The organism is Phenylobacterium sp. (genome assembly GCF_030651185.1).
Taxonomy (GTDB): Bacteria; Pseudomonadota; Alphaproteobacteria; order Caulobacterales; family Caulobacteraceae; genus Phenylobacterium.
In genome coordinates, this window is record NZ_JAUSCJ010000036.1 from 54694 (window position 1) to 111010 (window position 56317).

Here is a 56317-nt window from a genome sequence, read left to right on the forward strand (position 1 = left end):
AGGGGTCGAGCTTACGAAGGCGGACCTTGTAGCCCCGCGCCTGCAGGAGCGCGCCAAGCGCGGCGGAGGCGAGACCTTTTCCCAAGGAGGAGACCACGCCGCCGGTGATGAAAATGTACCGGGTCATGGGCGTTCAGAGTAGCGGTGATTCGGGGCGTTGGCGCTCAGGTGATTCGCGAAAACCTGTTGAGGGGCGCAAAGGCCGCACCCGGCAAGCCATGGGAGATCGCGCCGCAGATGCGGCGATGTGGTCGGCTTGCCCATGAAAACCTTGGATCAGGGGTTGGTCGGCGCCGGCGCGGCGGGCGAGGTGGTCGCGTCCGCGTCCCCGGTGAAGGGATTGCGGACCTGCGGGGTCGGGGCCGACAGCGGCGGCGGGGCCGCGCCCGGGCTGGTGGGCGCCGGTTGGGCCGGTTGGTTCAGCTTGCTGGGATCGATGGCGTCGATCTTCATCCGGTCGACCACGGAGTCCGAAGCGCCCTGGCGGCCCGAGAGCAGGGTGAGGGCCAGGCTGAGGACGAAGAAGATCGAGCCCAGGATCCAGGTGACGCGGGTCAGCAGGTCGCCGGCCCCGCGGGCGCTCATGAAACCGGACGGTCCGCCGCCCATGCCAAGCGCCCCGCCTTCGGAGCGCTGCATCAGCACCACGCCGATCAGGCAGACACAGACGATGATGTGGATGGTGAGCAGGATGCCAAGCAGCATGGGTACGTCCGGTAGCCTCGGCCGAAGGAACGGAGCCGAAATGAAGCGCGCGCTCTACCACTGAGACGGGCGCAAGGCCATAGCTAGGGCGTCGCAGGTTTTGAGCAACCCCATGATTCTGGAAACCGAACGCCTCAACCTCCGTCCTCTCGAGGTTTCCGACGCCGAGCTGTTGTTCCCGATGATGAGCGACGCCGAGGTGATGGCGCACTGGGACGTTCCCGAGATCGACGATCCCGACCTGATCGGCGCCATCGTCGCCGGTCAGGTGGAGGACATGGCGGCCGGCCGGGCGATGTTCTGGGCCATGCGGACCCTGGCGGGCGATGAGTTCCTGGGCCTCTGCGACCTCTCCGACATCGACCGCTGGCACAAGCGGGCCGAGGTGGGGTTCATGCTGGGGCGCGGCGCCTGGGGTCAGGGCTACGGCCTGGAGGCCATGCGGGCGGTGATCGCCCACGCCGCGTCCAGCGGCATCCGGCGGCTGACCGCGCGGACGCACCTGGGCAACCGGCGCTCCGACGCCCTGCTGGAGAAGCTGGGGTTCAGGGAGGAAGGGCTGTTGCGGGGGCACGTGCTGCGCGATGGAGAGCGCCGCGACTGCCGGCTGTTCGGCTTGCTGCTGTAGCGAAGCGGCCTATCTGAGAGCCATGAACGACCATCCGATCCAACTCGCGGGCTTCGACCACATCGTCCTGCGCATCGGCGACAAGGCGGCGATGGTGGGCTTCTACACCCAGGTTCTGGGCTGTTCGGTGGACTGGGACCGGCCGGAACTGGGCCTGACCCACCTGAGGGCCGGGGTGAACCTCATCGACCTGGTGACCCTGGACGGGCCGCTGGGGGCGATCGGTGGCGCGGGTCCTGGCAAGGAGGGCCGCAACCTCGACCACTTCTGCCTGACGGTCGCGCCCTTCGACGAGGCGGCCATCCGCGCGCACCTGGCGGCGCACGGGGTGACGATCAGCGACGAAGGTCCGCGCTACGGCGCCCACGGCGACGGACTGTCGCTGTACCTGCAGGACCCCGAGGGCAATATGGTGGAGTTGAAGGGGCCTTAGCCCGCCGCCTCCGGCATGCCTGCCGGTGCTGATTGCGGCCGATCCGCCAGCAACCGCGCCTGCGTCCCGCGGCTGAGATAGAGGAAGTTGGCCGGCAGGCCGAGGCGCTTGCTGGCCTCGCAGGGCGCTGAGTTCGGGACTGGTATGCGGTCGGCCAGCTTGCCGGCGGCCTTCAAGGCGAGGCGGTCGGTGGCGGTGAGGTCGTACTCCGAGCCCAGGGCCAGCTTCTGCCGCACGATCGGCGGCAGAAGCGAGACCGAGGCGCGGGCCAAGGCCCGATGCAGGAACTTCGGCGTCCCCGGCGCGGCCTGCCCCGACTGGATGATGGCGAGGAACTCGGTGACGATGGGATGCGGCTCGAAGCGGGGCGCCAGCTTATCCATCATCGACATGAAGTCGGCGGTGGATTTCGGGGAAGACTGAACCCCGTAGAGGCGGGCGATGGGGCCGGCCTCCTCATAGAACCGGGTCTTCTCGGCCTCGCTCAGGGGCGAGACGAAACGGTCGTAGGCGTTCAGGAATCCATAGCCGGCCGTGGCGCTCACCCAGTCCAGCAGCTCGACATCAAGGGCCTTGTAGGCCTCGCCGGACGGGGTGGTCCCGGCTACGCGGCTATGCATGTTGGTGACGCCCTGGATCACCCGGCGCGCTGCGGTTTGCGGGCCATAGACCCCGACCATGGCCGCCACGCCGGTGCGCTTGGAACGTCCGATGGGATCGGTCTTGAAGGTCGAGTGGTCCCAGACCCCGGCGCGGATACGGGCGTCGGCGAACTCCAGCAGCACGGCGGCCACCCCGCCGACGGCGAGCGCGATGGGGTTCTTGTAGACGCGCCAGTGGACCGAACCCGGATCGAGATAGGCCGGCTCGCCAACGGGCTGGCCATAGTCGATCTTCCAGCCGAGATAGGAGGTCATTTCGGTCATGGCCGAACTCCGGTGTGGATACGCATAACGATCCGCAGGATCGTCGCGATGCAGGCTCGGGGTTCAAGCTATCGAATCCGACAGGCCAAGCCCCAGAAGGATTTACATGTCCCCACCCCGCTTCACGGTCGAACGGTTGGCCTGGCAGGACCGGGCGCTGGGCGAGGTGGTCCTGCCCGACGGGGTGCTGCGCGCCACCCTGGGCCTGGGCTCGGGCCTGACGCGGCGGCCGGGTGATCGGCCCGGACGGCTGTGGGCGTTGGGGGACCGGGGGCCGAACCTGAAGATCAAGCAGGCGCGCGAGGACTATGGCGTGCAGGGGCTGGACCACCTGTGCGAGGCGCCGGGCGCCAAGATCCTGCCGATGCCGCAGATCGGGCCCAGCCTGTCGGAGCTGCAGATCGAGGGCGACCGGGTCGTGTGGCTGAGGACCCTGCCCCTGCGCGCCGCCTCGGGAGCCCCGGTCACCGGCCTGCCCCTGCCCGGCGGCGATGCGACGCCCATGGAGCCGCTGTTTGATCTGGAGGGCCGGCCCCTGCGCGCCGATCCCAACGGCGCCGACAGCGAGGCGGTTGCGGCCCTGGCCGATGGATCGTTCTGGGTGGCCGAGGAATACGGACCGTCGCTGATGAAGGTGAGCGCGCAGGGCGTGGTGGAGGTCCGTTGGACGCCGGAGGGTCTGAGACTGCCCGGAGCCGTGGACCTGCTGCCCGCAGTCGCCGGTCGTCGTCGGCTGAATCGCGGGTTCGAGGGCCTGGCGGTGTCGGCTGACGACACGCGCCTCTATGCGGGTTTCCAGAGCGCCTTCGAGGGCGACGACGCCCGGGCCGTGCGGATCTGGACCCTGGACGCGGCGTCTGGCGCCCTGCTGGCCGAGCACAGCTATCCCTTCGATCCGCCGGAGAGCTTCCTGCGCGAGGTGGCGGCGGGGCCTGTGGAGGCCAGCGACCTGAAGATCGGCGAACTGCTCTGCGTGGGCGAGAACCGCCTGCTGGTGCTGGAGCGCATCTCGCACACCAGCAAGATCTACGCAGTCGACCTCGCCGCCGGGGGGCTCCTGGAGAAAACCCTGATCTTCACCAGCGACGACGCCCCGGAGATCGCGCCCGACCTGGAGGGCATGATCGCGCTCTCGGATCGCGAACTGCTGCTGGTCAATGACAACGACTTCGGCATCGAGGCCGTCGAGACGCGGTTCTTCCGGGTGCGGTTCGACCGCGCGGTGATTTGATTGGATGCGGGGCCGAAAGGCTTGTCCACAAACCCCCTGGGTCCCGGATCGGCCTGTCGGCCGTCCGGGGTGATGGGCGTTGTTGATGACGGGCGTTGTTGTTGCGAGAGCGGCGCATGACTGGTCATACGACCGGTCTTCGCCCGGCTCAGGTCGAGGCTTTCAGCCTCAAACCGCGGCGATGATCCCCAGGAAATCGGCGGCCTTCAGCGAAGCCCCACCCACCAGGGCGCCGCCCACCTCGTCGGCGTGGAGGATTTCGGCGGCGTTGGAGGGCTTCACCGAGCCGCCGTAGAGGATGGCGACGCTCGCGCCGTGGGCGCCGAAGATCTCATTGAGGGTGGCGCGGATGGCGCGGTGGACCTCGACGATCTCTTCGGTCGAAGGGGTCAGGCCGGTGCCGATGGCCCAGACGGGCTCGTAGGCGACGGAGAAGGCCTTGCCGGCCAGCTCGGCGGGGAGAGAGCCCCTCACCTGCCCGGTGACGATCTCCAGGGCCTTGCCGGCCTTGCGCTCGTCCAGGGTCTCGCCGACGCAGACGATGGGTTCCAGGCCGGCGCGCAGGGCGGCCTGGGTCTTGGCCGCCACCAGGGCGTCGGTTTCGCCATAGCCCGCGCGGCGTTCGGAGTGTCCGAGGATCACCAGTTCCGCGCCCGCGTCGGCCAACTGCTCAGCGGCAACGTCGCCGGTATAGGCGCCCGAGACCTCGGCGCGGCAGTCCTGGCCGCCCACCAGCACATTGGTCGCCTTCAGCGCGTCGGACATCCGCGAGACCAGGGTAGCCGAGGGGCAAATCGCCACCCGGGCCTGGGTCGATCCCAGCCCCGCGGCGGTGGCCAGGGCCTCGCCAAGGGACGCGGAATCCCCGTTCATCTTCCAATTCCCGGCGATCAAGGGGATGGGGGCGGTCATCAAGGCCTCGCTTTTGTCGTGTTCCTTGGGCGAGTAAGGCGCCTTGAGAATTCTGTCACGCGCTTGCGGGGTCCAAGCGGCCTCCACTATACCGCCCGTTCCGATGCTCGCCCCGCGGGGCCAGGAAGATCGTCACCATGCTCGTCGCCGTCCGCAAGTTCGCAAAATCCTGGGTCGCCGCTGTGTTGATCGGCCTGCTGATCGTCAGCTTCGCCCTCTTCGGGATCAACGACGTGTTCAAGGGCGGGGCTTCCAACTTCGTCGTGACCGCGGGATCGCGGAAGGTGTCGACCGCCGACTTCAAGCGGGAGTTCGACAATTTCCGCAAAGGCGCCGAGCAGCAGGTCGGTCAGCCGATCACCGCCGAGATGGCCGCGGCCAATGGCCTGGACACGCGGGTGATGAACGAGGTCGCCACCCGCGAGGCCTTTGGCGAGATGCTGTCCAAGATCGGCGTCAGGCCTTCGGACAGCCTGATCACCCGCGAACTGCAGAAAATCCCGGCCTTCTTCGATCAGGTCTCGGGCCGTTTCGACAAGAACCTCTACGCCCAGCGCCTGAATGACAACGGCCTGACCCCGCCTGCCTTCGAGGTGATCATGCGCGATCAGGTCGCCGAGAACCACCTGGCCTCGGCCATGGCCAACGGCCTGCGGGTTCCCCGCGCCTACACCGCGCTCGGCGCCATCTATGGGCTGGAGAGCCGTGACGTCGGCTACTTCACCGTCGATCCGCGTAACGTCACCGCGCCGGCCCTGCCCACCGACGCCCAGCTCACCGCCCTGATGAAGGAAAACGCCGCGGCCCTGACCCGGCCGGAGTTCCGCGTCCTGACCGTGGCGCACTTCAGCCCGGCGATGATCAGCGCCAACCTGCCCATCGACCCAGCCGAGCTGCAGAAGCGCTATGAATTCCGCAAGGACACCCTGTCGCGCCCCGAAACCCGCAGTCTGGTGCAGATCCCGGTGAAGGACGCCGCCAGCGCCCAGGCCGTGGCCGCCCGCCTGGCCAAGGGTGAAGACCCCGGCGCCATCGCCAAGTCCCTGGGCGTCGACGCCATCAACTATGCCGACAAGCCGCGGACGGCCATCGCTGACCCCAAGGTCGGTCAGGCCGCCTTCACCCTGCCCGCCGGCCAGATCGCCCCGGTGAAGGGCGACCTGGGCTTCGCCGTCATCCGGGTCAGCAAGATCACCCCCGGCCAGGCCGTGACCCTGGAACAGATCCGGCCCCAGCTCGAGGCCGAGTTGCGGAAGGATGCGGCGGCCGAGAAGGTCTACGAGATGACCCAGGCCTATGACGACGCCCACGGCGGCGGCGCCAACCTGGCCGAATCCGCCAAGAAGGCCAATGTGCCGGTCTTCACCATCGGTCCCGTCTCCGCCCAGGGCGCGGGCCCGGACGGCCAGCCGGTCTCCGGCGTCAATCCCAAGCTGTTGGCCAGCGCCTTCGCCCTGCCCCAGGGCGGGGAGAGCGAGGTCGAGGAAGCTGGCAACGGCGAGTACTACGCCATCCGAGTGGAGAAGATCACGCCCCAGTCCCTGCCGCCGCTGGCCGAGGTGAAGCCGCAACTGGTCCGCGTCTGGATGATGCGCGAGATGGTCAAGCGCCTGCAGACCAAGGCCGACGAACTGGCCGCCCGGGTGAAGAAGGGCGAGACCCTTGAGGCCGTCGCCGCCAGCATCGGCGCCCGGGTCGGCCGCGCCACCAGCATCGACCGTCAGAACGCCGGGCAGAACAAGGTCCTCTCACGCGACGCCCTGATCAAGGCCTTCGGCGCCAAGAGCGGCGAGGTCTATACCGCCGAGGCCGCCACCTTCGGCCTGGTGGTGGCCAAGCTGGAGGCGATCCGCGCGCCGTCCGGTCCGACCCTGGCGCGCATCACCGAGGAGACCCGCCCGCAGATGACCGAGGCGATCTTCCGTGAAATCCAGGCCGACGCCCAGAAGGCCGCCGCCACCCTGGTGAAGGTTAAGACCTATCCCAACAACGCCCGGGTCGCGATCGGCCTGGAGCCCCTCGACCCCAAGAAGGACGCCAAGGCGGCCAAGACGGAGAAGGCCAAGTGACGATCGAACCTGCGTTTGCGGACTTTGAGCAGAAGTATGCCCAGGGCGCGCCGCAGGTCGTCTGGACCCGGCTGATCGACGACCTCGAGACGCCGGTCTCGGCCTATCTGAAGATCGCTCACGGCCGGCCCTACGCCTTCCTGTTCGAGAGCGTCGAGGGCGGGGCCTGGAGGGGGCGGTATTCCGTCATCGCCATGAAGCCGGACCTGGTCTGGAAGTGCCGCGGCGACGTGGCGGAGATCGCCCAGGGCTCAGCCATCGAGACCGGCCTGTTCGTCACCCAGCCGGGCGGCGCGCTGGATTCCCTGCGCGACCTGGTGGCGGCCTCGCGGCTGGACCTGCCGGAGGGTCTGCCGCCGATGTCGGCGGGCGTGTTCGGGGCCATCGGCTACGACATGATCCGGCTGGTGGAGAAGCTGCCGGACATCAATCCCGATCCCCTGGACCTGCCCGACGGCCTGATGATCCGGCCGTCCATCGTCGCCATCTTCGACGCCATCGCCCAGGAGATCATCCTGGTGACGACCGTGCGGCCCGACGCCCTGTCGGCCCAGGCCGCCTTCGACGCCGCCCAGGCGCGGCTGACCGGCGTGATGGCCGACTTCCGCAAGCCCGCCCCGCCACTCGTCGGCGACGGCGTGGCCGAGCCCGACGCCTTCACCACCCCCGTCAGCCGCGAGGACTACCGGGCCATCGTGGCCAAGGCGAAGGACTACATCCGGGCCGGCGACATCTTCCAGGTGGTGCCTAGCCACCGGTTCCGCGCGCCCTTCAGCCGCGACCCCTTCGCCCTCTACCGCTCCCTGCGGCGGATGAACCCTTCGCCGTTCCTGTTCTATCTGAACTTCGGGGACTTCCAGCTGGCCGGCTCCTCACCGGAAATCCTGGTCCGCCTGAGGGACGGCAAGATCACCATCCGCCCCATCGCCGGCACGCGGCCCCGTGGCGCGACGCCGGAGGAGGACCGCGCCCTGGAGGCCGAGCTGATCGCCGACCCCAAGGAGCGGGCCGAGCACCTGATGCTGCTGGACCTGGGCCGCAACGATGTGGGCCGGGTGGCGATGCTGAACAAGCCCGGCGCCAACGAGCCGCCCAAGCCCTCCAAAGGCTCCCACGTGCGGGTGACGGCGAGCTTCTTCGTGGAGCGCTACAGCCACGTCATGCACCTGGTCTCCAACGTCGAGGGCGACGCGCCCGAGGGGCTCGACCCCGTGGACGTGTTAATGGCCGCCCTGCCGGCCGGCACGCTGTCGGGCGCCCCCAAGGTGCGGGCCATGCAGATCATCGATGAGCTGGAGCTGGAGAAGCGCGGCATCGCCTATGCCGGCGCGGTGGGCTATTTCGGCGCTGACGGCTCGGTGGACACCTGCATCGTGCTGCGGACCGCCTGTTTCAAGGACGGGATGATGTACGTCCAGGCTGGCGGCGGGGTGGTGGTCGATAGCGACGCCGACGCCGAATACGACGAGACCCTGCACAAGGCCCGCGCCCTGCGCCGGGCGGCCGAGGAAAGCTGGCGGTTCGTCTGAGCCTGAGGGCTATTGCCGCTCGCCCTGCACCACGTGCTGGGTGATCACCGGCGGGGCGAGGATCATGGCGGTGGCCAGCATCAGCGCGGTCGAGGCCGCGAAGGCCGCGGCGCAGAGCACCGGCCACATGGATTCCTTGACCGCCGGGGTCGCCAGCAGCAGCCGGGCGCGGGCGATCTGGTCAGAGTCGAGGACGGAATCAGCGGTCGTCATGGCCACAGGGTCCGCCCAACTCGCACAGCATGCAATGCGTGGACTTGGCGCAGCAGCGCCTACAGCCTAGATGGACACTCATGATCCTGGTCATCGATAACTACGACAGCTTCACCTACAACCTCGTCCACTATCTGAACGAGCTGGGGGCGGAGACGCTCGTCTATCGCAACGACGCCATCACCGTCGACGAGGCCCTGGGCCTGAAGCCCGACGGGGTGCTGCTGTCGCCCGGCCCCTGCACCCCCAATGAGGCGGGTATCTGCCTGGAGCTGATCGAGAAGGCTCCCGAAACCCTCCCCATCCTCGGGGTCTGCCTGGGCCATCAGTCCATCGGACAGGCCTTCGGCGGCGAGGTGGTGCGCGCCAAGGCCACCATGCACGGCAAGACCAGCCCGATGCATCACACCGGCAAGGGCGTATTCGCGGGCATGCCGCAGGACTTCACCGCCACGCGCTATCACAGCCTGTCGGTGGCCCGGGAGACGATGCCCGACGTCCTGGAGATCACCGCCTGGACCGATGACGGCGAGGTCATGGGCTTCCAGCACAAGACCCGGCCCATCCACGGCGTGCAGTTCCACCCGGAATCCATCGCCACCGAGGGCGGCCATCACCTGCTGGCCAATTTCCTGGAACTGGCCGGCGTGCCGCGAAACGTGCCGGCCTGATGTCGGACGCTTTCAAGCCGCTGCTGGGCCGCCTGGCCGATGGCCAGACCTTGTCGGACGAGGACGCCGGTGAGTTCTTCGCCGCCTGTCTGCGCGGGGAACCCTCCCCCGCCCAGGTGGCCGCCGCCATCACCGCCATGCGCATGCGCGGCGAGACGGTTGGCGAGATCACCGCCTGCGCCAAGGCCATGCGCCGGGCCGCCGTGACGCTGAACCCGCCCTATGAGGTGATGGATGTCTGCGGCACGGGCGGCGACGGGCTGCACACGCTGAATATCTCCACCGCCGTGGGCTTCGTGGCCGCCGGCGGCGGGCTGAAGATCGCCAAGCACGGCAACCGGGCGCTGTCCTCACGATCAGGCACCGCCGATGTGCTCACCGAACTGGGGGTCGACATCAACGCCCCGGTCGAGCGCCAGATGACGGCGCTGGATGAGGCCGGCATCTGCTTCATGTTCGCCCAGGCGCACCACGGGGCCATGCGCCACGTCTCGCCGATCCGGGCCGAGCTGGGGTTCCGCACGGTGTTCAACCTGCTGGGGCCGCTGACCAATCCCGCCAACGCCAAGCGCCAGGTGATGGGGGTCTTCGCCGAACGCTGGGTCGAGCCCCTGGCCCGGGTGCTGGGGGCGCTCGGCTCCGAACGGGCCTGGGTGGTGCACGGCGGCGGCATGGACGAGATGACGACGACCGGCGAGACCGTCGTGGCCGAATGGCGCGACGGCCAGGCGCGGATCTTCACCATCACGCCCGAGGCCGTGGGCCTGCCGCGCGCGGCCCTGGCCGACCTGACCGGCGGCGCGCCGGCGGAGAACGCCGCGGCCCTGCGCGCCCTGCTGGACGGGCAGACCGGCGCCTATCGCGACATCGTGCTGCTGAACGCCGCCGCCGCCTTCCTCGTGGGCGACAAGGTGGAGACCCTGCGCGACGGCATCGATCTGGCCCGCGCGGTGATAGACGACGGCCGCGCCAAGACGGCGCTGACCAAGCTCGCCGCCATCACCAGCGCCCCATGAGCGACATCCTCGACAAGATCGCCGCCTACAAGCGCGACGAGGTGGCCGAGCGCAAGACGCGGCGCACCGTGGCGCAGGTCGAGGCCGCGGCCGCGCAGGCCTCTCCGCCGCGCGGCTTCCGGGCCGCCCTGGAGCGGGCCCATGCGCCGGGGCGTCTGGCCCTGATCGCCGAGATCAAGAAGGCCTCGCCCTCCAAGGGCCTGATCCGCGAGGACTTCGATCCGGCCTCGCTGGGCAAGGCCTACGAGGCCGGCGGCGCGGCCTGCCTGTCGGTGCTGACCGACACCCCGAGCTTCCAGGGCGCCGACAGCTTCCTGACCGCCGCCCGCGAGGCCTGCGCCCTGCCCTGTCTGCGCAAGGAGTTCCTGGTGGACCCCTGGCAGGTGGCCGAATCCCGGGCCCTGGGCGCCGACGCCATCCTGGTGATCATGGCCATGGTCGATGATTCCGTGGCCCGCGAGCTGATGGCGCAGGCCGCCCGATTCGGCATGGACGCCCTGGTGGAGGTCCACGACGAGGCCGAGATGGCCCGCGCCGGTGACCTGGGCGCGACCCTGGTGGGGGTGAACAACCGCGACCTGCGCAGCTTCAGCATCGACCTGGCCATCACCGAGCGGCTGGCGGCCTTGGCGCCCGCAAACGCCTTGCTGGTAACGGAAAGCGGCATCTTCACCGCCGCCGACGCCGCGCGGCTTGAGCGGTCCGGCGCCTCGGCGATGCTGGTGGGCGAAAGTCTGATGCGGCAGGCCGATGTGGCCGTGGGGGCGCGGGCTTTGCTGGCCTGACTGGCGTCAACTTGACATTAACGAAGAACGCCTAGAGAACATCGAGCAAGGTTTCTGCTTTGTTCTTCAAGGGCTCGTCGTCCAATGCTCACTCGTAAACAGCACGAATTGCTCATGTTCATTCATGAGCGGATCAAGGAGAGCGGCGTCTCGCCCTCCTTCGACGAGATGAAGGAGGCGCTGGACCTGGCGTCCAAGTCCGGCATCCACCGCCTGATCACGGCGCTGGAGGAACGCGGCTTCCTGCGCCGCCTGCCGCACCGGGCGCGCGCCCTGGAGGTCGTGAAGCTGCCGCAGCAGGCCACCACCTCGTCGCCGCCCAAGGGTCGCGCGCCCTTCAAGCCGCAGCTTGTCGAGGCCGGCGCCGCTCAGCCGGCGATGAACGCCGCCAACGACACCCGCGAGATCTCCATCCTCGGCAAGATCGCCGCGGGCACGCCCATCGAGGCGATCCAGCAGGAACGTGACCGCATGCACGTGCCCGAGAGCATGCTGGGCGCGGGCGAGCACTTCGCCCTGGAGGTCCAGGGGGACTCGATGATCAACGCCGGCATCCTGGACGGCGACTATGTGGTGATCCGCAAGACCGACACCGCCACCTCCGGCGAGATTGTCGTGGCCCTGGTGATGGGCGAGGAAGCCACCCTCAAGCGCCTGCGCAAGAAGGGGGCCTCCATCGCCCTGGAGGCCGCCAACCCCGCCTACGAAACCCGCATCTTCGGCCCCGATCAGGTCCAGGTGCAGGGCCGCCTCGTCGGCCTGATCCGCAAGTACCACTAGGCGCCCTCAGCGGGCCTGATCGGCGATCACACCGCCGGTCCAGGGCCGCTGGCCGCGCAGGCTCTGGGCCCAGACGATCCGCCAGCCGGAGGCCGTCCGGTAAAGCTCGGCCGAACCGCCCCGGGCGAAGTCGTCCTCGGTGAGCAACAGGGCCTGCGGGCAATCGGCGGCCGTGGCCGCGCCGCGCACCACAACCACCTCGGCGTCCTGGCAGAACAGCGGCAGCTTCCTCTCGATGGTGGAAGCCCGGCGGGTGAAGACGGCGGCCACGCGGGGCGATGCCCCCGCGCGGGGCGTGCACGACCAGCGGTCACAGTCATAAAGGGCGTCGCGGGACGCAAGGCCTTCGGCGGCGGGCTCCAGCCCCCGGCGGCGCGCCCAGAGCTCGGCCCCGAACAGCTTCACGTCCGGCCGGAAGAGAATGGCCTGCCGGCCCTGCCGCACCGCCAGGGTCGACCCGTCGGCGGCGATCCAGAGGTCGGGGGTCGGCGGGCGCGGGGTCAGGCTGACCGCCAGGGCGAAGGGCAGGCCCAGCCAGCGCAGCGGCCCCTTCCAGAGGCAGAGCCAGAGGATTCCCAGGAAGGCGACGGCCAGGGTCCAGCCTGGCGCGCTGGCGATGATCAGCTGGGCGCCCGGCATGCCCGAGGCCTTGAGGGCGATCAGGTTCATGGTGTCGATGGCGACGCCGGCGGCCCGCAGCGGCCAGTCTCCCAGGCCGAACGGAGCCAGGATCGCGCCCAGGGCCAGGGCCGGCATCATCAGGAAGGACGAGATCGGCGCCACCAGCAGGTTGGCGATCAGGCCGAAGGTGGAGACCCGGTTGAAGTGCTGCAGGGCGAAGGGCCCGGTGGCCATGCCCGCCACGAAACTCGCCGCCAGGCTGGCGCCGAGCCAGGTTCCCACGCCCTGGGCGGCGCGGATCGGCCAGGGCGTGTTGATCTCGCGAATCGGGCGCGGCCAGAGCTCGGCCAGGGCCACCAGGGCCGTGGTCGCGGCGAAGGACATCTGGAAACCGGGCGCGGCCACCGCCTCGGGCTGGAGGGCCAGGATCACCAGGGCGGCGATGGCCAGGGTGTGCAGGCTGATGGCCCGGCGATCCACCAGGATGGCCGCGAAGGCCGCCGACGCAGTGATCGCCGCCCGTTCCGCCGGCGGGGGCGCGCCGGACAACACCAGATAGCCGAGCACGGCGGCCAGGCCGAACAGGGCGGCCATCTTCTTGCTGGAGACCCGCAGGGCCAGCCACGGCCAGGCGGCGATCAGCAGGCGGACACCGGCGAAGGCGAAGCCCCCGACGATGGCCATGTGCAGCCCCGAGATCGAGATGATGTGGGCCAGGCCCGAGGCCCGCAGGGCCTCTACCTGCTCGCGCGGCACGAAGGCCTCGTGGCCGGTGACCATCGCCGCGGCCAGGCCGCCGCTCTCGACCCCCATCTCGTCGACGATCTTGCGCGCCAAAGCCCAGCGCGCGGCGTTGATCCGCATGACCAGAGCCAGTCGCCACGGAGGTGGTTCCGCGAAAATCTCTCGGGGTTGGGTCAGGGCGAAGCCGACGCCGCCGATGCCATCGAAGAAGGCGTCGCGGGCGAAGTCGTAGGAGCCGGGGCTGGCGGGGGGCGGTGGCGGGTTGAGCATGCCCCGCACACGGATGGCGGTTCCAGGCGGAGGCAGCGGCGTGTCGGGCTGCAGGGTCATGCGGGCGCGGATCGGCGTGGCCTCGGGCGCCAGGCCGCTGACCCGGATGGGCGCCAGCAACAGGCGCGGTCCGCCCTGGCCAGGATTGGCGATGTCGACCACCAGGGCGTCCACCGTCTGCATCCCCTCGCCAGCAGGGGCGATCGGCGCGCGCACCTGCTCGGTGCGCAACTTGCCGGCCGCGAACCCGGCCAGGGCGAAGGCGACGAGGGTCAGGGCGATGGCCAGGACGCGCCCGCCGCCCCAACGGGTGCGGATCAGCAGCAAGGCCCCGGCCAGGCCCAGGGTGGCGATGGCGACAACCGCGATCGGCTCGCGCGGCAGGGCGAGATAGGCCGCCGCGCCACAGCCGAAGGCGACCGGAGTCCACAGGCTGAGGCGGTCGGCCTGGGCCGCCGCCTGGGCGCGCAACCATAGCAGGGCGTCGGCGGCGCTAGGAAGCTTGCGGACGGGCGTGTTAAGAGGCGCCGCGATTGCGTCGGCCTCCGCCGGCGCCGCCTCACCCACAGTCCCGAGATCGATGTCCGACCGCCCCGTCGTCACCCGTATCGCCCCCTCGCCCACCGGCTACATGCATATTGGCACGGCCCGCACGGCCTTGTTCAACTGGCTTTACGCCAAGCGCATGGGCGGCAAGTTCCTGCTGCGGATCGAGGACACCGATCGCGAGCGCTCCACCCTGCCCGCCGTCCAGGCGATTTTCGACGGCATGAGCTGGCTGGGCATGACGCCGGACGAGGAGCCGGTGTTCCAGGCCGCCCGTGCCGACCGCCATGTGCTGGCCGCGCAGGCCCTGCTGGCCAAGGGCCGCGCCTATCGCGACTACATGACCGCCGAGGAACTGACCGCCGAGCGCGAGATCGCTCGAGCCGAGGGGCGCGCGGTGCGCTCGCCCTGGCGCGACCAGGACGCCAATTTCAACGACCGGCCGTTCGTCGTCCGCTTCAAGGGCCCGCACGAGGGCGAGACCGTCATCCACGACCTGGTGAAGGGCGACGTCACCTTCAAGAACAAGGACCTGGATGATCTGATCATCCTGCGGACCGACGGCACGCCGACCTACAACCTCGCGGTCATCGTCGATGACCACGAGATGGGCGTCACCCACGTGATCCGCGGCGACGACCACCTGAACAACGCCGCCCGCCAGACCCTGATCTATGAGGCGCTGGGCTGGGAGGTTCCGATCTGGGCCCACCTGCCGATGATCCACGGTCCGGACGGCGCGAAACTGTCCAAGCGTCACGGCGCCCAGGCGGTGAGCGAGTTCGACGACATGGGCTACCTGCCCGAGGCCATGCGCAACTACCTGGCGCGCCTCGGCTGGGGCCACGGCGACGACGAGATCTTCAGCGACGAACAGGCCCAGGCCTGGTTCGACGTCTCCGACGTGGTCAGCGCCCCGGCGCGCCTGGACTGGGCCAAGCTGAACCACATCAACAATCACTATCTGCGGCTTGCGGACATCGACCGGCTGGTGAGCCTGACGGAACGAGTGCTGAAGAGCCGGGGCGAGCCCCCGCGCGACGCCGACGCCGCCATTCTGCATCGCACCATTCCCCTGGTCCGCGACGGCGCCAAGACCCTGCTGGAGCTGGCTGACGCGGTGATGTTCGCCTTGAAGCAGCGCCCCCTGGCGTTGCCGGAAAAGGTGGTCGGGATGCTGACCGACGAGACTCGTGGTCGGCTAACCCGATTGCGTGAGACCCTGGCCGGTCAGGCCGATTGGGACGTCTCCGCGCTGGAGGCCGCGCTGCGCGGCTTCGCCGAAAGCGAGGGCGTGGGCCTTGGAAAGATCGGCCCGGCCTTACGTGGCGTCCTGTCAGGCGGCGCACCGGCGCCCGATCTGGCCGGCGCCCTGGTAAGCCTCGGAAAAGCGGAAAGTCTCGGCAGGCTTGATGACGCCCTTTCGCCCGCAGCGTAAGGCGGTATAAGGCTCGCCAAACAGACGTTTTGTTCCAGACATGCAAAGGGGATGGCATGGCCGACACGGCGAAAATGAGCATCGGTGAAAAGACCGTTGAACTCCCGATTCTGAAGGGCGTCGACGGCCCCGATGTCGTTGATATCCGCAAGCTCTACGCCGAGGCCGACGTCTTCACCTACGACCCGGGCTTCACCTCGACGGCGTCCTGCGAAAGCAAGATCACCTTCATCGACGGCGACGCGGGCATCTTGCTGCACCGCGGCTATCCGATCGACCAGCTGGCCGAGAAGTCCAGCTTCCTCGAGGTCTGCTATCTGCTGCTGCACGGCGAACTGCCGAGCGCCGCCGAGGCCGAGGAGTTCGAGAAGACCATCACCTACCACACGATGCTGCACGAGCAGTTCGACCGGTTCTTCCAGGGCTTCCGGCGCGACGCCCACCCGATGGCGATCATGGTCGGCGCCGTGGGCGCGCTCTCGGCCTTCTATCACGACAGCACCAACGTCGAGGATCCGCAGCAGCGGATGATCTCGTCGCACCGGCTGATCGCCAAGATGCCGACCATCGCGGCGCGGGCCTTCAAGTACTTCCGTGGCCAGCCGTTCGTGCATCCGCGCAACGACCTGTCCTACGCCGAGAACTTCCTGCGCATGTGCTTCTCGGTGCCGGCCGAGGATTGGGTCCCGAACCCGGTGCTGACGCGCGCCATGGACCGGATCTTCATCCTGCACGCCGACCACGAGCAGAACGCCTCCACCTCGACCGTGCGTCTCGCCGGTTCGTCGGGCGCCAATCCGTTCGCCTGCATCGCGGCCGGCATCGCCTGCCTCTGGGGCCCCAGCCACGGCGGCGCGAACGAAGAAGCGCTGAACATGCTCAAGGAAATCGGCACCGTCGATCGCATCCCTGAGTACGTCCAGGGCGTGAAGGACCGCCGCTACCGCCTGATGGGCTTCGGTCACCGCGTCTACAAGAACTACGACCCCCGCGCGACGGTGATGCAGAAGACCTGCCACGAGGTCCTCGCCGAGGTCGGCAACTCAGACGACCCGCTGCTGAAGGTGGCCATCGAGCTGGAGCGCATCGCTCTGTCCGATCCCTACTTCATCGAGCGCAAGCTGTACCCCAACGTCGACTTCTACTCCGGCATCACCCTGCGCGCCCTGGGCTTCCCGCCCGAGATGTTCACCGTGCTGTTCGCCGTCGCCCGCACCGTGGGCTGGATCGCGCAGTGGAAGGAAATGATCGAGGATCCGTTGCAGAAGATCGGCCGTCCGCGCCAGATCTACACCGGCTCCCCGGCTCGGGACTACACGGCGATCAGCACCCGCTAAGCGCGCTCGTCGCCAGACTGCAAGATCATCCGCCGCGCCCTCGGGTTCGGCGGATTTTCTTTGCGCGTCAGGCGGGGCGGGGCTCCGCAAGGATCTTGAGGATCGCCTCTGCCGCCGCGTCCGAAGGATCGGGGCCGCCACGGCCCATCTTTTCCAGGGCCCCGTACTGGGCGGCGACCTGGCGACCGGCGATGTCGGCGTTCTCCAAGCGCAGGGCCGCCTCGCGGGCAAGGTTCTCCGGCGTGCAGTCGTCCTGGATCAGCTCCGGGGCCACCAGGGTCCCGGCGGCGATGTTGAAGAGGGTGATGGGCCGCTTCACCAGCCGGTTGACCAGAGCGTAGGTGAGCTTGTCGATCCGATAGCCGATGACCATGGGGCACCCGGCGAGGGCCAGTTCGATGGTGACGGTGCCGGAACAGGCGAGTGCGGCGGTGGCGGCCTTCATGGCGTCGAGTTTGGCCTGCTCGCCCTCCACGACGTGTGCCCGGCGGGGCCAGCCCGCGACTTGCGCCTTAACCGCGGCGGCCACGGTCGGCGCGGCCGGAATCACGATTTCCAGGTCCGGATGGGTGGCCTTCAGCCGCATCGCGGCCTCGCCGAAGGACGGCAGGACCCGGGCGATCTCGCTGGGTCGGCTGCCCGGCAGGACCAGCAGGATCGGCGCTTGCGGCGAGATGCCGAGGTTGTTGCGGAGGCGGGCGGGGTCGGCCTTGGAGAAGTCCACCTTCAGGGCGGCGTTGCCGACGAAGGTGGTGGGCAGGCCTTCGGCCTCGAAATAGGGCGCGTCGAAGGCGTGGATCGACAGCAGGTGGTCCACGGCGCCGGCCAGGACCTTGGCGCGCCCCTTGCGCCAGGCCCAGACCTGGGGCGCCACGTACTTCACCAGCGGAATGGACGGCTCGATCTTTCGCAGGCGATGAGCGACCCGCAGGTTGAAGGCCCAGGAATCGATCAACACCACCACGTCCGGCTTTTCACGGGCGGCCACGGCGACCGTCTCATTCACCAGCTTCATGGCGCGGGGATAGACGGCCAAGGCGTCCACCACGCCGAGGATGGAGAGCTGGGCGATGTCGAACAGGCTCTCGACACCCTGGGCGGCCATCTGGGCCCCGCCTGTGCCGATGAAGCGCACCTGGTCACCCAGACGGGCGCGCAGGGACTTGGCGAGCCCCGCGCCCCGGTCATCGCCGGAGGCCTCGGTGGCCACCAGCATCACACAGAGCGGCTTGCTCACGGCTCCACCCCGACGATGAACAGACCCAGCTCGTCCGCCAGCTCGATCACCGCCTCGCGGTCGAGCACCAGGAGGTGGCCCGCCTCTCCGACAATGCCGGCCAGACCCGCCGCCGCGGCCCGCTGGACGGTGGCCAGGCCGATGGTGGGCAGGTCGACCCGGGTTTCCTGGATCGGCTTGGGCGCCTTGGCCAGGACGCCGCGATAGGCGCCGGGGGTTCCGCGAATGGCGGTGGGAATTTCATGAGCCACCCGGCGCAGCATGGCGTCGGTGCCCTCCTGGGCCTCCACGGCCAGGACCAGGCCGTCGCAGACCACAGCCCCCTGCCCCACGTCCAGGCGGCCGATCTCGCGGGCCACCAGCAGGGCGCGGTCGATATCGCCCTGGTGCTCCGGGCCGGGTGCGACGGCGCCCAGGGGACCCTTGGCCAGGGTCAGGTCGCTCTTGGCCTCGTGGGCGCCTTCGATGGCGAAGCCCTCCTTGGCGAACTCGTTCAGCACCACCCGCAGCAGGGCGTCGTCGCCGTGCCGGGCCGCGGCGATCACGGCGGGAAGCAGGGCGAGGCCGCGCAGATCAGGCTTCAGGGTCTTGAAGTCCGGCCGGCTGACATTGCCCACTAGGCAGACGGCCTGGCAACCGGCGCGCTTCAGCGCCTTGATGGTCTTGCCGATCTCGGCCAGGCCGACATCCGTCCCCGGAAACCGGTTGAGCTCCGGGCCGGCGAAGCCCTTCAGCCGGGCGATGAACACCTCGCGGCCCGCCTGCTCGCAGTGCTCGGCGATCTCCAGGGGCAGCGTCCCGCCGCCGGCGATCAGACCCAGCTTGCGCATAGGCGGCTCAGACCTCGCGTTCGGGCAGGCAGAGAGGGCGGCTGCCGTCGGCGCGGATGAAGTCGATGATCTCACGGACCTCGTCGGAGCTCTCATAGGTCTCGATGGTGTCGTCGAGGCGCTCCTGGAAGGTGCCCTCGTCGGCGAACAGCATGCGGTAGGCCGCGCGCATGGTGTTGATGGTCTCGCGGCTGAAGCCGCGGCGCTTCAGGCCCACCAGGTTGAGGCCCTCGAGGTGGGCGTGGTTGCCCCAGACCGAGCCGTAGGGGATGACGTCCTTCACCACGGCCGCCAGGCCGCCGATCATCGCGTGACGCCCGACCCGGGTGAACTGGTGTACCGCGGCCAGTCCGCCGACGATGACGAAGTCGCCGATCTGGCAGTGGCCGCCCAGGGTGGCTTGCTTGGTCAGGATGACGTGGTCGCCGACCCTGCAGTCGTGACCGACGTGGCTCTCGATCATGTAGAACCCGTCCGAGCCCACGCTGGTGAGGCCGCCGCCGTTGACGGTGCCGATGTTCATCGTGGCGTGTTCGCGGATGGTGTTGCGGTCGCCGATCACCAGCCGGGTGGGTTCCCCCTTGTAGGCGGTGTGCTGCGGCGGGCCGCCCAGCATGGCGAAGGGATAGACCAGGTTCTCCTCGCCCAGCTCGGTGTGACCGTCGACGACGATGTGGGAGACGAGCCGGGTTCCCGCCCCCAGCCGGACATTGGGGCCGACCGTGCAGAACGGACCGATGACCACGCCGTCACCCAGGACCGCGCCGTCGGCGACGATGGAGTTTGGATGAATCTGGACGCTCATTGGGTGGCCACGACCATGGCGGCGAACTCGCATTCAGCCGCCACCTTGTCGCCCACCATGGCCTGGCCCTGGAACTTGAAGAGGTCGCCGCGAGCCCGGATCACCTTGACGTTGAGGTGCAGCACGTCACCCGGCCGCACCGGCTGGCGGAAACGACCGTTGTCCACCGAGACGAAGAAGATGGTCTTGCCGGCCACGTCCACGTCCAGGGACTTGGACATCAGCACCGCGCCGGTCTGGGCCAGCGCCTCGATGATCAGCACGCCGGGCATGACCGGATAGTCGGGGAAGTGGCCCTGGAAGAACGGCTCGTTGATCGTCACGCACTTGATGCCGACGATGGATTCGCTGGGCTTGTAGTCCTCGCAGCGGTCAATCAGCAGGAAGGGATAGCGATGCGGAATCCGCTTCACGATCTCGGTGATGTCGATCTCGGTGGGCGACTCGTTGACGGGGGCCTTGCGGCTCATTGATCAGGTTCCTCCCGGCGGCGAACGGCCGCCGATTTGCTGAGCCAGGCGACTTCGCGCAGCCATTGTCGCATGGGCATGGCCGGATAGCCCCCCATGACCGCCCTTGGCGGCACATCCCGGAGAACCCCGGCGGCGGCGCCAATCTGGGCGCCCTCGCCGATGATCACATGGTCGGACACTCCGGCCCGGCCGCCGAAGGCCGCCCCATCGCCGATGGTCACGCTGCCGGAAATGCCCGTGTGGGCGGCCATCACGCAGTTGCGGCCCACGCGCACGTTGTGGGCGATCTGCACCAGGTTGTCGATCTTGGTGTTCTCCCCCAGGACCGTGTCATCATAGGCCCCGCGGTCGATGCAGGTGTTGGCCCCGACCGTGACCCCGTCCTGCAGGATCACGCGACCCAGCTGCGGGATGTCGATGACGCCCCTGGGACCGGCCGTGGCGCCGAACCCGGCCTCGCCGATGACCGCGCCGGCCAGGATCTTCACCCGGTCGCCCAGCAACGCGCAGTGGAGGCTGACATTGGAGCCGATGACGCAGTCGCGGCCGATGGTGACGCCGGGGCCGATGACGGTGTTGGCGCCGATGATGGTCCCCCGGCCGATCTGGGCCCCCTGGCCGATGGCGGCGCCGGGGCCGATCACGGCGCCATCTTCCACCGCCGCTTCCCGCGACACCGCGGGACCAGCATGCCGGCGCGGTCGGTGCAGGCGCTCGCCGGACATGGCGTAGGCGGCGGTCGGCTGCCGGGTCACCAGCGCGATACACCCCTGGGGCACCAGGCCCACGTCCCGCTCGGTGACGAAGCACGCCGCGGCGCGGGTCTCCGCCAACTCGGCGGCCAGCTTGCGGTCGGAGAAATAGGTGATGCTGTCGGCGGTGGCCCGCGCCAGGATGGCGACGCGGGCGACCTGAACCGATCCGGCCCCGGGCGCCGATAGTTCGGCCCCGGTCAGCGCGGCGAGCTCCGTCAGGGAGACGGGGCCCAGATCTTCGAAAAAGCGCGGGTCAGGCATCAAGCACTCTCAGCTCGACCCGCGCATAACCCGAGTCGTTCTACTTGCGGACGGCGGCGCCAGCTTGGGGCGCGGCGGCCGGTTGGTCCAGGCGTTCGCGGTCGAAAGCGAACTGGGTGATCTTGGCGTTAAGGGCCGTGGTCATGGACGGGCTGATATCCATGACGGGATTGGCGATGACCAGGGCGTCGCGTTGCAGCAGCAGGCTGCACTGACGCTGCTGGTAGACCTGACGGATGATCGGGTCCAGTTCCTGGCCGACGCGGCCGAGGGCCTTCTGCTGGGTCGCCTGCACCTCGCGCTCCCGGAGCTGGGACTTGCGCTGATAGGCGCTGGCGCGGACCTGCAGAGCCGAGGCGCGTTGTTCGAAGGTCCCTTGATCCAAGGTCGCCTTCTGACCGTCCAGGGCCTTGGCGTCGTTCTGGAGGGCGGTTTCCTCGGCCTTCAGTTCGGCGCCGACCTGGGTGACGATCTGCTGCAGGCGGGTCTGGACGTACTTGCCGACGGTCGAGCCGCTGATGACGCCTTCGATCGACATGACGCAGACGCCTGGGATGGCCGGTCCGTGAGTGATGGCCGGAGCCGCCGCGGCCTGGGCGAAGGCCTGCGAACTCGCGGTGAGCGACAGCGCGGCGACACAGGTCGCCGCGGCAAGATTTTTGAACGTCATGAGGGTCAGAACTTCGTTGAAGTGGAGAAACGGAAGGTTTCGGTCTTGTCGTAGTCTTCTTTGGCCAAAACTTGGCTGAAGTCGAAACGGATGGGACCCATGGGCGACTTCCAGAACACCGACAGGCCGGCTGTGGCGCGCAGCGACAGATCGTCGAAGATCAGCGGATCGCGCGTCCCGGCAGGATAGGGCAGACCCGTGACAGGATTGATCGAGCCCGGCTGGTATTCCTTGTCCACGTCGTCCAGCAGGCCAACGGTGCCGAAGTCGGTGAACAGCGCGGCCTTGATGCCGTACTGCTCGGGCACGAAGGTCGGAATGGTCAGCTCCACCGAACCAATGGCGTAGGCCCGGCCGCCGAGCGCGTCGCTGCGAGCGAAGTTGGTGTCGCGCGGCCCCAGACCCGCGGTCTCGAAGCCCCGGAAGCTGTTGCCGCCCTTGTAGGAGCGGTCGTTGATCCGGATCGTGTCCCCGCTCCAGCCGGCGATGTAGCCCGCCTGGCCGGTGACGCTGAGGATGAAGTTCTTGTTGAAGCCGTGATACCAGCCGCCGGCGAGGTCGGTCTTGATGTAGTTCACGTCGCCGCCGACCCCCGCCAGATCCTGGCTGATGTCCGCATAGAAGCCGCGGGTCGGATTGACCGGGTTGTTCCGCCGATCCAGGCGCAGGCCGTAGCCCACGAGCGAGGTCAGGAACGCCCCGCGCTGGGCGCAGAGCGACAGGGACACGACCGGCAAGGTCGGATCGCAGTAGCTGTCGTCGATCTCCACCTCGTCCTGCCGCAGCACATAGCGGGTGCTCATCGAAGAGTTGAGCGTCAGCGGGAAGCCGGCGCGTAGGTTCATGCCCAGGGTGCTGGTCTGATAGGCCGAGTAGTCGGTCAGATCGTAGCGGTAGGAATAGATGTCCACCCCGGCCCGCAGATTGCGACCCAGGAAGCGCGGCTCGGTGAAGGAGAAGTCCACCTGCTGGCGAAGCGAGCCCACGGAAATCCGGGCGCGGACGTCCTGGCCGCGGCCGCGGAAGTTGCGTTGCGTGATGCCGAGGTCGAGCACCAGCTGATCGACGGACGAGTAGCCTGCGCTGAACGAGAGCTCGCCGGTGGGTTGTTCCTCGACCTTGACCTGCAGGGTGGTCCGGTCCGGGGCGGAGCCCGCGATTTCGGCGATGTCGACGTTCTTGAAGAAGCCAAGGGCGCGGATGTTGTTCTTCGAACGGTCCACCAGGGCGCGGTTGTAAGCGTCGCCCTCCACCAGGTTCAGCTCACGGCGGATGACGTAGTCGAGGGTCTGGCTGTTGCCGATGATGTCGATGCGCTCGACATAGACGCGCGGGCCTTCGCGGACCTGGAAGACCACGTCGACGGTCTTGGTTTCCTTGTTGGCCACGTAGCGGGGCCGCACGTCCACCGAGGCGAAGCCCGCGGCGCCCGCGGCGAAGGTCAGCGAGTCGTTGGCGCTCTCGATCTTCTCGTCTTCGTAGAGCTCGCCCGAGCGGATCGGCACCAGTTGCAGCAGCAGGTTCTTGTCCAGCTTCTGCAGCTCGGTCTCCACGGAGATCTTACCGAACTTGTATTCGGGACCCTCGTCCAGCGTATAGGTGATGACGAAGCCGTTTTTGTCCGTGGACAGTTCGGCCACCGCCGAGATCACCCGGAAGTCGTAGAAGCCACGATTGCGGTAGTGCTTGCGCAGCTGCTCCTTGTCGTACTCAAGGCGGTCAGGGTCGTAGTTGGCGTTGGACGAGAAGAATTTGTACCAGCTGGTCTGCTCGGTCACGACGACATCGCGCAGGTCGTTGTCGGAGAATTCCTCGTTGCCCAGGAAGTTGACCCGCAGCACGCCGCTCTTGGGGCCCTCGTCGATCTCGAAGATCAGGTCGACGCGCTTCTGGGGCAGTTCGACGATCTTCGGCGTCACGGTGGCGGAGATCCGGCCGGACCGGCGATAGAGTTCCACGATGCGCTGGACGTCAGCCTGGACCTTGGCGCGGGTGAAGATGCCGCGCGGACGCACGGTGACCTCATCGCGCAGCTTGTCTTCCTTCAGGCCGGAATTGCCCTCGAAGACCACCTTGTTGACGATCGGATTCTCCACGACCGTGATGGTCAGGTCGCCGTTCAGCAGGTTGATCTTCACGTCCGAGAACAGATCGGTGCGGAACAGCGCCTTCAGCGCCAGGTCGAGCTTGGCCGGATCGGCGGTCTCCCCGGCCTGAATGGGCAGGTAGGAGAGCACGGTCGACTGCTCGATCCGCTCATTGCCCTCGACAATGATGCGCTGCACGACGCCGGATTGCTCGGCGGCCTGGGCGAAGGCGAGACTCGGCAGGGTAAGCGCGGTCGAGCCCAGAAGCAGGGCGAGACCGGAGGCGAGCGCGGCGCTGTGGGCGCGGGTTCTTTGCATCGTTTCTGCCGTCAACGGAAATGGGGAGGTCAGGAAAGCAGACCGCCGAGGATTTTGAACACACGCAGTTGCTGCAGATCGTTCCAGGTCGCGAACAACATCAATCCCAGCAACAGCGCAAGGCCCACACGATAGCCGGCGGCCTGAACCTTGGCCGCGAGAGGCCTACGGGCCACAGCTTCGTAGGCGTAGAACAGCAGGTGGCCCCCGTCCAGCACGGGCACCGGCAGCAGGTTCATGAACCCAATACCCACCGAGAGCACCGCGGCGAGACCCAGGAGGGCGACGCCGGAGCCGAGAATCTGTGAGCCGAGGTCCGGCGCGCCAACCGCCCCGGCCTGGGCGACCTGGCCCGAGACGCGGGCGATTCCCAACGGGCCGCTCAACTGATCAGCCGAGACCTGGCCGGTCACCATCCGGCCTAGGTAGTAGACCGTGGTGCTGAGCACGCGCCAGGTGCGCTCGACACCTTTGCCGACCGCCTCGATGGGGTTGTAGCGTACGTGGACATAGTCCTCCCGGGTCTGTGCCGGGACGATGCCCAGGGTGCCCTGCATCCGCTCGCCACCGAGACCATCGGAGCGCATCTGCAGCTTGGAGGTCGCGATCAGCGAAAGCTCCTGCGTCCCGCGCCGCACGACGAACTCCGTCGGCAGGTTCACCCGAAGCTGGGCCACCTCGGCGAGGTCCATGAAGCTCTTGACCGGGCGCCCATTCGCCTCGGAGATCAGGTCGCCGGGCCGGAAGCCGGCCGCCGCCGCGGGACTGCCGGGGGCGACCGAGGCCACCTTGGCCGGCAGCAGGTTTTCCCCCAGGGCGAAGATCAGGACGGCGAAGATGACGATGGCGAGAACGAAATTGGCCATCGGGCCCGCCGCGGCGATCACCGCGCGCTGCCAGATCGGCTTGAAGTGGAAATAGCGGGAGAGCGCCCCCTGCCCTTCGCGGGCCACGATGGCCTGGCGCATGGTCTCCAGATCGTCCTGGTCGGGGACGCTGGCGGCGTTGTCGTCGCCGGAGAAGGCCACATAGCCGCCCACCGGCGCCCAGCCGATCCGCCACTGCACGCCGGACTTGTCGGTCCAGGAGGCGATCGCCTTGCCAAATCCGATGGAGAACCGGTCGATCGCCACGCCGAAGCTCTTGGCGGCCCAGAAGTGCCCCAGCTCATGGATGGTGACCACCAGGGTCAGCACCAGGACGAAGGCGACAGCGGTCTGAAGAAACGAAAGCATTGCGAGGCTACTCCTTACGACGCCGGACTAAGCCCGGCGACGACATCGCACGCAACGCGACGCGCCATCGCATCTGTCGCCTTTGCACCCTCAAGGACATCGCTGTTGGGTTCCCCCGCGAGGCCCTTGGCCTCAACACGTTCAAGTGTTTCGGCTACGATTGCGGCAATATCGAGAAAGCCTATGCGGCGGTCAAGAAAAGCGGCCACCGCGACCTCATTGGCGGCGTTCATCACCGCCGGGGCCGCACCGCCGGCCGCCAGGGCGTCCTTGGCGATCTGAAGCGCGGGGAATCGTTCGTAGTCGGGCGCCTCGAAGGTGAGCTGGCCGACCTGAGCCAGGTCCAGCCTGGGCGCGGGCCAGGGCAGACGGTCGGGCCAGGCCAAGGCGCAGGCGATGGGCGTGCGCATGTCCGGCGCGCCAAGCTGGGCCAGGGTCGAGCCGTCGACATATTCCACCATCGAATGGACGATGGACTGCGGGTGGACGATCACATCGACCCGCTCGGGCGGCATGGCGAACAGATAGGCCGCCTCCACCATCTCCAGGCCCTTGTTCATCATGGTGGCCGAGTCGATGGAGATCTTGACCCCCATGTCCCACATCGGATGGGCCACGGCCTGCTCGACGCTGGCCAGGCGCATCTGGTCCCGCGTCCAGCCCCGGAACGGTCCCCCCGACGCGGTGAGCACAAGGCGCGAGACGTGCTGGGCGACCATGGGGTCGAAGACCTGGAAGATCGCCGAGTGCTCGGAATCCACCGGGATCACCACCCCGCCCGCCAGCTTGGCGATCCGGAGCAGTTGGGGGCCGGAACAGACCAGGCTCTCCTTGTTGGCCAGGGCGACGATGGCGCCGGAGCGCGCGGCGGCCAGGGTCGGGCCCAGTCCCGCGAAGCCGACGATGGCCGACATCACCCACTGGGCGTCCATGGCCGCGGCCTCGACCACGGCGCCTGCCCCGGCGGCCGTGGCGATGCCGGTCCCGGCCAACCTGTCGCGCAACTCGGAAAGCTTGGTCTCGTCCTCGATCACCGCCAGCTTCGGCCGCCACTGGCGGGCCTGCTGCGCCAGGCGCTCGACATTGCGGCCCGCGGTCAGGGCGATGATCTCGACCTCGGCGCCCGACTTCTCGATCAGGTCCAGGGTGGAGACGCCCACCGAGCCGGTGCAGCCCAGGACGCTGAGGCGGCGCGGCAGGCTCAATGGCCCCATCCCAGGTGGTTCACCAGGCGGGCGGCGGCGATGATCACCGCGGCGAACAGCAGGCCATCGACGCGGTCCAGCAGGCCGCCATGGCCGGGGATCAGGTCACCGGAATCCTTGACCCCGAACCGGCGCTTCAACGCCGACTCCCAGAGGTCGCCGGCCATGGTGGCCAGCCCCCCCAGCAGGCCCACCAGGGCGCCGGCGGCCATGTTGAGTTCAAACGCCGGGATAAGGGTCATCAGGGCGCCCACAGCCGTCGCGAAGACCAGGCCGCCCACGAAGCCCGACCAGGTCTTGTTGGGGGAGAAGCGGGGCCAGAGCTTGGGGCCCTTCAGGGCGCTGCCGACGGCGAAAGCGGCGATATCGGCGGTCCAGGTGATGGCGAACAGCATGAGCGTCCACCAGTGCCCTTGATCCATGGCGCGCAGCCACACCAGGCAGATGCAGGCGATGCCGATATAGAAGACCCCGAAGGCGGCGTCGGCGGGGCGCTCGGCCACGCCGCGGGCCACCAGGGCCGAGGCGATCCCGCCCAGGGCCAAGCCGCCCCAAGCCATCCACATGTGCTCTCGGTGGGCCAGGAAGACGCCGGCCAGGATGGCGACGGTGACGGCGGTGGAGACCCGCACGGGCGCATAGGGGGCGCTCATCCCGCCCCACTCGATCGACAGCAGCGCGACGGCCACGGCGATCAAGACCAGGAAGGGCCAGCCGCCGACGGCCAGGCCCGTGTCGAACCACACCGCGGCCAGCGCGGTCGGCACGAGAACCGTGGCCGAGGCCACCCGTACGCCCAGATTGGACCAGTTGAAACGCTTAGCCGGCGGCAAGGACGTCGTCCGCGACGGCGCCGTACCTGCGCTCGCGCCGGTGGAACTCATCGATCGCCGACTGTAGGTCGGCCGGTGTGAAATCAGGCCAGAGCACGTCGGGGAAGACGAACTCCGAATAGGCAGACTCCCACAGCAGGAAGTTCGACAGGCGCTGTTCGCCGCTGGTGCGCACCACCAGGTCGGGGGGCGGCAGACCGCCGGTGGAGAGGCGGGCCTCGAAGGCTGCATCGGTCACGGCGGCGGCGTCGATCTTGCCGGCCAGGGCCTCGGCCACCAGGGCCCGAGCGGCGTCGACGATGTCGGCGCGTCCGCCATAGTTGAAGGCCACCTGCAGGAAGAACTTGTCGTTATGGGCGGTACGGGTCTCGGCGCGCTCGACGATCTCGGACACGTCCGGCGGCAGGCCCTCGCGGCGCCCCAGGATGCGGACCTTCACGCCTTCGCGGGTCAGCTTGTCGAGGTCGCTGTTCACATAGTGCTTCAGCAGCCGCATGACCTCGGCCACCTCGCCGGCCGGCCGACCCCAATTCTCCGTGGAGAAGGCGTAGAGGGTGAGCCAACGGACGCCCAGGTCGGGCGCCGCCTCCACCACCCGGCGAATCGCCTCCACGCCCTTGGGATGGCCCAGCTTGCGCGGCAGCCCCCGGCGCTTGGCCCAGCGGCCATTGCCGTCCATGACGATCGCCACGTGCAGTGGCGCGTCCTTGGCGGGCGGCTCTGTGGGAGCGGAGGCCATGCGTTTTCCGTTTCGTCCTTCAGGTCAGTGTGGACGACTAAACCTGCATGATCTCTTGCTCTTTGGTTTTCAAGGCTTCGTCCACGCGCTTGATGGCCTCGTCCGTCATCTTCTGGACCTCGGTCTCCATGCGCTTCAGATCGTCCTGGTTGATGGCCCCGTTCTTTTCGGCCTTCTTCAGGTCGTCATTGGCGTCGCGACGGACGTTGCGGACGGCGATCTTCTGCTGCTCGGCGTACTTGCCGGCGATCTTGGCCAGGTCCTTGCGACGCTCCTCGGTCAGGGGCGGGATCGGAATGCGCAGGTTCGTGCCTTCGTTGACCGGATTGAAACCGAGACCGGACGAACGGATCGCCTTCTCCACCGACACAACCATGCCCTTGTCCCAAACACTGACGGTGATGGAGCGCGGCTCAGGAACGCTGACGGCGGCCACCTGGTTCAAGGGCACGGTCGAGCCGTAGGCTTCCACCATCACCTGATCCAGCAGGCCCGCCGAGGCCCGACCGGTGCGCAGGCTGGCGAACTCATCCTTCAAGGCGGAGATCGCCTTGTCCATGCGGTCCCGGTAGCTCGAAAGCACCGGCTTTTCTGCGTCGGCCATGGGTGCGTCTCCCCTAAGTCAAAAGGTTGTCGGCGTGGTCAGGCGATGGTGGTGAAGACGCCTTCGCCCTGCAGCACCTTCATGAAGTTGCCCCGCTCGCGGATAGAGAACACCACGATCGGCACGTTGTTGTCGCGCATCAGGGCGATGGCCGAGGCGTCCATGACCCGAAGGTCCTGGGCCAGCACGTCCTGGTAGCTGAGGGTCTCATAGCGCCGGGCGCTGGGATCCTTCTTGGGGTCGGCGGTGTAGACGCCGTCCACGCTGGTGCCCTTGAAGAGGGCGTCGCAACCCATCTCGGCGGTGCGCAGGGCCGCGGGGGTGTCGGTGGTGAAGAAGGGGGCGCCGAGGCCGGCGGCGAAAATCACCACCCGGCCCTTCTCGATGTGGCGCTGAGCCCGGCGGCGGATATAGGGCTCGCAGACGGCGTCCATTGGGATGGCCGACTGAACCCGGGTATCGACGCCGGCCTTTTCCAGGGCGCCCTGGAGGGCGAGCGCATTCATCACCGTGGCCAACATGCCCATATAGTCGGCGCTGGCGCGGTCCATGCCCTTGCCCGCCAGCGAGACGCCGCGGAAGATGTTGCCGCCGCCCACCACCAGGCAGAGCTCGACGCCGGCGTCGACCACTTCCTTGATGTCCGCGGCCACCGCCTCGATCGTCTTGGTGTCGATGCCGAACAGGGCGTCGCCCATCAGGACCTCGCCCGACATCTTCAAGAGGATCTTCTTGTAGCGCGGCTTGGCGTCGGACATGGGGCGCTCTCGAGAATCTTGGGCGGTACTACATAAACCAAGGGCGCCGTGCGCGTCGAACGCACGGCGCCCTTGGGCCGTCTTTTTATGTGCCTGAAGTTAGGCTTGGCCGGTCATCGACGCCACTTCGGCGGCGAAATCATCGACCTTCTTCTCGACGCCTTCACCCAGGGAGAAGCGCACGAAGCCCTTCACGGTCACCGGCGAGCCGGTTTCCTTGGCGGTTTCGGCGATCAGCTGCTCGATGGTCAGGTCCGGGTTCATGACGAAGGGTTGCTTCAGCAGCACCACTTCTTCCTGCCACTTACGGATGCGGCCTTCGATCATCTTCTCGACGACGCCGATCGGCTTGCCCGATTCCAGCGCCTGGTCGGTGAGGAACTTCTTTTCCTTCTCGACGGCGGCGGGGTCCAGGTCGGCCTCGGTGAGCGCCAGCGGCGGGGTCGGCGTACCGGCCACGTGCAGGGCGATCTTGCGGCCCACGTCCTTCAGCACGGCCTGGTCGCCGGCGCCTTCCAGCGCGACGAGCACGCCGAGGCGGCCGACGCCATCGCCCTGCGCATTGTGCAGGTAGAGGGCCACGGCGCCTTGAGCGACGCTAAGGCGGGCCGAGCGGCGCAGGCGCATGTTCTCGCCGATGGTCGCGATCAGGTTCAGGATCACGTCGCCGACGACTTCGCCCTTGGCGGTCTTGGCCGCGGAGATGGCGTCCACGTCGCCGTCGACGCCCAGGGCCACGAGGGCGCAATCGCGCGCCGCGTCCTGGAACTTGTCGTTCTTGGACACGAAGTCGGTCTCGGCGTTCAGCTCGATGAGCACGCCGGTCTTGCCGTCGTCGCTCAGCTTGCCGGCCACCAGGCCTTCAGCGGCGGCGCGGTCGGACTTCTTTGCGGCCTTGGACAGGCCCTTGGTGCGCAGCCAGTCGATGGAGGCTTCGACGTCGCCGCCGTTTTCCTGCAAGGCCTTCTTGCAGTCCATCATGCCCGCGCCGGATTTCTCGCGCAGGTCCTTGACCAGCGCAGCGGTGATTTCCGCCATGGTGAGCTCCTTCAGATCAAGTGGGTCGGCGAGGCCCATCTAGGACCTCGCCGTCGTAGGGTTGTCGGCTCGCCGGAAGCGAGCCTCCGACTTAGTCCTGGGTCGCGGTCGGTTCAGCCGCCGGGGCTTCCGCCGCGGTGGTCTCCGGTTCGGCCGCGGCCGGGGCGGGAGCCGGGGCCGGTTCAGCGGCGACAGCGACCGGTTCAGCGGCGACCGGGGCCGGAGCGGCGGCGGCGGGCGCGGCCATCTCGGCTTCGGTCACGACCGGTTCCGGGGTCAGTTCACGGGCCAGGGTCGGCTCGATCGGGGCCACGGAGGCGCCCAGGTCCACACCGGCGGCCGATTGGCCGGCGGCCAGACCGTCGAGGATCGAGTCGGCCATCAGGTCGCAATAGAGCTGGATGGCGCGCGCGGCGTCATCATTGCCCGGGATCGGATAGGTGATGCCGTCCGGGTTGCAGTTGGTGTCCAGGATGGCGACGACCGGGATGTTCAGCTTGCGGGCTTCCTGGATCGCGATCGCTTCCTTGTTGGTGTCGATCACGAACATGATGTCGGGGATGCCGCCCATGTCCTTGATGCCGCCCAGGGACAGTTCAAGCTTGTCGCGCTCGCGCGTCAGCTTCAGCAGTTCCTTCTTGGCGCGGCCTTCCGAGCCGCTTTCCAGCAGGCCTTCCAGCTCACGCAGGCGCGAGATCGAGCCCGAGACGGTGCGCCAGTTGGTGAGCGTGCCGCCCAGCCAACGGTGGTTCACATAGTACTGGGCGCTGCGCTTGGCGGCGGTGGCGACCGGATCGGAGGCCTGACGCTTGGTGCCGACGAACAGCACGCGGCCACCCGAGGCGGCGACCTCACGAACCTTCACCAGGGCCTGGTGCAGGAGCGGGATCGATTGGCTGAGGTCGATGATGTGGATGTTGGAACGGCTACCGAAGATGTAGCGGTCCATCTTCGGATTCCAGCGGTGGGTCTGGTGGCCGAAGTGAGCGCCAGCTTCCAGGAGCTGACGCATAGAGAAGTCGGGAAGCGCCATGTGTATGGTCCTCTTTTTCCGGTTAGCCTCCGCAGACAAACCCTCCTGTGGGAGGACCGGATTGGAAACCGACGGGATGTCTCCCCGCCAACCGCCAAACGCCTGCGTGTGGAATGGGCGCGGATATAGGGCCAAGCGGCTGAAAAGACAAGGGCCAGGCGCGGTTGGGGCCAGGCGCCGCTAAAGGTCCTCGACGAAGACCACGCCGGGCGCGGTCTTCAGGGCGCCACGCACCGCATTGTCCAGGGTGAAGCGGCCCGGCAGCTTGACCTCCACCTCGCGGCCGCCCTCGACGGCGGCCACCAGGATGACCTCGCCGCCGCGGCTGTTCACCGAGCCTTCCAGGCGCTTCTTCAGGGCGTCGATCTCGGCGCTGCGGGGCGCGATGTGGACGCGCAGGCCGGCCACGGCGTTCTCGATCGCCCGGTCGATGGGTTCGCAGCCGTCGCCGAAGAACCGCACCTCCCCGTCCCGGGCCTTGGCGCGGATCCGCAGGGCCACGCACTTGCCGGGCTCCAGCAGTTCGCGGGCGTTGCGCAGGGATTCCGGCGGGAACAGCACCTCGAACTCGCCGGTCGGGTCGGAGAAGGTGACGAAGGCGAACTTCTCGCCGCTGGAGGCCGAGGCCCGCTCCTGCTTACGGCGCACGACGCCGGCCATGCGGAAGGCTTCCGAGCCCGCAATCGCCTTGGGCAGGACGTCGGCCAGCAGGTCGACGCGCTTGCGGCGCAGGGCAGGCACCATGTCGTCCATCGGGTGGCCCGACAGGTAGAAGCCGACGGCGGCCAGTTCCTCGTCCAGGCGCTGGGTGGAGGACCAGGTGTCGATCTTGGGCAGGCGGGGCCGCTGGGCCTCCACCTGGTCGCCGCCGAACAGCGACCCTTGCGAGGAGGCGCGCTCGGCGGCCACCGACTGGCCGTAGCCCACCAGCACATCGGCGGCGCCGACGATCTGGGCGCGGTTGGCGTGGAGTGAGTCGAAGGCGCCGGCCCGGGCCAGGGTCTCGAATGAGCGCTTGTTGACCTGCTTGGGATCGACCCGCTCGACGAAGTCGAACAGGTCCTTGAACGGCCCGCCCTCGGTGCGGACGGCGACCACATGCTCCATGGCCTGCAAGCCCACATTGCGGATGCCGCCCAGGGCATAGAGCACCTCGCCGCCTTCGACATCGAAGTCGGCGGCCGACAGGTTGACGTCCGGGGCTCGGATCTTGATCCCGAACTTCTTGGCGTCCTGGTAGAAGACCGCCAGCTTGTCGGTCGTGGAGATGTCGAGGCTCATGGAGGCCGCGAAGAACTCCGCCGGCGCATTGGCCTTCAACCAGCCGGTTTGGTACGAGATCAGGGCGTAGGCGGCCGCGTGGCTCTTGTTGAAGCCGTAGCCCGCGAACTTGTCCACCAGGTCGAAGATGCCGCCCGACTGCTCGGCGGAGACGCCCTTTTCGGCCGCGCCGGAGATGAACCGCGCCCGCTGCTGGTCCATCTCCTCCTTCTTCTTCTTGCCCATCGCCCGGCGAAGCAGGTCGGCTTCCCCCAGCGAATAGCCCGCCAGGATCTGGGCGATCTGCATCACCTGTTCCTGGTAGACGATGACGCCATAGGTTTCCTTCAGCACCACTTCGAGCGAAGGATGAAGGTAATCAACGGGTTTGCGGCCGAACTTGCAGTCGATGAACAGCGGGATGTTGTCCATGGGACCAGGGCGGTACAGCGCGCCGACGGCGGTGACGTCCTCGATGGAGCCGGGGCGCAGCTGGCGCAGGGTGTCGCGCATCCCCTGGCCTTCCAGCTGGAACACGCCGACCGTCTGGGCCGCGCTCATCAGCTCGTAGGTCTTGGCGTCGTCCAGGGGCAGCTCGGCCATGTCGACGCGGGCGCCGCGCTTATCCAGGTACTTCAAGGCCCGGTCGATGACGGTGAGCGTCTTCAGGCCCAGGAAGTCGAACTTCACCAGGCCCGCGCTCTCCACCCACTTCATGTTGAACTGGGTGGCGGGCAGGTCCGAGCGCGGGTCGCGGTAGAGCGGCGTCAGTTCGGTCAGCGGCCGGTCGCTGATCACCACGCCGGCGGCGTGGGTCGAGGCGTTGCGGTAGAGGCCTTCCAGCTGGAGGGCGGTCTCCAGCAGCTGGGCCACGGCCTCGTCGTCGTCCTTGGCCTGGCGCAGGCGGGGCTCGATCTCGATGGCGCGGGCCAGGGTCACCGGATTGGCGGGGTTGGCCGGCACCATCTTGGCCAGGCGGTCCACCTGGCCAAGGGGAAGTTGCAGCACGCGGCCGACGTCGCGCAGCACGGCGCGGGCCTGCAGGGTGCCGAAGGTGATGATCTGGGCCACCCGGTCGCGACCATAGCGCTGCTGGACGTAGGAGATCACCTCCTCCCGCCGCTCCTGGCAGAAGTCGATGTCGAAGTCGGGCATGGACACCCGCTCGGGGTTCAGGAACCGCTCGAACAGCAGGCCATAGCGCAGGGGGTCGAGGCCGGTGATCAGCAGCGACCAGGCCACCAGCGAGCCGGCGCCGGAACCCCGGCCCGGCCCCACCGGAATGGCGTGGGCCACAGCCCACTTCTTGAAGTCCGACACGATCAGGAAGTAGCCGGGGAAGCCCATGGCCTGGATGACGCCGATCTCGCGCTCCAGCCGGTCCCAATAGTCCTGTTCGGTTCCGGAAAGGGTGTGGCCCTGCAGCCGCTTGCGCAGGCCCTCGCGGGCCTGCTCGGCCAGTTCCTCGGCCTCGGTGCGGCCGGCGACGGTGGGGAAGCGCGGCAGGATCGGGTCGCGCTTCTTGACCATGAAGGCGCAGCGCCGGGCGATATCGAGGGTGTTGTCGCAGGCCTCCGGCAGGTCGGCGAACAGCTTGCGCATGTCGGCGGCCGGCTTGAACCAGTGCTCGGGCGTCACCCGGCGGCGGTCCTCCTGGCTGATATAGGCGCCGTCGGCGATGCACAGCAGGGCCTCGTGGGCCGTGTAGAGCTCGGCCGGGCCGAAATAGACGTCGTTGGTGGCCACCAACGGAATGTCGAATTCGTAGGCGTAGGCCACGAGCTCCGGCTCGGCGGCGGCCTGGGCGGCCATGCCGTGGCGCTGCAGCTCGATATAGAAGCGATCGCCGAACACGCGGGACATTTCGGCAAGCGCCGCCCTGCCCTCGGCGGTCTTGCCCGCGGCCATCAGCGGATCGACCGGCCCGTCGACGCCGCCCGACAGCAGCAGCAGGCCCTCGGCCCGCTCGGCCACCGCGCTCCAGGACACCTGGGGCTCCTCGGTGGGCTCGATGTCCAGATAGGCCATCGAGGACAGTTCGGAGAGGTGGAGATAGCCCTGCTCGCTCTGGGCCAGCAGGACGATGGTGGGGATCTTGGCCCAGCGTTCCGGCGGGCCTTCGCCGATGCCGCGCACCGGCAGGGCGACCCCGACGATGGGCTGGACACCGGTCTCCTTGGTGGCGACGGAGAACTCCAGCGCCCCGAACAGATTGGCCCGGTCGGTCAGGGCCACGGCCGGCATATGGGCCTTGGCCGCCAGGGTTCCGACCTTGTCGGCCTTGATGGCGCCTTCCAGCAGCGAATAGGCCGAGCGGACCCGCAGATGGACGAAACCGTCTTGTCCGCCCTCGCCGCTCACGCCGTCCTCCGCTCTAAAACCTCAGCCTCAGGCGGCCAGTTGCGCGACCTGACACATCATCCAGACAAACCCCGACACCGACACAAAGGCCAGCGATTCCCGCGCCAAACGAACAACCATAACGTCACCCCTGTGAATGTTCTGCGTATGTTCCTATTCTGGTTTTGTTCTCATGACAAGGGGGCTAAAATCACCGACCCTGGAGGCTGGAACCGCCCTACCATCAAGGGTTCCTAAGGTGTCGAACTGCCGCTCGCGAGACCGCCTAGATGACGCACTATTTCAAGTACATGCCCGCCAGTACTGCTCGCGTAGTCTTGGGAAATCAAACTTTGCGATGGTCGACCCCGGCAACTCTCAACGACCCTTTTGATATGCAGTTCGCTTTTCAGCCGGGGATCGATCAGGACGTCGTGCGTCCATTAGCAATGCAAAAATTTTGGAACCACTATTCCGGGGAGTTAGGTGACCGTCCTCCAAATGCACTCGGGTTATTGATCCGAATTACTCGTGAGCGCATGCCTGGCATGGGTCGTGTCGAGTTTGAGGAGCGGTTTTCTGACGTGATCGGCGAGTCCGTTGCGATCCCGGAGGCCAGCATCGATTCATTCAACAAAATGGTATTCGAACATTTCTCAGATACCAAAGTGCTGTGCTTGTCAGCCGCACCGGACATTATCCTGATGTGGTCTTACTACGCTCAAAATCACGCGGGCGTGGTTCTACGCTTCACTGACGAGACCCCAGACAATCCGATTTCAATGGGGAAAGCCGTTCAGTACGTCAATCAACTCCCGTCGATGATGGACAACGAATCATTGTCCGACATGTTGGCCGGCTATGGCGGAATAGATGCCGAGCGCGTCATTGATGATGTTGTCTACACAAAATCAAACCACTGGGCGCATGAGCGCGAGTGGCGAATATCTTCTGGTGCTGGACGTACCAGGGACGCCTTTGAAGACATACCCTTTGGGCGCAATGAAATAGACGGAGTGATATTTGGTTTGCGTACGGCAGAAGACGATCGGCGCGAGATAGGTGCCCTAGTTGGCCGTATCTACCCGCATGCTCAGCTGTTCCAGGCAAGCATACGCCCAGGTGCATATGCACTTGATATTGCCGAATCTGTACGCCCCTAAAACCCCGTCTGAGCTTCCAGCTTCCCGTCCTTGAGCCCCAGCACCCGGTCCATGTGCCGGGCGAGCTCCAGGTTGTGGGTGGCGACCAGGGCCGCGACGCCGGTGGCGCGGGCGAGCGCGTAGAGGTTCTCGAACACTGCCGCTGAAGTGTGCGGGTCGAGGTTGCCGGTGGGTTCGTCGGCCAGCAGGAGGCGGGGCGAGTTGGCCAGGGCGCGCGCGATGGCGACGCGCTGCTGTTCGCCGCCGGAGAGCTGGGCCGGCTGGTGCTTGACCCGTTCGGCGAGGCCCAGCTGTTCCAGCAGGAAGAAGGCGCGCTCGCGGGCCGCCTTGCGCGGGGTCCCGGCGATCATCTGCGGCAGGACCACGTTATCCAGCGCCGAGAACTCCGGCAGCAGGTGGTGGGCCTGGTATACGAAGCCGATGGTGTGCAGGCGCACCCGGGTGCGGACCCGGTCGCTGAGGTTGGAGCAGTCGCGGCCCTCGATGAAGATCTGGCCGGCCGTTGGGCGCTCCAGCAGGCCCGCCGCGTGCAGGAGCGACGACTTGCCCGAGCCCGAGGGCCCAATGAGGCCCACGACCTCGCCCGGCATGATGTCAAGATCGGCCTCGTTGAGGACGGTCAGGGTCTTGTCGCCGGTCTGGTAGGTGCGGGTCAGGCCGCGGATGGCCAGGACCTGGTGGGCGTGCGCGCCGTCGGGCTGCTCACTCATAGCGAAGCGCCTCCACGGGATCGAGGCGCGAGGCGCGCCAGGCCGACGGCAGGCTGGCCACGAAGGTCATGGCCAGGGCCCCGCCGGTGATGCCCGCGACCTCGATCCAGTCGATCTTGGCCGGCACGCGGGTGAGGAAATAGACGTCGGAATTGAACACCTGGGCGCCGGTGGCCCACTCCACGAACTGCTGGATCTCGCCGATGAAGGTGCAGAACAGCACCCCGATCCCGAGGCCCGTCAGGGTCCCCAGCAGGCCGATGGTGGCGCCGGTCATGAAGAAGATCCGCAGGATGCTCCCCTGCCCCGCCCCCATGGTGCGCAGGATGGCGATGTCGCGGCTCTTGTTCTTCACCAGCATGACCAGGCCGGAGATGATGTTCATGGCCGCGATGAAGAGCAGCATGGTGAGGATCAGGAACATGACGTTCCGCTCGACCTGCAGGGCGCCCCAGTAGGAGGCGTTCTTCTGGGTCCAGTCGGTGACGATGGAGGCCGGGCCGGAGATGCGGGCGACGTCGGGCTTCATGTCCACGGCCTGGTCGGGATCAGCGAGCTTCATCTCCACGAAGTCGACGCCGGTGTCGCGGCCGAAGAACAGCTGCGCCTGGGCCAGCGGCATGTAGATGAAGGCCTGGTCGTACTGGCTCATCCCCACCTTGAAGGTGCCGGCCACAGTGTAGGACTTGCGCTGCGGCGTCGCGCCGAAGGCCGTCGCCCCGCCGGTGGGGGAGATCAGGGTCAGCGCGTCGCCGGCCTGGACGCCCAGGTTGCGCGCCAGGTCGTCGCCCACCAGGATCAGGTCGCCGCCGTACTCGCCGTCGCCGAAGCCCTCAAGGGAGCCGGAGACAATGTTGGAGGCGATGATCTCGGTGGCCTTGAGGTCGGCGGGGGCCAGGCCGCGCACGATCGCGCCGCTGATCTGGCCCATGCCCAGCGCCATGGCCTGGGCCTCGATGACCGGGGCGGCCTGGGTCACGCCCGGCAGCTTGCGCAGGCGCATCACCATGGCGTCGCGCTCAGGGGTCTGCAGCACGCCGCCGGCCACATAGACGTGGCCGTTGAAGCCGAGGATGCGGTTGAGCAGCTCGGACCGGAAGCCGTTCATCACGCTCATCACGATGATCAGCACGGCGACGGCCAGGGTGATGCCGATGAAGGAGATGATCGAGATCAGGGCGACGCCGCCCTGGCTCTTCTTGGCGCGCAGATAGCGGCCGGCGACCATGCGCTCCCAGACCCCGAAGGGCTGGCCGCGGCCTCCCAGGGTCGGATTGCTCACGCCGAGATCACCTTCAGGGCTTCTTCCAGGGTCAGGGTCTGCTTCTCGCCGGTGGCGCGGCGCTTGATCTCGACGGTGCCGTCGGCGACGCCCTTGGGCCCAACCACCAGCTGCCAGGGGATGCCCACCAGATCGATGGCGGCGAACTTGGCGCCGGGGCGCTGGTCTGAGTCGTCCAGCAGGGGGTCCTTGCCGGCCGCGATCAGGGCTTGATAGGCCTTCTCGGCCACTTCGTCGGTGCCGGCGTCGCCGGGCCGCAGGTTGATCACCGCCGCGCCGAAGGGCGCCACGGCGTCGGGCCAGATGATCCCGGCCTCGTCATGGCTGGCCTCGATGATCGCGCCGGTCAGGCGCGAGACGCCGACGCCGTAGGAGCCGCCGTGGATCGGACGGTCCTGGCCGTCGGGCCCGGCCACCGTGGCCTTCATGGGCTTGGAGTACTTCTCGCCGAAGTAGAAGATGTGGCCGACCTCGATGCCGCGGGCCGAGAGGCGCTTATCCTCGGGCACCGCCGCGAAGGCCGCCTCGTCGTGCATCTCCTCGGTGGCGGCGTAGAGGTTGGTGCGCTGCTCCACCAGGGGCTGGAGGTCGCCGTCCCAGTCGACGTCGCCGGGGGCGCCCATCTCCACCAGGTCCTTGTGGCAGAACACCTGGCTCTCGCCGGTGTCGGCCAGGATGATGAACTCGTGGGAGAGGTCGCCGCCGATGGGGCCGGGATCGGCCTTCATGGGCACCACGTTGAGGCCCATCCGCGCATAGGTGTTCAGATAGGCGATGAACATGCGGTTGTAGGACTTGCGCGCCGCGGCCTCGTCGACGTCGAAGGAATAGGCGTCCTTCATCAGGAACTCGCGGCCGCGCATGACGCCGAAGCGGGGGCGGCGCTCGTCGCGGAACTTCCACTGGATGTTGTAGAGGTTCTTGGGCAGGTCCTTGTAGCTCTTCACATAGGCGCGGAAGATCTCGGTGATCACTTCCTCGGCGGTGGGGCCGTAGAGCAGGTCGCGCTTGTGGCGGTCGGTGATGCGCAGCATCTCGTCGCCGTAGTCTTCATAGCGGCCGCTCTCGCGCCACAGGTCGGCCAGCTGCAGGGTGGGCATCAGCACCTCGATGGCGCCGGCCCGGTCCATTTCCTCGCGCACGATCTGCTCGATCTTCTTCAGGACCCGCAGGCCCAGCGGCAGCCAGGCATAGATGCCGGCGGCCTCCTGGCGGATCATGCCGGCGCGCAGCATGAGCTGGTGGCTGACCACCACGGCGTCGGAGGGGGCTTCCCGAAGCGTCGGCATGAAGTAACGCGAAAGACGCATCGGCTAAGGATTCCCGGACGAGGTTCAGATCAACGGCCCTGATAGCCGCTGCGCTTGGACCTTGGCAACGAAGCTGGATGAAAAGAAGGCCGCCCAGGGAGGTGGGCGGCCTTCTCGTCGTCGGGGAAAACGCCACAAACAGCCTTCGGCTGCTCGCGATGTGACTTCTGGTAACCTGAGTTACGCCGTCCGGCGAAGGCGTTACGCGCGGCCACGCCAAGGGCATAGGTTTCGCCCAATCTTTAAGCGGGCAAGACTTGCGACGCTGCCCGGCTGGGCAATCAGCCCAGGCCGGACGGAAGGTTCGGCAGCGGAATCACCCGGAAATGCAGCAGCAGCCACAGGACCGAGAAGACGATCGCCGAGATCCAGGTGGTGGTGATGAACTTCTTCTTGATCTTCGGGTCCACCGGGGCGCCGGGATCGCCGCCATCACCCTTGTCGATGCCGGCCTCGGCATGGCTGACAACGCCGATGGGCAGGACCGCGAACAGCACGGTCCACCAGATGGTGAAATAGATGGCGACGCCGGTGAACCAGGTCATCAGTGGGCTCCCTTGGGGGCTTCCATGAGCTCGACCAGGACGCCGCCCATGTTCTTGGGATGGATGAAGATCACCGGCACGCCGTGGGCGCCCATGCGGGGCTCGCCCGTGCCCAGCACGGTGGCGCCCTTGGCGCGCATGTCGTCGCGGGCCACCAGGATATCGGGCACTTCGAAGCAGATGTGATGCTGGCCGCCATTGGGGTTCTTGGCCAGGAAGCCGTGGATCGGCGAGGCCTCGCCATAGGGCTCGATCAGTTCGATCTGGCTGTTGGGGGTGTCGACGAAGCAGACCCAGACGCCCTGTTCGGGTAGGGCGAACTTCTCGCCGATGGAGGTCGCGCCCAGCAGGTCGCGATAGACCTTCACGGCCTCGTCGATGGAGGGGGTGGCGACCCCCACATGGTTCAGTTTTCCGATCATGCCGTCCGCCTCGCGATTTCCGTGGGCGGTATAGACGACTTCCGCCGGGTTAGGGGAACGCTCTCTTGCGGCGCGGTGTCGCCTTACTGGGTGAACAGCGCCGTGCCCCCGTCGCGCAGATGGGCCAGGTTGGCGGCGGGACCGAAGATGGCGCCGGCCGCCAGCAGTTCGGCGATGTGGACAGGGGAGTACCCCATCTCCTCCAGCAGCTCGCCGCTATGCTGGCCCAGGTCCGGCGTCGGGCGCCGGAAGCCGCTGGAGCCGCGGGCGAAGTCGGCATAGGCGCGCACGCTGAGCATGTCGCCCAGGCGGGGGTGGCGCCAGACCTCGAAGAAGTCGTTCTCCCACAGCCAGTCGCTTTCGAAGGCTTCATAGCCGCGCAGCACAGGGGCGCAGGGGACGCCCTGGGCCAGCAGTTCCTCGATGACGCCGTCACGCATGCGGGCGGTGAAGGCCAGTTCCAGGGCGCGGGCCAGGTGGCCATCGCGGGAGGCGGTGAGCGCGTTGTCGGGCAGCGGCACGCGAAGGACGCCACACAGGGCGTCGGCCTCGGCCTTCGTCTCGCAGACCAGGGCGATCCAGCCGTCGGCGCACGGGTAGTAGCGGTGCAGGGCGCGGACCCCAAGGCAGTCCTGGGCGCCGACGTCGTTGGCTGGGCGGCCGTCATAGGTGGTGACCTCAGCCTGCTGGAAGGTGAGGCTCTGCGCCATCAGGCTTGTGGAGATCTCCTGCCCCTCCCCGGTCTTCTCGCGGGCGTTCAGCGCGGCGATGATGGAGAAGGCCACCACGGCGGCGGTGGCCACGTCATTGACCGGGATGGTGTGCAGCACCGGCTCCCCCTCCCCACCTTGCGCGGCCATCATCCCGCCCTCGGCCTGCAGCAGCGGATCAAAGCCCGGCAGAACGGCGCGGGCGCCCTTGTCGCCGTAGGCGTTGATCGAGCAGGAGACGATGCGGGGGTTGATGGCCTTCAGCGCCGCGTAGTGGATGCCCAGGCGCTCGCGCACGCCGAAGCGGTAGTTGTCGAGGATGACGTCGGCGCCCCGCACCAGGTCGAAGAACATCTCGCGCGCGGCGGGCTGTTTCAGGTCGATGCCCAGACCCCGCTTGCCGCGGCTATAGGCCATGAAGCCGCCGCCGTTGCTGCGGAAGGGGTCGCCCTCGATGGGTTCGATCTTGATGACGTCGGCGCCCAGATTGGCCAGCACGCCGCCGGCATGGGCGCCGGCGATCACCGTGCCCAGGTCCAGCACCTTGATCCCCGACAGGGGCTGGGGACCGTCATTGGCGCCGGTGGGTTGCGGCGTCGGGCGCTCGGGCCAGGCATGGCCGTTGAGGGGTTTGGCGAGGTGGCGGATCGAGCCCGGCGTCACCGACAGCCGCGACGGCACATTGGGCATGTGGACCGGTCCGAGCTCGGGATGGTCCAGGGTGACCCGAGCCTCGCCGGCCGCCACGGCGTCACCGGCGAACCAGGGCTCACGAAGGCCAACCGGGGCGCAGGGCACGCCATTGGCCTGCAGCAGCTCCAGCCACTCGGCGCGGGGGCGGGTCTTGAACACCGCCTTCAGGGCCTCGCGGGCCAGCAGCGGGTCCGAGGCGAAGGTCTCCCAGTGGTCGCCCAGCCCCAAGGCCTGGATGGCGCGGTGATAGAAGGCCACGAACAGGGTCGCCAGGAAGAACCACTGGCCGTCGCCGCACTCATAGAGCCGATAGCTGGGCGAGGCCCCGAGCGGCGCGCCGCGCGGCAGGGGCGGGTCGGCCAGGACCCGGACCGGGCCGGTGACCTCCGACACGCCGTGCAGGCCGCTGACGGTCACCGCCTGGCCCTTGCCGCTGCGGTGGCGTTCCAGCAGGGCGGCGCTGATGGCGGCGGCGCCCATCACCGCCTGGCCATAGTGACAGAGCGGCAGGATCAGGTGGATCGGCTGGTCCGAGTACGCGCCCTGCCGGAAGGCCACCCCGCTGAGCGCGGTCAGCAGGCTGTGGTGCGAGGGGAGCTGGCTCCAGGACCCCCTGGTCCCATAGGGCGGCATCCAGGCGTGGATCAGGTGGGGGTGGATCGCCGTGACCGTGCGCGCATCCAGGCCCAGGGCCTCCAGCTTGCCCGGCGCATGGTCAAAGATCGCGACGTCGGCGCGGGCGATCAGTTCGCGGGCCCTGGCGATCCCGGCCGCGGTCTCGAGATCCAGGGTCAGCAGATGTTTGTTGCGGTTCCAGGTCAGGTAGCCGGGATGGTCCTTCATCCGGTCGCCCTGCGGCGGCTCGACCTTGATGATGTCGGCCTCAAAGTCCCCCATCAGCATGGCGGCCATGGGCCCGGCCAGGCCTTGGGTGAAGTCGACGATGCGGACGCCGGCGAATGCGGACATATGACGCCCTCCCTGCTGCGGGGCGCGTCGTGGCGCGCGCCCTCGCAAGGCTCGCGGGGCGGCGAGCCGGGAGACATCAAACCATAGCTCGGCCCTGAAACAAGTCCGATCGGTCGGTAGGTTAGATCCGCAGGACCGTGGTCTCGACGACGGGACGGCGGCCCCAGACGCGCTGGCTGGCCTTCTTCACCGCCCGCGAAATGGCCTTCTCGATGGCCTCGTCGTCGTCGCGCTCGCTGCCCTTCAGACGGTCCATGGCGCGCTCAGCCTCATCGGCCAGATCGTCCATCATGTCTTCCATCGGATAGTCGGCCTCGGCCGGCAGACCGAGCGCCCGGACCTGGGGCCCCGAGACGATCTTCCCGCGGGGGTCGAGGGCGACCGAGACGGCCAGCATGCCGTTGAAGGCGGCATGGCGGCGTTCGCGCAGGGCGTCGCCGTTCTCCGGGGTCAGCATGCCGCCGTCGACATAGATGCGGCCGGCCTGGACCTCGTCGATGATCTCGGCGCGGCCAGGCGCCAGGCGGACCATGTCGCCGTTGCGGGGCGAGACGGTCTGGGGGACCTGCAGGTCCTTGGCGAAAGCCGCGTGTTCCAGCAGGTGGCGGCGCTCGCCGTGGGTGGGGACGGCGATCTCAGGCCGGGCCCAGGCGTACATCTGGGCCAGCTCGTCGCGGCACGGGTGGCCGGAGACGTGGATGCCGGGGTGGTCACGCTCGGTGTAGAGCCGCACGCCACGGTCGGCGAGGCGGTTCTGCAGGGCGCGGATCGGCACTTCGTTGCCCGGAATGACCCGGGAGGAGAAGATGCAGGCGTCCCCCTGCCCCAGCTTCACGAAGGGGTGGGAGCCGTCGGCGATGCGGAACAGGGCCGCGCGGGCCTCGCCCTGGCTGCCGGTGCAGAGATAGAGGATGCGGTCCTCGGCGAAGTCGCGGGCCTCATTGTCGGCGATGAAGGGCTTCAGGTCGGCCATCATGCCAACGGACTTCGCCGCGGCCGACATGCGGTGCATGGAGCGGCCCACCAGGCAGACCCGGCGGCCGGCGGCCTCGGCGGCGCGGATCACGGAATCCATGCGCGCCACATTGGAGGCGAAACAGGCCACGGCCACCTTATGGTGCAGCCCCTTGATCAGGTCGCTGAGCGCGTCGCGCACGTCGGCCTCGGAGCCGGCGGTCCCGTCCACGAAGACGTTGGTGCTATCGCAGACCATGGCGAGGATGCCCTCGTCCCCCAGCTTCTTGATGGCCGCGTCGTCGGTCACGCCGCCCAGGATGGGGTCGGGATCGATCTTCCAATCGCCGGTGTGCAAGATGGTGCCCAGCGGCGTGCGGATCGCCAGGCCGTTGGGCTCGGGGATCGAGTGGGTGAGCGTGATCAGGTCGATCTCGAAGGGACCGAGGGTCACCTTGCCGCCCAGGGGCACCTCGGTGATCACCGCGTCGGCGGCGGCCGGGTTCTCCCGCAGCTTCTCGCGCAGCAGGAAGGCGGTGAAGGGCGTGGCGTAGAGCATCCCGCCCAGGCGCGGCCACAGGCGCGCGACGGCGCCGATGTGGTCCTCATGGGCGTGGGTCAGGACGATCCCGAGGATGTCCTTCTTATGCGCCTCCAGGAAGGTCGGGTCGGGCAGGATGATCTCGACGCCCGGCGTGGTCTGGTCGCCGAAGGTGATTCCCAGGTCCACCACGATCCACTTGCGCGCGTGGGGCGGGCCGTAGCCGTAGAGATTGAAGTTCATCCCGATCTCGTTCGAGCCGCCGAGCGGCAGGAAAACGAGCTCGTCGTCGGCTTTCGCCTTGATCATGGCCATCAGGTCACCGCCGCGGGGCGCGGATTGCGCCGTGAGATTTCCAGCATGCCGCGAATGGTCAGGTCCGGATCGAAATGGTCGATGGAAAGAGTGGCGCCGTGGAACAGGCTGGCGACGCCGCCGGTGGCCACCACGGTCATGGGGTCACCCCACTCGGCCTTGAGGCGGGCGATGAGGCCCTCGATGAGGGCGACATAGCCCCAGAAAACACCTGACTGCATGGCTCCGACTGTATCCTTGCCCAGGACTCGCTGGGGCTTCTGAATGGCGACGCGGGGCAGTTTCGCCGCCGCACTGTGCAAGGCTTCCATCGAAAGATTGATGCCTGGCGCGATCACACCACCCTCGAAACCGCCGTCCGCGGCGATCACGTCGAAGGTGGTGGCGGTGCCGGAGTCGATGACGATCAACGTCCCCGGATAAACAATATGCGCCCCGATTGCGTTCACAAGGCGGTCGGCGCCGGCCTCGGACGGCTTGTCGATGCGGATGGCGATCCCGAGGTCGGCGTTCTCGCCGATCACCAGGGGCTCCACGTGCAGGTAGCGGCGCGAGAGGTTGCGCAGGTTGAAGATCGACTGCGGCACGACGCTGGAGATGATGCAGGCGTCCAGCACCCCGAACTGCAGCCCCGCCATGTTCAGCAGCTGCGACAGCCAGACGGCGTATTCGTCGGCCGTGCGGCTGGAGTCGGTGGCCGCGCGCCACTGGGCGATCCAGCTCGCGCCGTCGTGGACGGCGAACAGCGTGTTGGTGTTGCCCTGTTCGATGGCGAGCAGCATCTTTAGGCCTCCCCGAAGAAAACGTCGCCGGCCGTTATGCGCAGAACCACGCCGTCGTCCAGCCGCAGGCGCAGGGCGCCGTCCAGATCCAGGCCCTCGGCGACGCCGCGGTGGGTCTGGTTGGGGAGCCGCGCCTCGCAGGGTTGACCCAGGCCGTGGGCCCGCTCGGTCCAGCCCTTGGCGATGGGCGTGAAGCCTTCCCGCTCCCAGGCCGATCGCCAGCGTTCGAAGGCCTGGGCCAGAACCTCAAGCGCCGCGCGCGGCGCCGGCGGCGGGCCGGACATGTATTCAGCGAAGGCGGCGGCGGGGCGCTCCACGTCCTGCGGGGCGTGGGCGAGGTTGACGCCGATGCCGACCGCCAGCCACAGGCGGCCATCCGGCAGCGGGCCGGACTCCACCAGGATGCCGACGGCCTTGCGGCCATGGATCAGCAGGTCGTTGGGCCATTTGACGGTCGCCGCGCCGGGCCCAAGGCAGGTGTCAGCAAGGTCGGCCGCGGCGAGGGCGGCGACGAAGGAGATCTGGGCCGCCTCCCCCGCCGGCTTGTCGGTGGAGAAGAGCAGGGTGGCGGCGAGGTTGCCGACCCTGGTCTGCCAGTCGCGGCCACGACGGCCCCGGCCGGCGGTCTGGGTGAGCGCGGTGATCCAGACCGGCCCGGTCTCACCGGCCTCGGCGCGGCGACGCGCCTCGGCATTGGTGGAATCAATCTCGTCGTAGGACTCGATCGGCGGGACCGGCACCTAGACCAGGCCGAAGGCGGCCGCGGCGGCCTTGGCCAGCGGGTCGATGAAGACCAGGGCGCCGAGCACCAGCGGGAAGGAGAACAGGGCCGCGGCGATGGCGATCGTCTTGGCCTCAACCGGCGGTTTGTCGGTGCCGCCGACGCCGCCGTCGAACCACATCACCTTGATCAGGCGCAGGTAGTAGAAGGCCGCCACGACGCTGCCCACCAGACCGATCACGGCGGCGACGCCGAGGCCGGAATTGATGGCCGCCTTGAAGACATAGAACTTGGCCCAGAAGCCGGAGAACGGCGGCAGGCCCAGCGCCGACAGCGAGAAGGCGGTCATGGCCAGGGCGATGCCTGGGCGCTCCTTCATCAGGCCGGCCATGTCCTCGATGGTCTCCATCGGCTTGCCGGCGCGTGAGAGGGCTGAGAGGCAGGCGAAGAATCCGGTCACGTCGACCATGTAGAGGACCATGAAGACGAACATGGCCTGCACGCCCTCGGCGCTGCCCGAGGCCAGGCCCAGGACCGCGTAGCCGACATTGGCGATGGAGGAATAGGCCCACAGGCGCTTGAGGTTGCTCTGCGCGAGGCCCGCGAAGGCTCCGACGCCGATGGACAGCAGGGCGATGATCACCAGCACCTGGCCCCACTGGGCCGAGGCGCCGGAGAAGCCCTCGCTGAGCGCCCGGGCGAACAGCACCATGGCGGCCAGCTTGGGCGCGCCGGCGAAGAAGGCCACGACCGGGGTCGGGGCGCCTTCATAGACGTCCGGGGTCCACATGTGGAACGGGGCGGCGGAGACCTTGAAGGCCAGGCCGCAGATCAGGAAGACCAGGCCAAACAGCACGCCGGTCCCGGCGCCGGCCTGAACGGCGACGGCGATCTCGTCGAACTTGGTGGAGCCGGCGAAGCCGTAGATCAACGAGGCGCCATAGAGCAGCAGCCCCGAGGACAGAGCCCCCAGCACGAAGTACTTCAGGCCCGCTTCCGAGGCCTTGGCGTCGTCGCGGTGCATGGCGGCCAGGACGTAGAGGGCCAGGGATTGCAGCTCGACGCCGATATAGAGCGAGATCAGGTCGCCGGCCGAGACCATCATGGCCATGCCGAGCGCGGCCAGCAGGATCAGGACCGGGAACTCGAAGTTGCGGATGTTGCGCTGGGCGAACCACTTCTGGCCGAGCGGGATGGCGATGGCGCTGGCGATAAAGATCGCCACCTGGCTGAAGGCCGAGGCGTCGTCGGCCACCAGGCCGCCCGCGAAGCCGCGGCCCTGGGTCCCGAAGGCGGCGAAGTAGGCCGCAAGCGCCAGGGCGCCGATCGAGCCGATCGTCATCGCCGTGGTGGCGCGGGGCGCGAAGGCCCCGAACACCAGCAGCACGAGGGCGGCGATGGCCAGGACCAGCTCAGGACCGGCAAGGGCGATATCGGCGGAGAAGGTCATGGACAGGCCCCTAGGCGCCGATGGCCGCGCTGTAGAGCGCGACGAGGTTGTCGACCGACGCCTGGGTCAGGTCGAAGACGGCGGCCGGATAGATACCGAGATAGAGGGTTGAGGCGATCAGCGGCGCGAAGATCGCCACCTCGCGCCAGTCGAGGTCGCCGATCTCGGCCAGGGCCGGATTGGTCAGCTCCCCGAAGATCACGCGGCGATAGAGGCTGAGCGCGTAGACCGCCGAGAGGATCACGCCGGTGGCGGCGAAGATGGCCGTCCAGGTGGAGACGCCATAGGCCCCGGTCATGGTCAGGATCTCGCCGACGAAGCCGGAGGTGCCCGGCAGGCCGACATTGCCCATGGTGAAGAGCATGAACACCGCCGCGTACCAGGGCATGCGGTTCACCAGCCCGCCGTAGAAGGCGATCTCGCGGGTGTGCATGCGGTCATAGACCACGCCGACGCAGAGGAAGAGCGCGCTGGCGATCACCCCGTGGCTGAGCATCTGGAAGATCGCGCCCTGCACGCCGGCGTCGTTGCCGGAGAAGATGCCCATGGTCACGAAGCCCATGTGGGCCACCGACGAATAGGCGATCAGCTTCTTGATGTCGGTCTGACGGAAGGCCACCAGCGAGGTGTAGATGATCGCGATAACGCTCATCGCGAAGACCAGCGGGGTGAAGAACTCCGAGGCCTGGGGGAACATCGGCAGGCTGAAGCGCAGGAGGCCGTAGCCGCCCATCTTCAGCAGGATTCCGGCCAGGATCACCGAGCCCGCCGTGGGCGCCTCGACGTGGGCGTCGGGCAGCCATGTGTGGACCGGCCACATGGGCATCTTCACCGCGAAGGAGGCGAAGAAGGCCAGCCACAGCCAGGTCTGCAGGGCGGGATCGAACTTGTAGACCATCAGCTCGGGGATCGAGGAGGTCCCGGCGATGCCGATCATGCCCAGGATCGCCGCCAGCATCAGCACCGAACCCAGCAGGGTGTAGAGGAAGAACTTGTAGGCCGCGTAGACCCTGCGCTTGCCGCCCCAGATGCCGATGATCAGGAACATCGGCACCAGGCCGAATTCGAAGAAGGCGTAGAACAGCACCAGGTCCAGGGCGCAGAACACGCCGATCACCAGGGTCTCCAGGACCAGGAAGGCGATCATGTATTCCAGCACGCGCGTCTCGATCGACTTCCAGGACGCGGCGATACAGATCGGCATCAGGAAGGCGGTGAGCAGGACGAACAGGATCGAGATCCCGTCCACGCCCATGCGGTAGTGGATGCCGGCGAACCAGTTGGCGTCCTCCACGAACTGGAAGCCCGGGTTGGCGGGGTCGAACTCGGCCACCAGGACGATGGACAGCGCCAGGGTCGCCAGGGTGGTGACGAAGGCGATCCACTTGCCGGCGCTGACGGTCTTTTCGTCGTCGGTCTTGGCGAAGAAGCGCAGGACCAGGATCGCCGCCACGCCCAACAGGGGCGCGAAGGTGGTCAGGGAAAGCAGGCCAGTCATGATCTCACTCCCCCTCAGGCCTGCCACTGGAAGACGGCGAAGGTCAGCAGACCCAGCACGCCCAACAGCATGACGAAGGCGTAGTGATAGACGTAGCCGGTCTGCGCCAGACCCGCCCGGCGGCCGATGTCGTAGGACACCGCCGAGGCGCCATCGGGGCCCAGGCCGTCGATGATCTTCTGGTCGCCGACCTTCCAGAACAGGTCGCCCAAGAGCCGGGTGGCGCGCACGAAGGTCGCCTCATAGATCTCGTCGAAGTACCACTTGTTGTAGAGGAAGCTCCACAGCGGGCCCTTCTTGGCGGCGATCCGCGCGCCCATGCCTTCGTTGGCGATGTAGTAGAACCAGGCCGCGGCGAAGCCGATGGCCGAGACCACCAGCGGCGCCCAGTGCAGCCAGGTCGGCGAATGGTGAGCTTGCTCAAGCACCTGGTTGGTTGGGGCGTTGAAGATGGCCCCGCGCCAGAAGGCGTTGCGCTCCTCACCCACGAAGGCCTCGACGAAGGCGTAGCCGGCCAGCAGCGCACCAACCGCCAGCAGCATCAGCGGAACCAGCATCACCAGCGGGCTCTCGTGCGGCTTGTGAGCCCCATGGCCGTGGGCGTCGTGATGATCGTCCGGCAGCGGCTCGCTGTGGGTCTCGATCTGGGCGTGGCTGGCATGGTCGTCGGCGCCATGTGCGTGGGCGTGGTCCGCATGCTCGTCATGCGCCCACTTCGGCGTGCCGTGGAAGGTCATGAAGGCCAGGCGCCAGGAATAGAAGGCCGTGAGGCCCGCGGCGCTGAGGCTGACCAGGAAGGCGAAGAAGGCCACCGGGTTGTGCTGACCAGCGGCATAGGCCGCCTCGATGATGGTGTCCTTGGAGAAGAAGCCCGCGAAGCCGAGGTCGGTGCCGGGGATGCCGAAGCCGGTGATGGCCAGCGTCCCGATGGTCATCACCGCATAGGTCACCGGCAGGTACTTCCAGAGGCCGCCCATCTTCCGCATGTCCTGCTCGTGGTGCATGCCGTGGATCACCGAGCCCGCGCCCAGGAACAGCAGCGCCTTGAAGAAGGCGTGGGTGAACAGGTGGAACATGGCCGCCTGATAGGCGCCCACGCCGGCGGCGAAGAACATGTAGCCGAGCTGCGAGCAGGTCGAATAGGCGATGACCCGCTTGATGTCGTTCTGGGCCAGGCCGACGGTCGCCGCGAACAGGGCGGTGATGGCCCCCACCAGGGTGACGATCTGCTTGGTGACGGGGGCGTACTCGAACATCGGCGACAGCAGGCAGACCATGTAGACGCCGGCCGTCACCATGGTGGCGGCGTGGATCAGGGCCGAGACCGGGGTCGGGCCTTCCATGGCGTCCGGCAGCCAGGTGTGCAGGAAGAACTGGGCCGACTTGCCCATGGCGCCCACGAACAGCAGGGCGCAGGCCAGGTCCACGGCGTGGAACCAGTGGCCGGCGAAGAACCAGCCGGTGGTGGCGAACTCGGTGACCCGCGGGAAGATCTCGGCGAACTGGATCGTCCCGAACATCCAGAAGACGGTCATGATGCCGAGGGCGAAACCGAAGTCCCCCACCCGGTTGACCACGAAGGCCTTGATGGAGGCGGCGTTGGCGGTGGGCTTGTGGAACCAGAAGCCGATCAGCAGGTAGCTGGCCAGGCCGACGCCTTCCCAGCCGAAGAACAGCTGCATGAAGTCCGCCGCGGTCACCAGGGCCAGCATGGCGAAGGTGAACAGCGACAGATAGGCGAAGAACCGCGGCTTGGACGGGTCCTCGGCCATGTAGCCCCAGGAATAGAGGTGAACGAGCGACGAGACGCTGGTCACCACCACGAGCATGACGGCCGACAGGGTGTCGATGCGGATCGACCAGTTGGACTGGAACTCACCGATATTGATGAAGGGCAGCAGGTGGACGGTGAACCTGGCCGGCCAGTCGCCCCAGATCACCCCGTAGAAGGTGGTCCAGGCGATGGCGCAGGACAGGAACAGGGCGCCCGTGGTCAGGGCCATGGAGGCGACGTTGCCGATGCGGCGGCCCGAGAGGCCGGCGATCAAGGCGGCGACCAGAGGCGCGAAGACCGCGATGGTGACGAGAAGCTGAGGGGTCATGGTCGGGTCCTCAGCCCTTCATCACAGAAACGTCGTCCACGGCGATGTCGCCGCGGTTGCGGAAGAAGGTCACCAGGATGGCCAGGCCGACCGCGGCCTCGGCCGCCGCGACGGTCAGCACAAACATGGCGAAGATCTGCCCCGTCACGTTGTGCAGATAGACCGAGAAGGCCACCAGGTTGATGTTCACCGCGAGCAGGATCAGCTCGATCGACATCAGGATGACGATGATGTTCTTGCGGTTCACGAAGATCCCGAACACCCCGATGGTGAACAGGATCGCGGCGACCGCCAGATAATGGGTGAGCCCGATGCTCATTCGTCGATCCCCGCGCCGGGTTTGATGGAAATGACCCGCATGCCGGTCTTCGGCCCGCGCGCCACCTGGTCGGCGATCACCTGCCGGCGCACGCCGGGCTTATGGCGCAAGGTCAGCACGATGGCGCCGATCATGGCCACCAGCAGCACCAGCCCCGCCGCCTGGAAGAAGTAGATGTAGTCGGTATAGAGCACCCGGCCGATGGTCTCGGCGTTGGAGATGTCCGCGCCCGAGGCCTGCGGCGTGTCGTTGAGCCGGGCGGCCCCGCCGTTGGCGACGGCGGTGGAGACCATGATCATCTCGAAGGCCAGGATGCCGGCGACCCCGGCGCCCAGGGGCATGTAGCGTGCGAAGCCCTGCCGCAGGGAGGCGAAGTCGACATCGAGCATCATGACGACGAACAGGAACAGCACCGCGACGGCGCCGACATAGACGACCACCAGGAGCATGGCGAGGAACTCGGCCCCGAGCATGACGAACAGCCCCGCGGCCGAGAAGAACGCCAGGATCAGGAACAGCACTGAGTGCACCGGGCTGCGGGCCGAAACCACGCAGACACCGGCGACCAGGGTCACCGTCGCCAGCAGATAGAATGCGATCGCCTGAACGGCCATGACGGCTCTTCTCAGCCCCTCAATTTCAGTGACCGGCGCCTGACGGCGACGCGGTGATTAGCTTTCGGAATCGCGCCCGGGTCTTACCGGTAGGGCGCGTCCAGTTCCAGATTCTTCGCGATCTGCCGCTCCCAACGGTCCCCGTTATCGAGCAGGCGTTCCTTGTCGTAGTAGAGTTCCTCGCGGGTCTCGACGGCGAACTCGATGTTGGGCCCCTCGACGATGGCGTCCACCGGGCAGGCCTCCTGGCACAGGCCGCAATAGATGCACTTCACCATGTCGATGTCGTAGCGGGTCGTGCGGCGGCTGCCGTCGGCGCGGGGTTCGGCCTCGATGGTGATGGCCTGGGCCGGGCAGATGGCCTCGCAGAGCTTGCAGGCGATGCAGCGCTCTTCGCCGTTCGGATAGCGGCGCAGGGCGTGCTCGCCCCGGAAGCGCGGCGACTGCGGGCCGCGCTCGTGCGGATACAGCACGGTGGCCTTGGGGCGGACCATGTACTTCATGGCCATCCCGAAGGCGCCGACGAAGTCCAGGAGCGCCGCGCCTTTCACGGCCTGGGTAATACGCTGCATCATCGCGGTCACTTTCGTTTGCAGACGTAGGAGGTGATGGACTGAGGATCACCTTCCCTGGCCAGCTGCAGGTCGGCGCCCTTGGCCAGGCACGCGTCGCGCGCCGTCTTGAGGGCGTCATAGCTCGCCACGCCGCCATCGGGCGTGACGCCGCTGGCGCAGGCGGCGCAGAGCATCAGGCTGGCGAGGACGATCAGGGTCTTCATGCCGCCGCCGGCCCGAAGACGCGCCAGGCCGCCACCAGGACCACGGCGACGCCAGCGGTGGGCAGGAAGACCTTCCACCCCAGGCGCATCAGCTGGTCATAGCGGTAGCGGGGCACGATGGCCTTCGCCATGGCGATCAGGAAGAAGAAGAAGCAGGTCTTCAGGAAGAACCACATCAGGCCGTAGAAGCCCTGCGCCATGTCCCCCCACTGGTGGACGAACGCGAAGTCGATGGGCGCCTGCCAGCCGCCGAAGAACAGTAGCGAGATCAGCGAACACATCAGCACGATGTTCACCAGCTCGCCGATCATGAAGAGCAGGAACGGGCTGGAGGAATATTCCACCTGATAGCCGGCGACGAGTTCAGACTCGGCCTCGGGCAGGTCGAAGGGCGGGCGGTTGGTTTCGGCGAGCGCCGAGATGAAGAAGATCACCGACATGCCGAACATGACGATGGCGATGGGCCAGTTGTGCAGGCCGCCGCCGAGGAAGTTCCAGTTCCAGAACCCGCCGGCCTGTTTCTCGACGATGGTGGTCAGGTTCATGCTGCCGGAAAGCAGGATGACGGTGATGATCACCAGGCCGATGGAGACCTCGTAGGAGACCATCTGGGCCGCCGAGCGCAGCGAACCCAGGAAGGGGTACTTCGAGTTCGACGCCCAGCCCCCCATGATAATGCCGTAGACGCCCAGCGAGCTGATGGCGAACAGGTACAGCACGCCGACATTGATGTTGGAGATCACCCAGCCCGGCGCGAACGGAATCACCGCCCAGCCCACGAGGGAGAGCAGGAAGGTCAGCACGGGCGCCAGCAGGAACACCGTCTTGTCGGCGCCGTCCGGGATGACCAGTTCCTTCAGCACGAACTTGATCAGGTCGGCGAAGGACTGCAGCAGGCCGAAGGGACCCACCACGTTGGGGCCCTTGCGCATCTGGACACCCGCCCAGATCTTGCGGTCGGCGAGCATGAAGAAGGCCAGGCAGACCAGCAGCGGCAGGATCACCAGCATGATCTTGCCGACCGTGATCAGGGTCCAGCCGAGCTCGGTGGCCCAGAAATTGATGGTCGGATCCATCCCCTACTCCGCCGCGATCTTGGAGGCGTCGGCCGCCACGGCCGCGCACTCGGCCATCGTCACGCTGGCGCGGGCGATGGGGTTGGTCAGGTGGAAGGCCCGCACGCCGCTGACCAGCGGCGCATCGGTGGCCGCGCCGGCCGCCGCGATCCCCGAGAGGTCGATGGCCGAGGCCACGGCGCCCGGCGCGTAATCGATGCGCCCGAAGGTCGGGTGGTCGGCGAACAGCTTGGCGCGCAGTTGGGCGAGCGTGTCATAGGGCAAGGTCGCGCCGAGGCGATCCGACAGGGCCCGCAGGATGGACCAGTCTTCACGGCCCTCGCCCTTGGGGAACACCGCGCGCTGGCCCATCTGGACGCGGCCCTCGGTGTTCACATAGAGGCCGTCCTTCTCGGTATAGGCCGCGCCCGGCAGGATCACGTCGGCCTTGTGGGCCCCGGCGTCCCCGTGGGTGCCCATATAGACGGTGAAGGCGTCGCTGGCGGTGACGTCGATCTCATCGGCGCCCATCAGGAACAGCACGTCCAGCGCGCCCTTGGCGGTCATCTGGGCGGCGGTCTTGCCGCCCTCGCCCGGAAGGAAACCGAGGTCGAGGCCGCCGACCCGGCTGGCGGCGGTGTGCAGCACATTCCAGGTCATGCCGAAGGTCTTGGCCACATCGGCCGCGGCCTTGGCGATGGCGCCGCCGTCGGCGCGGCCAAGAGCCCCGGCCCCGATGACGATGGCGGGGTTCTTGGCGTCCTTCAGGCGCTTGACGAAGTCGGACTTGGACTTGGCCAGGGCCGAAAGGCTGGCGGCGCCCGCCCCGAGATACTCGTAGCCGAAGGTGAGGTCGGCCTGTTCGCCGATGACGCCCACTTCCAGGGCGCCGGCGACCCAGCGCTTGCGGAACCGGGCGTTGAGGACCGGGGCCTCGGTGCGGGGATTGGTCCCCACGAAGAGGATCACATCGGCGGCTTCGATGCCGGCGATGGTGGAGTTGAACAGCCAGGTCTCGCGGGCCCCGGCGCCGAGCGCCATGCCGTCCTGACGGCAGTCCAGGCTGGTGACGCCGAGCGACCCGAACAGGTCCTTGGCGGCCTTCATGGATTCAGCGTCCTGCAGGTCGCCGGCGATGACGCCGATGCGCTCAGGGCTGGCGGCCTTCAGCTTGGACGCCACCAGGTTCAGCGCCTCGGCCCAGGTGGCGGGACGCAGCTTGCCGGCTTCACGGACATAGGGCTTGTCGAGGCGCTGGCGCGCCAGGCCATCGACGGCGTAGCGGGTCTTGTCGCTGATCCACTCCTCGTTGATGTCCTCGTTCAGGCGCGGCAGGACGCGTAGGACCGCGGGGCCCCGGCTGTCGACACGGATCGAGCAGCCGAGCGCGTCCATGACGTCGACGCTCTCGGTCTTCTTCAGCTCCCAGGGCCGGGCGTTGAAGGCGTAGGGCTTGGAGGTGAGCGCGCCGACCGGGCAGAGGTCGATGACATTGGCCGACAGTTCGCTGGCCACGGCCTTGTCGAGATAGGTCGTGATTTCAACGTCTTCGCCGCGGGAGATGAGACCGATATCCGGCACGCCGGCGACTTCGGTGATGAAGCGGACGCAGCGGGTGCACTGGATGCAGCGGGTCATGACCGTCTTGATCAACGGCCCCATGAACTTCTCTTCGACCGCGCGCTTGTTCTCGCCATAGCGGCTGTCGTCGCGGCCATAGCCCATGGCCTGGTCCTGCAGGTCGCACTCGCCGCCCTGGTCGCAGATCGGGCAATCCAGCGGGTGGTTGATGAGCAGGAACTCCATCACCCCTTCGCGGGCCTTCTTGACCATCGGCGAATTGGTGATGATCTCCTGGCCGTCGGAGGCCGGCAGGGCGCAGGAGGCCTGCGGCTTGGGCGGGCCGGGCTTCACCTCGACCAGGCACATGCGGCAGTTGCCGGCGATGCTGAGGCGCTCGTGATAGCAGAAGCGCGGAATCTCTTCCCCGGCCAGTTCCGCCACCTGCAGAACCGTCATGCCGGGTTCGAACTCGACCTCGACGCCGTT

The 56317-nt window shown here is 67.8% G+C and carries 53 protein-coding genes (2 of these 53 running past the window's edge); 12 read left to right on the plus strand and 41 right to left on the minus strand.

Features of this window, described 5'->3' with window-relative positions; all coding sequences use genetic code 11:
* Both Q7J39_RS17590 and secG read right to left on the minus strand, forming a co-directional pair.
* Positions 1–127: the start of a CTP synthase gene (locus Q7J39_RS17590; RefSeq protein ID WP_304828259.1), read on the minus strand. It extends 1514 nt beyond the left edge of the window; 127 of the gene's 1641 nt are visible here — the first part of the coding sequence; it begins with the start codon at positions 125–127; its stop codon lies beyond the left edge, outside the window.
* A gap of 149 nt (positions 128–276) precedes the next feature.
* On the minus strand, positions 277–705 hold the full coding sequence (gene secG, locus Q7J39_RS17595; protein WP_304828261.1) for a preprotein translocase subunit SecG: 429 nt from the start codon (positions 703–705) through the stop codon (positions 277–279).
* 112 nt (positions 706–817) lie between these two features.
* On the opposite strand from secG, the gene Q7J39_RS17600 reads away from it, so the two are divergent.
* Both Q7J39_RS17600 and Q7J39_RS17605 read left to right on the plus strand, forming a co-directional pair.
* Positions 818–1333: a GNAT family N-acetyltransferase gene (locus Q7J39_RS17600; RefSeq protein WP_304828264.1), complete on the plus strand. Its 516-nt coding sequence runs from the start codon at positions 818–820 to the stop codon at positions 1331–1333.
* 22 nt (positions 1334–1355) lie between these two features.
* Positions 1356–1766, plus strand: a complete 411-nt coding sequence (locus Q7J39_RS17605) for a VOC family protein (RefSeq protein ID WP_304828267.1) — start codon at positions 1356–1358, stop codon at positions 1764–1766.
* On the opposite strand, the gene Q7J39_RS17610 is transcribed toward Q7J39_RS17605, so the two are convergent.
* Positions 1763–2692, minus strand: coding sequence for an oxygenase MpaB family protein (locus Q7J39_RS17610; protein ID WP_304828271.1), 930 nt, complete (start codon positions 2690–2692; stop codon positions 1763–1765). The genes Q7J39_RS17605 and Q7J39_RS17610 overlap by 4 nt on opposite strands.
* Before the next feature lie 106 nt (positions 2693–2798).
* Between Q7J39_RS17610 and Q7J39_RS17615 the strand changes: the two genes are divergently transcribed.
* On the plus strand, positions 2799–3923 hold the full coding sequence (locus Q7J39_RS17615) for an esterase-like activity of phytase family protein (RefSeq protein ID WP_304828275.1): 1125 nt from the start codon (positions 2799–2801) through the stop codon (positions 3921–3923).
* Positions 3924–4091: 168 nt separating this feature from the next.
* On the opposite strand, the gene tpiA is transcribed toward Q7J39_RS17615, so the two are convergent.
* On the minus strand, positions 4092–4835 hold the full coding sequence (tpiA, locus tag Q7J39_RS17620) for a triose-phosphate isomerase (RefSeq protein ID WP_304828278.1): 744 nt from the start codon (positions 4833–4835) through the stop codon (positions 4092–4094).
* A gap of 137 nt (positions 4836–4972) precedes the next feature.
* On the opposite strand from tpiA, the gene Q7J39_RS17625 reads away from it, so the two are divergent.
* Together Q7J39_RS17625 and trpE are read left to right on the plus strand one after the other, a co-directional pair.
* Positions 4973–6904, plus strand: coding sequence for a peptidylprolyl isomerase (locus Q7J39_RS17625; protein WP_304828281.1), 1932 nt, complete (start codon positions 4973–4975; stop codon positions 6902–6904).
* A complete protein-coding gene (trpE, locus tag Q7J39_RS17630; RefSeq protein ID WP_304828284.1) occupies positions 6901–8433 on the plus strand; it encodes an anthranilate synthase component I in 1533 nt (510 codons plus the stop codon). Before Q7J39_RS17625 ends, trpE begins: the two co-directional genes overlap by 4 nt.
* A 9-nt stretch (positions 8434–8442) precedes the next feature.
* On the opposite strand, the gene Q7J39_RS17635 is transcribed toward trpE, so the two are convergent.
* A complete protein-coding gene (locus Q7J39_RS17635) occupies positions 8443–8646 on the minus strand; it encodes a hypothetical protein (protein ID WP_304828287.1) in 204 nt (67 codons plus the stop codon).
* Between the two features lie 80 nt (positions 8647–8726).
* On the opposite strand from Q7J39_RS17635, the gene Q7J39_RS17640 reads away from it, so the two are divergent.
* From Q7J39_RS17640 to lexA, 4 genes are all read left to right on the plus strand, one after another.
* On the plus strand, positions 8727–9317 hold the full coding sequence (locus Q7J39_RS17640) for an aminodeoxychorismate/anthranilate synthase component II (RefSeq protein WP_304828290.1): 591 nt from the start codon (positions 8727–8729) through the stop codon (positions 9315–9317).
* Positions 9317–10333, plus strand: coding sequence for an anthranilate phosphoribosyltransferase (gene trpD / locus Q7J39_RS17645; protein ID WP_304828293.1), 1017 nt, complete (start codon positions 9317–9319; stop codon positions 10331–10333). Before Q7J39_RS17640 ends, trpD begins: the two co-directional genes overlap by 1 nt.
* Positions 10330–11118, plus strand: a complete 789-nt coding sequence (gene trpC / locus Q7J39_RS17650) for an indole-3-glycerol phosphate synthase TrpC (protein ID WP_304828296.1) — start codon at positions 10330–10332, stop codon at positions 11116–11118. Before trpD ends, trpC begins: the two co-directional genes overlap by 4 nt.
* An 84-nt stretch (positions 11119–11202) precedes the next feature.
* The gene (gene lexA, locus Q7J39_RS17655; RefSeq protein ID WP_304828299.1) at positions 11203–11898 is read left to right on the plus strand and encodes a transcriptional repressor LexA; all 696 of its coding nucleotides are present in this window, start codon (positions 11203–11205) and stop codon (positions 11896–11898) included.
* A gap of 6 nt (positions 11899–11904) precedes the next feature.
* Here the strand turns inward: lexA and Q7J39_RS17660 are convergent, their stop codons facing one another.
* Positions 11905–14136 (minus strand): ComEC/Rec2 family competence protein, encoded by a 2232-nt coding sequence (locus Q7J39_RS17660; RefSeq protein WP_304828302.1) that lies wholly within the window; start codon positions 14134–14136, stop codon positions 11905–11907.
* Here Q7J39_RS17660 and gltX point away from each other — a divergent pair.
* Both gltX and gltA read left to right on the plus strand, forming a co-directional pair.
* The gene (gltX, locus tag Q7J39_RS17665; protein ID WP_304828305.1) at positions 14114–15517 is read left to right on the plus strand and encodes a glutamate--tRNA ligase; all 1404 of its coding nucleotides are present in this window, start codon (positions 14114–14116) and stop codon (positions 15515–15517) included. The two genes, Q7J39_RS17660 and gltX, sit on opposite strands and share 23 nt — an antisense overlap.
* A gap of 56 nt (positions 15518–15573) precedes the next feature.
* Positions 15574–16854 (plus strand): citrate synthase, encoded by a 1281-nt coding sequence (gltA, locus tag Q7J39_RS17670; protein WP_304828308.1) that lies wholly within the window; start codon positions 15574–15576, stop codon positions 16852–16854.
* A 67-nt stretch (positions 16855–16921) separates the two neighbouring features.
* On the opposite strand, the gene lpxB is transcribed toward gltA, so the two are convergent.
* From lpxB to sidA, 17 genes are all read right to left on the minus strand, one after another.
* Positions 16922–18091 carry a lipid-A-disaccharide synthase gene (gene lpxB, locus Q7J39_RS17675; RefSeq protein ID WP_304828312.1) on the minus strand — a complete coding sequence of 390 codons (1170 nt, stop codon included), beginning with the start codon at positions 18089–18091 and terminating at the stop codon, positions 16922–16924.
* Positions 18088–18921: an LpxI family protein gene (locus Q7J39_RS17680; protein ID WP_304828315.1), complete on the minus strand. Its 834-nt coding sequence runs from the start codon at positions 18919–18921 to the stop codon at positions 18088–18090. Before Q7J39_RS17680 ends, lpxB begins: the two co-directional genes overlap by 4 nt.
* 7 nt (positions 18922–18928) lie before the next feature.
* Positions 18929–19726 (minus strand): acyl-ACP--UDP-N-acetylglucosamine O-acyltransferase, encoded by a 798-nt coding sequence (gene lpxA, locus Q7J39_RS17685; protein WP_304828318.1) that lies wholly within the window; start codon positions 19724–19726, stop codon positions 18929–18931.
* On the minus strand, positions 19723–20196 hold the full coding sequence (gene fabZ / locus Q7J39_RS17690) for a 3-hydroxyacyl-ACP dehydratase FabZ (RefSeq protein WP_304828322.1): 474 nt from the start codon (positions 20194–20196) through the stop codon (positions 19723–19725). Before fabZ ends, lpxA begins: the two co-directional genes overlap by 4 nt.
* Positions 20193–21215: a UDP-3-O-(3-hydroxymyristoyl)glucosamine N-acyltransferase gene (gene lpxD, locus Q7J39_RS17695; RefSeq protein ID WP_304828325.1), complete on the minus strand. Its 1023-nt coding sequence runs from the start codon at positions 21213–21215 to the stop codon at positions 20193–20195. The genes fabZ and lpxD overlap by 4 nt, the downstream gene beginning before the upstream one ends.
* 40 nt (positions 21216–21255) lie before the next feature.
* Entirely contained in the window at positions 21256–21885 is a 630-nt protein-coding gene (locus Q7J39_RS17700) for an OmpH family outer membrane protein (RefSeq protein ID WP_304828328.1), read from the minus strand.
* 5 nt (positions 21886–21890) lie between these two features.
* Positions 21891–24290 (minus strand): outer membrane protein assembly factor BamA, encoded by a 2400-nt coding sequence (bamA, locus tag Q7J39_RS17705; protein ID WP_304828332.1) that lies wholly within the window; start codon positions 24288–24290, stop codon positions 21891–21893.
* A 29-nt stretch (positions 24291–24319) separates the two neighbouring features.
* A complete protein-coding gene (locus Q7J39_RS17710; RefSeq protein WP_304828335.1) occupies positions 24320–25525 on the minus strand; it encodes an RIP metalloprotease in 1206 nt (401 codons plus the stop codon).
* Positions 25526–25539: 14 nt separating this feature from the next.
* The gene (gene dxr / locus Q7J39_RS17715; protein ID WP_304828338.1) at positions 25540–26739 is read right to left on the minus strand and encodes a 1-deoxy-D-xylulose-5-phosphate reductoisomerase; all 1200 of its coding nucleotides are present in this window, start codon (positions 26737–26739) and stop codon (positions 25540–25542) included.
* The gene (locus Q7J39_RS17720) at positions 26727–27614 is read right to left on the minus strand and encodes a phosphatidate cytidylyltransferase (RefSeq protein WP_304828341.1); all 888 of its coding nucleotides are present in this window, start codon (positions 27612–27614) and stop codon (positions 26727–26729) included. Before Q7J39_RS17720 ends, dxr begins: the two co-directional genes overlap by 13 nt.
* Positions 27550–28302, minus strand: coding sequence for a polyprenyl diphosphate synthase (gene uppS / locus Q7J39_RS17725; protein WP_304828344.1), 753 nt, complete (start codon positions 28300–28302; stop codon positions 27550–27552). The genes Q7J39_RS17720 and uppS overlap by 65 nt, the downstream gene beginning before the upstream one ends.
* Before the next feature lie 37 nt (positions 28303–28339).
* Entirely contained in the window at positions 28340–28906 is a 567-nt protein-coding gene (frr, locus tag Q7J39_RS17730) for a ribosome recycling factor (RefSeq protein WP_304828347.1), read from the minus strand.
* A gap of 38 nt (positions 28907–28944) precedes the next feature.
* Positions 28945–29664: a UMP kinase gene (pyrH, locus tag Q7J39_RS17735; protein ID WP_304828350.1), complete on the minus strand. Its 720-nt coding sequence runs from the start codon at positions 29662–29664 to the stop codon at positions 28945–28947.
* 99 nt (positions 29665–29763) lie between these two features.
* Positions 29764–30702, minus strand: coding sequence for a translation elongation factor Ts (gene tsf / locus Q7J39_RS17740; protein WP_304828353.1), 939 nt, complete (start codon positions 30700–30702; stop codon positions 29764–29766).
* A 91-nt stretch (positions 30703–30793) separates the two neighbouring features.
* Positions 30794–31735, minus strand: a complete 942-nt coding sequence (rpsB, locus tag Q7J39_RS17745) for a 30S ribosomal protein S2 (protein ID WP_304828356.1) — start codon at positions 31733–31735, stop codon at positions 30794–30796.
* Positions 31736–31915: 180 nt separating this feature from the next.
* Positions 31916–35356: a DNA polymerase III subunit alpha gene (dnaE, locus tag Q7J39_RS17750; protein ID WP_304828359.1), complete on the minus strand. Its 3441-nt coding sequence runs from the start codon at positions 35354–35356 to the stop codon at positions 31916–31918.
* Positions 35357–35383: 27 nt separating this feature from the next.
* Positions 35384–35476 (minus strand): cell division inhibitor SidA, encoded by a 93-nt coding sequence (gene sidA, locus Q7J39_RS20915; RefSeq protein WP_370690102.1) that lies wholly within the window; start codon positions 35474–35476, stop codon positions 35384–35386.
* A gap of 149 nt (positions 35477–35625) precedes the next feature.
* Here sidA and Q7J39_RS17755 point away from each other — a divergent pair, with 149 nt between their 5' ends.
* Positions 35626–36498: a DUF2971 domain-containing protein gene (locus Q7J39_RS17755; protein ID WP_304828362.1), complete on the plus strand. Its 873-nt coding sequence runs from the start codon at positions 35626–35628 to the stop codon at positions 36496–36498.
* Here the strand turns inward: Q7J39_RS17755 and Q7J39_RS17760 are convergent.
* The 18 genes from Q7J39_RS17760 to nuoG form a co-directional block, all read right to left on the minus strand.
* Positions 36495–37208, minus strand: a complete 714-nt coding sequence (locus Q7J39_RS17760; protein ID WP_304828365.1) for an ABC transporter ATP-binding protein — start codon at positions 37206–37208, stop codon at positions 36495–36497. The two genes, Q7J39_RS17755 and Q7J39_RS17760, sit on opposite strands and share 4 nt — an antisense overlap.
* Entirely contained in the window at positions 37201–38436 is a 1236-nt protein-coding gene (locus Q7J39_RS17765) for a lipoprotein-releasing ABC transporter permease subunit (RefSeq protein ID WP_304828578.1), read from the minus strand. The genes Q7J39_RS17760 and Q7J39_RS17765 overlap by 8 nt, the downstream gene beginning before the upstream one ends.
* Before the next feature lie 50 nt (positions 38437–38486).
* Positions 38487–39800, minus strand: coding sequence for a proline--tRNA ligase (gene proS / locus Q7J39_RS17770; RefSeq protein WP_304828368.1), 1314 nt, complete (start codon positions 39798–39800; stop codon positions 38487–38489).
* 281 nt (positions 39801–40081) lie between these two features.
* On the minus strand, positions 40082–40345 hold the full coding sequence (locus tag Q7J39_RS17775) for a DUF1467 family protein (protein WP_304828371.1): 264 nt from the start codon (positions 40343–40345) through the stop codon (positions 40082–40084).
* Entirely contained in the window at positions 40345–40767 is a 423-nt protein-coding gene (mce, locus tag Q7J39_RS17780) for a methylmalonyl-CoA epimerase (RefSeq protein WP_304828374.1), read from the minus strand. The genes Q7J39_RS17775 and mce overlap by 1 nt, the downstream gene beginning before the upstream one ends.
* Positions 40768–40850: 83 nt before the next feature.
* Entirely contained in the window at positions 40851–43139 is a 2289-nt protein-coding gene (locus tag Q7J39_RS17785) for a CaiB/BaiF CoA-transferase family protein (protein WP_304828377.1), read from the minus strand.
* 121 nt (positions 43140–43260) lie between these two features.
* On the minus strand, positions 43261–44943 hold the full coding sequence (locus Q7J39_RS17790; RefSeq protein WP_304828581.1) for a ribonuclease J: 1683 nt from the start codon (positions 44941–44943) through the stop codon (positions 43261–43263).
* Between the two features lie 5 nt (positions 44944–44948).
* Positions 44949–45731, minus strand: a complete 783-nt coding sequence (locus tag Q7J39_RS17795; protein ID WP_304828380.1) for a type III pantothenate kinase — start codon at positions 45729–45731, stop codon at positions 44949–44951.
* A 2-nt stretch (positions 45732–45733) separates the two neighbouring features.
* Positions 45734–46471, minus strand: a complete 738-nt coding sequence (locus Q7J39_RS17800; protein WP_304828382.1) for a biotin--[acetyl-CoA-carboxylase] ligase — start codon at positions 46469–46471, stop codon at positions 45734–45736.
* Complete coding sequence (gene nuoN, locus Q7J39_RS17805) at positions 46472–47902, minus strand: NADH-quinone oxidoreductase subunit NuoN (protein ID WP_304828385.1); 1431 nt, start codon at positions 47900–47902, stop codon at positions 46472–46474. It abuts the gene before it with no gap.
* A gap of 10 nt (positions 47903–47912) precedes the next feature.
* Positions 47913–49418, minus strand: coding sequence for an NADH-quinone oxidoreductase subunit M (locus Q7J39_RS17810; protein ID WP_304828584.1), 1506 nt, complete (start codon positions 49416–49418; stop codon positions 47913–47915).
* Positions 49415–51502 carry an NADH-quinone oxidoreductase subunit L gene (nuoL, locus tag Q7J39_RS17815; RefSeq protein ID WP_304828390.1) on the minus strand — a complete coding sequence of 696 codons (2088 nt, stop codon included), beginning with the start codon at positions 51500–51502 and terminating at the stop codon, positions 49415–49417. Before nuoL ends, Q7J39_RS17810 begins: the two co-directional genes overlap by 4 nt.
* 10 nt (positions 51503–51512) lie before the next feature.
* Positions 51513–51821 (minus strand): NADH-quinone oxidoreductase subunit NuoK, encoded by a 309-nt coding sequence (nuoK, locus tag Q7J39_RS17820; RefSeq protein ID WP_304809362.1) that lies wholly within the window; start codon positions 51819–51821, stop codon positions 51513–51515.
* Entirely contained in the window at positions 51818–52435 is a 618-nt protein-coding gene (locus Q7J39_RS17825; RefSeq protein WP_293493172.1) for an NADH-quinone oxidoreductase subunit J, read from the minus strand. Before Q7J39_RS17825 ends, nuoK begins: the two co-directional genes overlap by 4 nt.
* An 83-nt stretch (positions 52436–52518) precedes the next feature.
* On the minus strand, positions 52519–53010 hold the full coding sequence (gene nuoI / locus Q7J39_RS17830; protein WP_304828394.1) for an NADH-quinone oxidoreductase subunit NuoI: 492 nt from the start codon (positions 53008–53010) through the stop codon (positions 52519–52521).
* Positions 53011–53015: 5 nt separating this feature from the next.
* On the minus strand, positions 53016–53213 hold the full coding sequence (locus Q7J39_RS17835; protein ID WP_304828397.1) for a hypothetical protein: 198 nt from the start codon (positions 53211–53213) through the stop codon (positions 53016–53018).
* Positions 53210–54289 carry an NADH-quinone oxidoreductase subunit NuoH gene (gene nuoH / locus Q7J39_RS17840; RefSeq protein WP_304828400.1) on the minus strand — a complete coding sequence of 360 codons (1080 nt, stop codon included), beginning with the start codon at positions 54287–54289 and terminating at the stop codon, positions 53210–53212. The genes Q7J39_RS17835 and nuoH overlap by 4 nt, the downstream gene beginning before the upstream one ends.
* Positions 54290–54292: 3 nt before the next feature.
* A protein-coding gene (nuoG, locus tag Q7J39_RS17845; RefSeq protein WP_304828404.1) for an NADH-quinone oxidoreductase subunit NuoG crosses the window boundary here: on the minus strand, positions 54293–56317 show its 3' portion. Its footprint extends 18 nt past the window's final position; 2025 of the gene's 2043 nt are visible here — the last part of the coding sequence; its start codon lies beyond the right edge, outside the window — the gene reads right to left on this strand; the stop codon is at positions 54293–54295.

Bases quoted from the DNA above. Each gene is read 5' to 3' on its own strand.
- secG (WP_304828261.1), bottom strand. From the start codon at position 705: ATGCTGCTTGGCATCCTGCTCACCATCCACATCATCGTCTGTGTCTGC.
- Q7J39_RS17600 (WP_304828264.1), top strand. From the start codon at position 818: ATGATTCTGGAAACCGAACGCCTCAACCTCCGTCCTCTCGAGGTTTCC.
- Q7J39_RS17605 (WP_304828267.1), top strand. From the start codon at position 1,356: ATGAACGACCATCCGATCCAACTCGCGGGCTTCGACCACATCGTCCTG.
- Q7J39_RS17610 (WP_304828271.1), bottom strand. From the start codon at position 2,692: ATGACCGAAATGACCTCCTATCTCGGCTGGAAGATCGACTATGGCCAG.
- Q7J39_RS17615 (WP_304828275.1), top strand. From the start codon at position 2,799: ATGTCCCCACCCCGCTTCACGGTCGAACGGTTGGCCTGGCAGGACCGG.
- tpiA (WP_304828278.1), bottom strand. From the start codon at position 4,835: ATGACCGCCCCCATCCCCTTGATCGCCGGGAATTGGAAGATGAACGGG.
- Q7J39_RS17625 (WP_304828281.1), top strand. From the start codon at position 4,973: ATGCTCGTCGCCGTCCGCAAGTTCGCAAAATCCTGGGTCGCCGCTGTG.
- Q7J39_RS17635 (WP_304828287.1), bottom strand. From the start codon at position 8,646: ATGACGACCGCTGATTCCGTCCTCGACTCTGACCAGATCGCCCGCGCC.
- Q7J39_RS17640 (WP_304828290.1), top strand. From the start codon at position 8,727: ATGATCCTGGTCATCGATAACTACGACAGCTTCACCTACAACCTCGTC.
- trpD (WP_304828293.1), top strand. From the start codon at position 9,317: ATGTCGGACGCTTTCAAGCCGCTGCTGGGCCGCCTGGCCGATGGCCAG.
- trpC (WP_304828296.1), top strand. From the start codon at position 10,330: ATGAGCGACATCCTCGACAAGATCGCCGCCTACAAGCGCGACGAGGTG.
- lexA (WP_304828299.1), top strand. From the start codon at position 11,203: ATGCTCACTCGTAAACAGCACGAATTGCTCATGTTCATTCATGAGCGG.
- gltX (WP_304828305.1), top strand. From the start codon at position 14,114: ATGTCCGACCGCCCCGTCGTCACCCGTATCGCCCCCTCGCCCACCGGC.
- gltA (WP_304828308.1), top strand. From the start codon at position 15,574: ATGGCCGACACGGCGAAAATGAGCATCGGTGAAAAGACCGTTGAACTC.
- Q7J39_RS17680 (WP_304828315.1), bottom strand. From the start codon at position 18,921: ATGCGCAAGCTGGGTCTGATCGCCGGCGGCGGGACGCTGCCCCTGGAG.
- lpxA (WP_304828318.1), bottom strand. From the start codon at position 19,726: ATGAGCGTCCAGATTCATCCAAACTCCATCGTCGCCGACGGCGCGGTC.
- fabZ (WP_304828322.1), bottom strand. From the start codon at position 20,196: ATGAGCCGCAAGGCCCCCGTCAACGAGTCGCCCACCGAGATCGACATC.
- lpxD (WP_304828325.1), bottom strand. From the start codon at position 21,215: ATGCCTGACCCGCGCTTTTTCGAAGATCTGGGCCCCGTCTCCCTGACG.
- Q7J39_RS17700 (WP_304828328.1), bottom strand. From the start codon at position 21,885: ATGACGTTCAAAAATCTTGCCGCGGCGACCTGTGTCGCCGCGCTGTCG.
- bamA (WP_304828332.1), bottom strand. From the start codon at position 24,290: ATGCAAAGAACCCGCGCCCACAGCGCCGCGCTCGCCTCCGGTCTCGCC.
- Q7J39_RS17710 (WP_304828335.1), bottom strand. From the start codon at position 25,525: ATGCTTTCGTTTCTTCAGACCGCTGTCGCCTTCGTCCTGGTGCTGACC.
- dxr (WP_304828338.1), bottom strand. From the start codon at position 26,739: ATGGGGCCATTGAGCCTGCCGCGCCGCCTCAGCGTCCTGGGCTGCACC.
- Q7J39_RS17720 (WP_304828341.1), bottom strand. From the start codon at position 27,614: ATGAGTTCCACCGGCGCGAGCGCAGGTACGGCGCCGTCGCGGACGACG.
- uppS (WP_304828344.1), bottom strand. From the start codon at position 28,302: ATGGCCTCCGCTCCCACAGAGCCGCCCGCCAAGGACGCGCCACTGCAC.
- frr (WP_304828347.1), bottom strand. From the start codon at position 28,906: ATGGCCGACGCAGAAAAGCCGGTGCTTTCGAGCTACCGGGACCGCATG.
- pyrH (WP_304828350.1), bottom strand. From the start codon at position 29,664: ATGTCCGACGCCAAGCCGCGCTACAAGAAGATCCTCTTGAAGATGTCG.
- tsf (WP_304828353.1), bottom strand. From the start codon at position 30,702: ATGGCGGAAATCACCGCTGCGCTGGTCAAGGACCTGCGCGAGAAATCC.
- rpsB (WP_304828356.1), bottom strand. From the start codon at position 31,735: ATGGCGCTTCCCGACTTCTCTATGCGTCAGCTCCTGGAAGCTGGCGCT.
- sidA (WP_370690102.1), bottom strand. From the start codon at position 35,476: ATGGTTGTTCGTTTGGCGCGGGAATCGCTGGCCTTTGTGTCGGTGTCG.
- Q7J39_RS17755 (WP_304828362.1), top strand. From the start codon at position 35,626: ATGACGCACTATTTCAAGTACATGCCCGCCAGTACTGCTCGCGTAGTC.
- Q7J39_RS17760 (WP_304828365.1), bottom strand. From the start codon at position 37,208: ATGAGTGAGCAGCCCGACGGCGCGCACGCCCACCAGGTCCTGGCCATC.
- Q7J39_RS17765 (WP_304828578.1), bottom strand. From the start codon at position 38,436: ATGGTCGCCGGCCGCTATCTGCGCGCCAAGAAGAGCCAGGGCGGCGTC.
- proS (WP_304828368.1), bottom strand. From the start codon at position 39,800: ATGCGTCTTTCGCGTTACTTCATGCCGACGCTTCGGGAAGCCCCCTCC.
- Q7J39_RS17775 (WP_304828371.1), bottom strand. From the start codon at position 40,345: ATGACCTGGTTCACCGGCGTCGCCATCTATTTCACCATCTGGTGGACC.
- mce (WP_304828374.1), bottom strand. From the start codon at position 40,767: ATGATCGGAAAACTGAACCATGTGGGGGTCGCCACCCCCTCCATCGAC.
- Q7J39_RS17785 (WP_304828377.1), bottom strand. From the start codon at position 43,139: ATGTCCGCATTCGCCGGCGTCCGCATCGTCGACTTCACCCAAGGCCTG.
- Q7J39_RS17790 (WP_304828581.1), bottom strand. From the start codon at position 44,943: ATGATCAAGGCGAAAGCCGACGACGAGCTCGTTTTCCTGCCGCTCGGC.
- Q7J39_RS17795 (WP_304828380.1), bottom strand. From the start codon at position 45,731: ATGCTGCTCGCCATCGAACAGGGCAACACCAACACGCTGTTCGCCGTC.
- nuoN (WP_304828385.1), bottom strand. From the start codon at position 47,902: ATGACCTTCTCCGCCGATATCGCCCTTGCCGGTCCTGAGCTGGTCCTG.
- nuoL (WP_304828390.1), bottom strand. From the start codon at position 51,502: ATGACCCCTCAGCTTCTCGTCACCATCGCGGTCTTCGCGCCTCTGGTC.
- nuoK (WP_304809362.1), bottom strand. From the start codon at position 51,821: ATGAGCATCGGGCTCACCCATTATCTGGCGGTCGCCGCGATCCTGTTC.
- Q7J39_RS17825 (WP_293493172.1), bottom strand. From the start codon at position 52,435: ATGGCCGTTCAGGCGATCGCATTCTATCTGCTGGCGACGGTGACCCTG.
- nuoI (WP_304828394.1), bottom strand. From the start codon at position 53,010: ATGATGCAGCGTATTACCCAGGCCGTGAAAGGCGCGGCGCTCCTGGAC.
- Q7J39_RS17835 (WP_304828397.1), bottom strand. From the start codon at position 53,213: ATGAAGACCCTGATCGTCCTCGCCAGCCTGATGCTCTGCGCCGCCTGC.
- nuoH (WP_304828400.1), bottom strand. From the start codon at position 54,289: ATGGATCCGACCATCAATTTCTGGGCCACCGAGCTCGGCTGGACCCTG.